The following is a 57671-nucleotide window of genomic DNA, read 5'->3' on the forward strand; positions in this document are numbered from 1 at the left end:
CTTCTAAGAGCCCCCAGCCGGGATCAAACCAGCGACCTACTGATTACAAGTCAGTTGCTCTATCAGCTGAGCTATGGAGGCATTAAATTAAAAAACCGGAAAACCCGAAAAAAGATAGTCTCGTCGAAAATCTTCTAAGAGCCCCCAGCCAGGGCGACCCCGCAGCGACCTACTGATTACAAGCGGCAGGCGTTCCTGGCAGTTGCTCTATTAGCTGAGCTATGGAGGCGTTTTATTTTTTTCGTGGTGCAAAAGTAGCGTTTTTAATAATACAACGCTACTTTTTTCTAAAAAATTTTAGAGTGCTTCACGAACAATTTTTAGTTGTTGCTTTAAATCAGCGAGTTGCTTTTGGGCAACAATAATTTTTTTCTCAAATTCTGCTCGAACTTTTTCGCCGTTTTTAGAGCGTCCGAAAAATTCAATGTTATTTTGCCAAATGGTCAAATCGTTTTCGATTTGAGTCATACGGCGACGAATGTCAGATTCTTTGCGTTGAAGGCTACGAGAGTCTCCTTCGTTCGAGTTTGAAGAATCATTATCAATCATCACTTGATCACGCTCTTTTGGTGAAAGTTTACCAATAGCGCTTACATACGAATTAACAGCGTCGATGTAACGTTTGTTAATTGCTTGCATGTCTTTCTTAGGCACAAATCCAATGCTTGACCATTCTGACTTGAATGCGTTCAATTCTTTCAAATTAGCGCCTTCAATTTTAGCGCCCGCCTCTATCTTTTCACACAACGCCTGCTTCAAGCTCAAGTTTTCGGTAAACTCACGCTCAATCTCAGAGTTTTTGGCGCGCTTACGGTCAAAATACGCATCACAAGCTTTTTTGAAGCGTTCAAAGATTGAATCTTTGAACTTCTCAGGAACTTGCCCAATTTGCTTCCACTGTTTTTGTAATGCAATAACTTTATCGGTATTTGCCGACGAATCTTCTGAAGTTTCTAAGATAGCCTCAACCGCTTCGCACAACTCGGTTTTTAATTTTAAGTTTTGCTCCCGCTTGGCTTCTAGCTGACGGAAAAACTCGCCTTTGTTGTGGAAAAAAGTTTTGAGCGTTGCCCAGAATTTTTTGCTCAACTCGCGTCCTTCTTCACGAAGCATTTGCCCTTTGGTATTCACCCACTGTTCTTGCAAGGCCACCACTTCTTTGGTTTTCTCATTCCATTCGTTGATGCTGCTTGATGTGAATGAAGTATAAGGAACGAGCGTTTCGTATATTTTCGATTTTACTTCATAATTCTGAGCCAACACGTGTTTCTGCGCATCAGCTTGGGCACGACGAGCGTCGTGAATAGCATCCAAGGCCAACTTTAAACGTTGCCATAACACCTCTTGCTCCGCCTTTGGGCCTGGACCAATGTGCTTGTATTCGTCAAAGTGAGCATTTGCCTCTTCCAATACGGCTTTAGACAAGGTCGCGTTTTCGAGCGACTTCGCCAAAGACTCTACTTTTTCTACGAGTTCGGTTTTTTGCTGTAAGTTTTTCTTACGGTCAAGCTCCTTCAACTCATAGTAAATATTACGATTACTGTAGTATCGGTCAATTAACGCGTGGAAGGTTGCCCAAAGCGTGCTGTTATGTGGCGACGCAATGTTTCCCGCAGCTTTCCATTCGTCCTGAATTTTTTTAAACTCTTGCCAGCTTGACCCAGGATTCGTTGTATTGCTCTCATCGTTTTCTACCAATTCGCGCAAGCGTTGGAGCAACTGAGTTTTTGAGGCAAAGTTTTTGTCCTTTGATTTTTCGAGGTCCTGGAAGTAATGATTTTTTACGTCCTTAATTTGGCGATACAGCGCATCAAATTGCAACGTCAGTTCGTCAGGTTTGAACTCGAAGCCATCTTCAGACTCGTTTTCAGCCAAATATTTTTTTAGGGCTTCTTCACGCTCTGTTTTCTTACTTTGGTCAAAATGGACCTTCGCTTCTTTCAATACCTCATCGGTACGTTTAAAATCAGCAGGTTTTGCATTTTCGCCTTTGGCCAATGCAAGCTGACTTTCCAACAAACTAACAAAGTCTTTTCTGCTTAGTTGACCATAGTCAACTACCTGTTCATCAGCCACTTCTAACGCTTCCATGGCCTCTACACTCGCTTGAGTGAGTTGTTCGCTTTCGCTAAGTTCTGCTCCGTCGTTAATCATCGTAAATTTGGTCGTAATCGCTTAGATTTGCAAAAATAATAATTATAGCCGTTTTTCGGTGTTTTAAAGCCTGTTTTTCATTTATAGTTATTTTTCTTCCAAATGGATAGTTCAACAATTGCTCATCTTCGCAAAGATTATACGCTAAACGGATTGCGTAACGAAGATGTTTTAGAAAACCCAATTGATCAATTTAAGCGTTGGTTTGCCGAAGCATTGGCCTCTCAGGTCCTTGAGCCAAACGGAATGGTGTTAAGTACCATTGGTCGGGATGGGTATCCCCACGGACGTGTTGTCTTATTAAAAGATGTGGACGCGCGCGGTTTTAGTTTTTATACCAATTATCTTAGCCACAAAGGCGATGATTTGACCCAGCACCCTGTCGCTTCTCTTACTTTTTGGTGGCCCGAACTAGAACGACAAGTTCGGATTGTTGGAAAGGTTGAAAAAGTAGAAACGGCGGAGTCTGATGCTTATTTTGCCGTTCGGCCCCGTGGGAGTCAAATTGGTGCTTGGGTGTCGGAACAAAGCCAAACAATCGCCAACCGAAAGGTGTTAGAAGAAAAATTGGCGGAGTTAGAGACGCAATTTGCCGACCAAGCCGTTGTTCGTCCACCACATTGGGGTGGGTATCGTGTGCTTCCTCATCAAATTGAATTTTGGCAAGGACGCCCTAGTCGTCTTCACGACCGTTTATGCTATACTTATGAATCATACGAATGGAAACTAGAAAGACTTTCTCCTTAGCAAAAAATGTATCAATTATACCTATTTAATCACTAAAAAGTATGCCTTACAAAACTCCTAAAGACCTCACTAGAATCGGAGTCTTTTATGACGGAAATTATTTTTTACACGTAAGTAATTATTATAACTACACGCACGAACGCCGCAGTCGTATTAGTATTAATGGCTTACACGATTTTATTCGACAAAAAGTAGCGGATTTAGAAGGAAGTACTCCCAGGCTCTGCCAGATTGTTGATGCCCACTATTTTAGAGGTCGTCTGACGGCAGGGGAAGCCAGCCAACGTGGCGATTTGCTGTACTATGAACGGGTTTTTGATGATATTCTTATGTCTGAAGGGGTTACGACCCATTACTTGCCCGTCAGAAGTGTACTTGGTAAAAAATACGAAAAAGGAATTGATGTTTGGTTGGCACTCGAAGCGTTTGAGATGGCTTTTTACAAACGTTTTGATATTTTGGTTCTTATTGCTGCCGATGGCGATTATGTCCCTTTGGTGCGTAAACTAAATACGCTTGGTACGCGCGTTTTGGTATTGGGATGGGATTTTGAATATACCGATGAAGAAGGTAATCGCTTTTTTACGCGTACCTCCCAAGACCTCCTCTCGGAAGTTACCTATCCTATTGCCATGCACGACATTATCAATGGCCGCAACGAAGCCCTCACCAATCAGCTGTTTGTACCTCGAAACAAAATCAAGTTTTTCCCTAAACAAGAAGAAAATTCAGCCGTAGATGGCGAGCAGGGTAATGAACACGAAGGTTCTTCCGATGAAGGAATCAGAGAACCTTCCGAAGCGCTAGAATTTGACCCTGAGCAACGTCAAGAGAGCACCATCTTGTCATTAAAGGATGGTTTTGGGTTTATCAAATACCCTCCAAACAATGTATTTTTTCATTATACGAGTCTTCGCGAATTTGATTTTAATGACCTCACCGTCGGCGACCGCGTCCAATTTACCCTTGAAGAAAAAGAAGGTGGACGAGCTGTGGGTTATGACGTTTTTGTCTTAGAGGCATTCAAACATCTTCATCCCTTGAGTAGCTAATTTTACTTACCAAGCGCCCGAGACTTTTATATTTTCGGGCGCTTGGTTTAGGCTATTTTTCACTCAGCCTTCTTACCATTTCATAACAAGCCCGACTGTTATGATAGGGACATTTCCAGAAATTTATTTTGTCTCCTTTGATTGATGTCAATTCGGGCGTCACTGAACCATACCATTCTCCACGCTGGCTATCAATGAAGTGTTTTTTTATAAACGTCCAGCTTTTTTCCGCTTTCTCTTTAAAATGAACTTCTTTTGTTAGCTGATACGCGTTATAAAAACCCACCATTTGTTCTGCCAATACCCACCAGCTTCGCTCTCGATTGAGGTGATTGGTTGCAGGGTCAAATTCGTAATTCAAAGCCCCATCCTCTCCCAGTCCAGTACAGGCTGCCGCAGCTACTTTGATACATTTTTGTTTTACCAATTCCGTGCGAGATGGGTCATGTAGTACTTCGGCGGTTTCCCACAGCAACCATGATGCTTCAATGTCGTGGCCGTATGAAATCGTTGGCGCTTGGGGTGACCACCGTTGGTTAAAAAAAAGCCGTAGTCGGTGGGTATCTGAATCAATGAGCTTTTCGAGAAACATGTCGAGCAAGTGTCCCACACGTTGTTTTAATACCACATCTGGCCAAACCCGATACAAGTTGGTAAAGGCTTCAATCAAGTGCAAATGTGTATTTTGGGATTTATTCCAAGGCATCTTACTGAGAATCAAATCATCAACAGTTTCCCATTTTGTGCCAAATGATTCAAAATAACCACCAAACTCGGCATCATACCCGTGCTTGTCAACCACCTGAAATAGCTCTTTGGCAAAATCTAGCGCAGGCTGAAATTTTGAGGCAGCATAATATTCACTGATACCATACATGGCAAACGCTTGGGCGTAAAGTTGTTTGCGGGTATCAAGAGGAGCTCCCGTTGCAGTAACTGACCAATAAACACCGCCGTTTTGCACATCGCGAAAATGATTGTACAAGTAATGGTATGCCCTGTCAGCCAAAACCAAATACTTTCGACGGTGAAAATAACGGTACGCCGATGAGAACGTCCACAAAATACGGCTAGTAAGAATGACTGAGCGAGCGGCGTCCGCCACAGGTTTGTTGTCATAATTGACCCTGCCATGAAACCCACCACGTTCGTAATCGGGGGCGTATTTTTCCCAATAGGCAAGAATTCGTTTCCATTCCGTCAATGCTTCACGGGCCAGTGGTTCCATTTGTATCAAGTAATAAAAAATGAGCGTTTAGGTACAAAGAAGATTCATAGCCAAATCTCATTTACCTTTGCTTCCGTCATTCTAATCATTTGTTGTATGCAGCAAGCCTTTGAACAATTTATTCAGGAAAAAGCACTTTTTACCCACAATAATCGGCTATTATTGACAGTGAGTGGTGGCATAGACTCTGTCGTACTTTCCCAGCTTTGCCACGATGCAGGTTATTCATTCGCCATTGCCCATTGCAATTTTCAGTTGCGCGGAGAAGAATCCGAGCAAGACGAGCATTTTGTCAAAACCCTTGCCCAAACCTATCAGGTACCTTTTTATACTACACGCTTTCAAACCAAAAAATACGCCGATGGCAACGGAATTTCGACCCAAATGGCTGCCCGTGACTTGCGTTATGATTGGTTTGAAAATATAAGAACCCAACACCAATTTGACTTTATTCTAACTGCGCACCACCAAGATGATGTGCTAGAAACAATTTTGCTCAACCTTACCCGTGGAACGGGATTGGCGGGGCTTCATGGTATTCTTCCCAAAAATGGCGTCATCGTCCGACCTTTATTGTTTGCGACTAGAAAAGAAATCAACGCTTTTTTAACTGAGAAACAACTTACTTGGCGAGAAGACAGCTCCAATACTTCGGTCGATTATGTCCGAAATCGGCTACGGCATGATGTGATTCCAGTTCTTCGTGACATTAATCCACAAGTAGCAACGGCGGCTTTTCAAATGGCCGAACGAATACAGGAGGTAGAAAAAATAGTAACGCAAAGTATCGACGCCACCTCTCACTTGTTTGTTTCAACAAAAAACGACGCCGTGTGGCTGAACAAAGCGGTTCTTGACAATGTAAGTAGCCCGACGGAATATTTGAATTATTATTTAGCCGAATACGGTTTTTCTTACACCCAAGCTGTTCTCATTTGGCAACAAAGAAATCAGTCGGTTGGAAAACAATTTTTATCCGCTTCGCATCAATTGGTCAATGATCGGCTTCATTGGCTCATTACCCCACTACCTACTGCTGTCCCCTCCCCTATTTTGCTTACTGCTGATTCGGGAGAAGTGGCGTTTCAGGAGGGAAAACTACAATGGCATAAATTGAACTCGCTCGAAACAATTTCTCTTGGTTCTGCACAAAGCGCCTACCTTGACTTTGACAAACTAACCTTTCCTTTGCGGCTCAGACCATGGGCAAACGGTGATTGGTTTTGTCCGTCGGGGATGAAGGGAAAACGAAAGAAAGTGAGTGATTTTTTAATAGATTCTAAAATTCCCCGTAGCCTAAAATCAAAGGTATGGGTACTGGAATCTGCCAATGACATTGTGTGGCTGGTAGGCTATCGCGTTGATGAGCGGTACAAAGCACAGGAAAACAGTTTAGCAATTTGCGCATTTCAACTCAACACAACTACCTAACAAACAAATATTTACACATACAATTAAAAAATATTTTTTTATTTTTCTGTAAATTAGCCTCTACGCGCACTTCTTTTGGCACAGTATTTGGAGTACCCTTTGCGAAATCCTGTTTTCCTGCTACTGTAACACTAATAACACACAATGAAAACCGTAGTTAAAATGGCGTTGGGATTTGCTCTAACCCTGCTAACGCTCAATTTATTCGCCCAAAGTGCCCGACTACGCTCGGCCAACAGAGCATTCGACGACTACAGTTATGCCGACGCGGTGCGTGGGTATGAAGAGTTTATTCGAAACGACAAAAAAACTGATCCCGTCGAGCGAAAAGAAGCGCTCGAAAAATTAGCTTACAGCTATCGGCGCCTTCAAGACACCCGAAATGCTGAACGTATTTATGCGGAATTGGTAGAAAAATTCCCTGACGCCGACAGCCGCAATTATCTCTACTACGCACAGGCCCTCGCCAGCAACAGCAAATACCGCGAGTCGCAGCGTATGTACAGCAAATACGCGGAGGCACAATCGGCCGACTTACGAGGACGCAAGTTTACGGTCACTTACATGGACATGAATCGTTTTTACAAAGATTCGGCCATGTATCGGGTAGAATACCTCCCCGTGAACTCACGTCAGGCTGATTTTAGCCCCATGTATTACAAAGGTGGTTTGGTATTTGTCTCTGCCCGTGCCGAATCGGGCGTTATCAAACGCGTTTTCAACTGGAACCAGACGCCTTTCTTAGATTTATATTTTGCGCCCGATACTTCAGCCCTCAAGGGCGTTCGTGAGGTATATCGCAACACAACTGCCTCGTTGAGTGGTGCTTCAAAAGATGGCAATTCGGGCACCTTAGCAGAAAGCTCGGCAAGTGAAGATTTACCACTGCCCACAACAAAAGCTGAGAAATTTAGCCGTACGCTCAATACAAAATACCACGAAGGACCTGCTTCTTTTTTCAAAGATTATACCAAAGTGGTCTTTACCCGCAACAACTATAACAGCGGTAAAGCAAAGAAAAGTAGCGATGGCGTAAATAAATTGAAACTTTACATCGCTGACCAAAAGAACAAAGACTGGGGAAATGTGAAAGAATTGCCTTTCAACAACAACGACTTCTCATGCGGTCACCCTGCGCTTTCTCCCGACGACACTAAGTTGTATTTCGTTTCTGACATGCCAGGTGGCTACGGTGGTACCGATATTTACGTGGTAGAATATAACGGAGGTCAGTGGAGTACGCCTGTCAACCTTGGAAAAGAAGTGAACACTGAAGGCAACGAAATGTTCCCGTTCATTGATAGCGGTGGCAATCTTTATTTTGCCTCTGATGGCCACGAAGGCTTGGGCGGACTTGATATTTTCTACGCCGAATTGAAAGACGGGATTGCCTACAAAGGGGTTCAAAACCTAGGTGCTCCTATCAATTCTGAGAAAGACGACTTTGGTCTTATTACCGACAAAGACCGTGGCACTGGCTACTTTAGTTCGAACCGCGCCAAAGGTGTTTCTGATGACAACCTTTATAGTTTCCGTCGCACTTGCCGCCCGCTCGACATCCTAGTGTATGATGCCAAAACGGGAGCTCCCATTGAAGGTGCTGACGTACGAATCGTGAAAAATGGCTCGAACCAAGACATTCAACAAACGGGAATTGATGGCGCCACCAAAATCTGCTTAGAAGCCCAAACAGATTACGATTTCAAAGCCATTAAGGAAGGATATGCCACCAACAATGTGTTGTTTTCAACCATGACGCAGTCGTCAAAACCACAGATGAGCGTTTCGATTTATCTCAACAAAAGCGAAAATACCATTCTCCGTGGTACAGTAAAACGCGAGGTAAATCAAGCTCCTCAGGAGGGAGTAAAAGTGACGCTAAAAGATGAAAAAACAGGCAAGGAAAAAACGGTTGTAACAGGCCCAGATGGTGGCTACGAATTTGAGGTGGACCCTAACCGCAACTATGCCCTCCGCGCTGAAGGTGATGAGTTGGCTACCAACGAACAGCCCATCAACAAAAACAAGAAAAACAAACGCAAAGTAGTAGAAAGTGACTTGAGTATGTATGGAACGGGCGACGTTTTTACGCTTGATAACATCTATTACGACCTCGATAAATTCTTCATTCGTCCCGAAGCGGCCCGCGAACTTGACAAGGTAGTTGCGCTGATGAAAAAGTACCCAACGATGATGATTGAGTTGCGCTCGTTTACGGATAGCCGCGCAAGCGACACCTACAATTTGCGCTTGTCCGAACGCCGTGCCAGAGCTGCTTTTGATTACTTGGTACGTAAAGGTATCGGCCCGTCTCGTTTAGAGGCTCGCGGCTACGGAGAGTCTGAACTTGTCAATGATTGCAGCAACGGAATAGATTGTAATGAGTCTGACCACCGCCTCAACCGCCGTACCGAATTTAAGATTTTGTCAGTGAAAGGAACGGGCGAAGAAGCCATTGGTAAATAAGCGCTCGATAGAGACACAAAGATAAAAAGTGTTAGTTAAGTACAGGAAGCAAGCGGCGGGGCAACATTTTGCCTCGCCGTTTTGTTTATATATAACAACCAAACATCATTCGTTTTATTATCAGCTTATTACATTATTTTACTTTACAAGTATTCTATTTTTTAACACTGTTAGTTTTTGTATTTTATTGCGTTCTAGCAAACAATTTTAAACACATTTTCGATGCGAATTTCACTCATTGCCGCCATGTCCGAAAACCGTGCTATCGGATTAAAAGGCCGACTTCCTTGGCCCCATTTACCCAATGACTGGGCTAATTTTTTTAAAGTTACGGAAGGTTGTCGAATGATTATGGGCAGAAAAAGTTATGATACACCCGACCGACTTTGGTCCAAAGCAGGGAATTTTGTCATTACTCGCCAAGCAGATTTTCCCCTTGACGAAGGCTTTGAAAGGGTCAGTAGTTTGGAAGAAGCACTGGAACATTGCAAAGACGATAAAGAAGTTTTTGTCATTGGTGGTGAAGAGATTTTTCGTCAATCACTCCCGCTCGCCGACTGTATTCATCTCACTTTGGTACACGGCATTTTTGAAGGAGATGCGTTTTTTCCTGCGTTCAACGAAGCCGATTTCCATATAAAAAGTCGGCAAGAATTTCCTGCCGACTCATCACATTTGTATTCGTATGCGTTCTTAGTTTACGAAAGAAAGCATTAAGATTTCACCCGAATCAAATACCTCGGGCGAGTCTCCGTAGCGCGCATTGCTGGGTTTAAAAAAGGTAAAGTTAAGCCCGTCACGTGAAAATTTTGGTACTGGTTCACCACTTCAAAAGCCTTACCAGATGCCTTTATAGACGTGTATCCTTGCTCATCTGTATAGACCAATTTAGGCTGTTTTGAGGTCTCTGTTTTAAGGGCAGATTCCGTACGAATCACGGGAGTAATTCGGCTTGTGTAGTAGTCCAAAGCGCTGTGAAAAATGTTGTATTCTCCCTCGGGTGCTAAGTCATAAATGACAAAATTTGGGAGTTCTGCTTTGTGTATTTTTGCCACTTCCTGCCCAACGACCGAGCCTGTTTGATAACGTAAAAGGGATGGATAAAAATGACCATTCATCACCAAGTTGGCGGCGATGGCAGTGAGTAATGGCGCAAAAACGAGCTGCGAAAATGCGGGGCGTTTTTTATTATACAGCTGAACAATCAGTACTGCCAACAGCCCAAAAACGATGATTAAAAAAATATTTTCGAGCGGGAAAGCCCACGTTGACAAAATCAGAATGGCCAATCCCATCACACAGGTTGTTACAATCAAACCAATTTTTACCCAACGAAATGCTCCAATTGAAGGGTGTTCGATAAGCTTGCTCAAGTACCTCGCTGTGATAACGGCTCCCAACGGAAAAACCACAAATGTATAATGCGGGAGTTGGTACTGTGCGGTAGAAAGCGCCATAAAAGGCAACACAAAACCACCCAAAGAAATGGCTTCCTGTGAGGCGTTTAGGCGGAATTTATTACGGATAATTTCTCGGATAAAATCAACCAAGCCTGGAATAAAGGCCAAAACCCAAGGCAAAAAGCTCCAAAGGAAATTGTGCGATTGGAAAAATAAACCTGGACTATTGTTCCATTCGTTCTCGCCCGTGATTCGCCCAAAGCTTTGTTCCCAAAAGAAAAAATACAAACCATGTGAACCATATTGACGTTGTAATCCAATGCAATACGGCACCAAAACGATTCCGACGATTAAGATTCCGATGAGCCAACGCGGGTCAAAAATATTTTTCCATTGACGTTTTAGGGCAAAATCAACAAAAAAACCAGCCCCAACGACAATGACGCTGATGGGTCCTTTGGCCAACATTCCCAATCCGACAAACACAAACGCTCCTATAAAATGAGACCATTTTCGGTGTTTCAGGTATTCTGCCAATTGCCAAATCGCTACTGTGACGCAATTGGTCAATAATGTATCGCAACGAACGTCGTGGTTCATCAAAAAAAATGCCTGACAACTCCCCATGACCAAAGCGGCAATGTAGGCCGTTTGCTCTGAATAATATAATTTGGCAAAACGATAAATGGCGTAAATTCCCAATAAGGTGGAGAGAATAGGTACCAAACGATACGCAAAATTGGTCGCCCCAAATATTTTGAGAATCAGCGCTGTCACCCAGAAAAGCAACGGGGGTTTATCGAGGTAATAGTCCTTTTCTCGAAATTGTACTTCTAAAAATTCGTTATTATCGGCCATTTCGCGACCAATGGAGGCATATTGGGCGGCATCAATATCCATAATATCAACACCAAATGCTCCTACTAAATACACCACCAGCAACGCCGCAAATGGCAATAAACGATTGTAATTCATAATTTAGATTTGTGGGTTATTTTTGAACCATATAAGACATATAAGGGATTATAAGTGCTTGCGCGCAGTTAAATCTTACATTTTCTTATATGTCTTATATGGTTTTTAAACTCATCACTTAAATGCCTGTATTCCAGTTATTTCATTACCAAGAATCAACAAATGAATGTCATGCGTACCTTCGTAGGTAATGACCGACTCCAAGTTCATCATGTGGCGCATCATCGGAAAATCGCCCGTAATACCCATTCCACCAAGCATTTGCCGAGACTCGCGTGCAATGTTCAAAGCCATTTCTACATTGTTACGTTTGGCCATCGAAATTTGGGCTGTCGTTGCTTTTCCTTGATTTTTCAAAGTCCCCAAACGCCACGCCACCAATTGCGCTTTGGTGATTTCGGTAAGCATTTCCGCCAATTTTTTCTGCTGTAATTGAAACCCACCAATGGGCTTCCCAAACTGAACCCGCTCAAGCGCGTAGCGACGCGCAGTTTCGTAACAATCCATGGCTGCCCCAATCGCTCCCCACGCAATCCCATAACGGGCATTGTCCAAACAACCCAACGGCCCACGCAGCCCATCGACGTTTGGCAAAATATTTTCTTTCGGAACTTTTACATTGTCAAACACCAACTCACCCGTTGCACTCGCCCTCAACGACCATTTATTATGAATTTCGGGCGTAGTAAAACCTTCCATACCGCGTTCCACAATCAACCCTTGAATACGTCCTTGTTCATTTTTGGCCCAAACCACCGCAATATCTGCTACGGGAGAATTGGTAATCCACATTTTTGACCCGTTGAGAATCACGTGATCACCCGCCTCCGTAATACGGGTTAGCATTCCGCCAGGATTAGAGCCATGGTTGGGCTCGGTCAAACCAAAACAGCCAATCATTTCACCCGAGGCTAATTTTGGCAGGTATTTTATTCGCTGTTCTTCTGAGCCGTAGGCATAAATAGGCCACATCACCAACGAACTTTGTACCGAAACTGTCGAGCGCATACCCGAATCGCAGCGTTCAATTTCTTGGGTGATCAATCCATACGAAATATAGTCTAATCCTCCACCGCCGTATTCTACAGGAATGGTTGGGCCAAACGCGCCAATTTCTGCAAAATTTTTAATCAAATGAGCAGGGAAAGTTCCTTTTTGGGCATACTCTTCGATGATAGGTTGCACGTCGCGCGCTATCATTTGGCGAACCGCATCACGGACAAGAATATGTTCTTCGGTCAATAAATCATCAATTTGATAAAAATCTGTGTAGTTTGTAGATGTTGAGGAAGTAGTACTCATGATTTTTGGACAGGTGTTTAGCGTGACAAAATTAAGTTGCTTTGTTAATGAAGAATTGGCATCAAAAATACCACAAAATCAACCCAAAACCACAATGCGTCAAGGATAATCAAACAACAAACGTCATTTATAGGTATTGAGTTTGTAAGTTTTGGCGGAATTTTTCAGCATTCATTAAACCCAAATTCCAAAATACGCGTTAATAAATTGTAAATTTGATACACATTTGACACCTTGATTGCGTATGGAAACCTTACTGCTTGTCTTACTTTTTATCCCGTATTTGGTGTTGCGGTACCACCTCACCGATCACGACACTCCCAGCGAAAAGGATAAAAAGCGGTTTTCGGAAGGTATCGAACTCTTTCAAAGTCAAGAGTATAGCAAAGCATTTGATTTTTTTAACGATGCGTTAAAAACCCACCGAAAATCGGCAGTAGCTTATGCCTACCGTGGCAAGTGCAATTTGAAGGAAGACAATTTATATTCGGCCTTGTACGATTTTTCGGAGGCCATTAGTTTTGACAACACCCTCCCAGATATTCACCTTGACCGCGGTATAACGCAGTTTCGACTGGGAGATTTTGAAAATGCGTTTTTGTCTTTTGACAAAGCCGTATGGTTTTCCAGAGGGGAAGAACCCGAGTCGTTGCGGTGGCGAGCCTTGGCTAGACTCAAATTACACCAACATTCACAAGCAGAAAAAGACCTCCAAAAAGCCGTCAAACTTGGAGATGAAGATGCCGCATTTGTGCTCAGTAAACCACCCTTTCGACGAAGTATTAAAATATAACAACTTTTTATAAATCGACCTATGCTCGAAATTACCTCCGATAAAAAATTAAAACGCCTCATCGTAGTGGGCGACCGCGTGTTGATTCGTCCCAAAAATCCAGTCGATCAGACCCCGACAGGTTTGTATTTACCCCCGACCGTTACCGAAAAAGAACAAGTTCAAAGTGGCTATGTAATCAAAGTGGGGCCTGGCTACCCTATCCCAACTCCTACTGACGATGAGCCTTGGAAAGAAACTGAAGAAAAAGTAAAATATATGCCGCTTCAGGCCCAAGAGGGAGATGTGGCCATTTATCTTCAACGAAACGCGATTGATGTCGTTTTTAACAACGAAAAATACGTCATTGTCCCGCAGGCGTCTATTTTGATGCTCGAACGCATCGAAGATTTATTTAACTAAAATACTGCTTGCCTACTTTTCATTTTTTTGGAGAGTAGGCACTTATCCTTCCCCTTCTCCCTGCATCCACTTCATTTTATCGTAGGGAATTTCTTGCTCGATTTCTTTGCGAATACGTTCGATGATTTCCTCCACCGACATTGATTGATCAAACTCAATCGGTGCTTTGAAACGAACGGTCAAAGTCGTGTTACGCTTTTTAAAACGCAATCCTTTCTTATCAAACGCACGACGGAAGCCATTGATAACCACAGGAATAACAATCGGGTTGTTTTCCAAAATCAAATGCGCGGTTCCTTTTCGGATGGGTGCATACGGGCTGGTAGTCCCCTGCGGAAAACTAACCACCCAACCGTGCCCCAATGCTTGATACACTTTATCCCCTGCTTTTGAGTCACGTTCTCTTTTTACGTTTTTTCCCTCTGCTCTCCACGAGCGCTCTACTGTCAGCGCTCCACCTAAGCCAAATAATTTGGGAACTATACCTGCCTTCATGGTTTCACTAGCCGCCACGTAATAACTTCTAGCCCGAGGTGCCATCAGGTACAAGGGCGGAACAATGGTACTTTTAAAACCCCACTTTACGCTCGAAAAAATATGGTAAAACGAAATAACATCCGCGAAATACGTCTGGTGATTCGACAGAAAAAGGACATTATTGTCGGGAAGGTTTTCAAGGTGCTCAATACCTTCAATGACCGTTTTATTGACTACCGTAAATCGCCAATAGGTAAACCAGCCAATTCCTGAAATCAGTAATCGTTTAATAAACAAGGAATTGCCGAAAGGGTCTTTTTCGAGAAACCCCAAAAAATCGAGCCACGAAAGCCATTTAGGCAAAAAACTATACCGAGAAATAGGTCGTTCGGAAGCCATATCGAATAAAAGTAAAATGTCGCCAACAGCTATTACCCCATTGACGACTTTGTATTGTGCTAAGTTAGAAAAAATTAGGCTAACTCAGCCACGGGATTTTCCACTAAGAATTGATCCAGCAATTCGTTAAAACGTTCTGGATGTTCCATCATGGGGGCATGGCAACATTTATCGATGAAGTATAATTCCGATTTTGAAATGAGTCGATTAAACTCGTGTGCTACGTGCGGCGGCGTAATGGTGTCATTCAATCCCCAAACAAGCAAAGTTGGCACTTGAATTTTGTGTAAATCTTTGGCGACATTATTTCGCTGCGCTGATTTGGCAATTCCGACAATGCTCATGCACTTAGGAATGCTTGATGTCGTTTCAAACACTTCATCAATCAACTCTTTCGTCGCTACCTTGGGGTCATAAAAAGTATAAGCCACGCGCTCCGAAATGTATTCGTAACTTCCCCGCTTAGGATACGACCCTCCCATTCCATTCTCAAACAGCCCCGAGCTACCTGTCAACACCAAACGCTTTACTTGGTCTTGGTGAGTAAGCGTATATAAAATAGCAATATGACCACCGAGTGAATTTCCAATCAGTGTCATGTCCGTTAATTTTTGAGAAGCCACAAATCCTTCCGTAAAAGTTACCAGTGCTTCCAAACCTGCTTCGCGCGGGCTCATTTCATAAATGGGGAGCATCGGAATAATAATACGGTAGTTTTTGCTAAAATGAGTGATTACCCCATCCCAGTTACTCAATGCGCCAAAAAGACCGTGCAACAGCAATAGCACATCTCCCTGGCCTTCATCAATGTAGCGATAACCGTCGGATTCTTTAATCAAGTAGCTCATAATCAAAGGATAAGATTCGTTTTTATGGGATAAATCAAAGGAAAAATAAAAAAATTTGGCTGACTTTTGGACGTCTATAACGCAAATATAGAATAATTCTTTTCAATGTTTTTATACTATTTTCAGAAACAAGGAATAGTACCACACTTTCTATCCGAAAGTCAAAATAGTCAACTGTTTGTAAATAAAGCCTTTACTACAATTTATCTTACAGTATGCAAACATAACAAAATTGCACTTTTTTGATTCACCTTTTGCATTTTCATTTTTTAAAACAAAAAAAGTGGCTGAATTTCTTCAGTCACTTTTTTTGTTCGATGTCAACAACCTTTATTTAGTTTCTGTCAACAAATTCTTTTGTTTCAAAATACGCTCAAATAATTTTAAGTCGTGTTCTGAATTAAAGGCTGACGTTGGGAAATGCAAAAACTGCCCGCGAGACATCACCAAGATATAAGCTTCTTTGTCTTTATACGCGCTCTGAATTTGGTCCCATTGCATCACGCCCCCTTCTTTGGTGTTAATTTTTACTAAAATTTGGCGACTATCAATTTCGTAGAAATACTTTTCAAACAATTGTTTATATTGTTCTAACTGAGTAACCCCTGTAAATTGAACCCACCAAAAACCTACGTAAAGTGCTGCTCCAAGAACAATAACGATGTACGCCCAAATGTTGGGATACACACCCGTGATTCCCAAAATGGCATTCACTAACAAAAGACCCAACGGAAGGAGTACCCACATCTTTTGTTGTTCCCACGTTTGGCGCAATGCGATACGTACGTACTCTTTTTTGTCCAGTGCAAACTTTTTAGTCTTCACCGACAATGGTGAAGTAGGCATTTGATACATTGGCTGGTGCTTATTAACCGGAACTTTTGCCATATTTGAAGAATAATTCGATTGATTTTTTAAAGACTCGCAAAATTAGAAAATAAAATGAAACGGCTAACTTTTTTGCTCTGCCTAAATGTACTGTTTGCTTCGGCACAAACCACAAAAGATTCATTAGCACTTGCCCATGCTCCTTGGAAAACGGAAACCCTCGCCAAAGGTGTCATCTGGAAATACGCTCATTTTCAGCAAAAAGAGTTGTTTGAAGCCAACCAAAGTATCAATATTGTCGAAGTTTCTCGAAAGTCTCGGAAATTTGTTTGGGAGATTATCACCGCTGATTCATTGAACAAACGAGATAAAAAAAGAGGACAATTACGAAAAACAAGTCAACTCGCCCAAGAAAATGACGCTTTTGTAGCCATCAACGGGGGATTTTTTGACGTTAAAAACGGTGGTTCGGTCGATTTTATCAAAATAAATAACCAAACTCCTGATACAACCCGTGCCTTAAAAGGCTCAAAAGCCGCTTTTCATGGTCAGGCAGGCATTGCAGTTGACAAAAAAAATTTTCAAATTTTACGGGGGGAACCTTTGGTGGGTTGGGAATATCTTCTACCTTATAATAATATAATGCTGTCGGGGCCCTTGTTGCGTTGGGAAAACAAAGACGAAGTATTACAAAAAAATGCTTTCAACGACAACCGCCACCCTCGTTCGTGTGTGTGTACAACCCAATCGGGTAAAACACTCCTGATTACCGTCGATGGCCGATCAGCCGAATCCTATGGCATGAATTTATCAGAACTTACTTTTTTGACCCGCCAGCTTGGCTGTTCATCCGCCCTCAACCTCGACGGCGGTGGTTCAACCACTTTATGGCTCAAAGAAAAAGGGGTAGTAAACTACCCCAGTGATAACAAAAAATTTGACCATAAAGGTGAGCGTTCCGTGAGCAACGCCCTTATTTTGAAATTATTGACGCGCAAAAACAAATAAGTCAGCAAAAATCCATTTGCCGCCTTCTTGTTTTCCCCGCTGAATGACCAGTTGATTAGGCGTTCTAAGTTCATAAATAATACGAACGGCTCCATCCGACTTTTCAAACAATGCTTGGTTCTTTTTAGCCTCAATAAAACGGTAGCGATCCGAAATTTCTTTTTCTTCCATTGCTACCAAACCTGGTTTAAAATGTTTTACCAAAACGATAGGGCCTTGTTCGGTTTGTTCAAAAACCAACATTTCGTACATGGTTACTTTGTTGTCTTTCATCATGCGCATGAATCCCGTTAGGTTGTCGCCCGCAGGTGCTGCCCAAAATGCTTCAATGGGCCCTCCGTTAAACGTACCCAACCAATGACCTTTCATAAAGGCCACATCCGACAAAGCACCTGATTGAGCCTGGGTACCAAAACTTAAAAGTCCCAAAAATAAAACGTACAAAACGGCGCGCAAAGAAGTAAAAAATCGCATAAAATGTTATTTAGAATGTATGTGTAATGCCCTTATAAGGCGGCAGGTCAAAAAAAATACTTTCAGAACATCGTTTGAAAATGAAAACATACTTTTTTCTATTTCTTACCTTATTAGCACACGGGCTTTGGGCACAAACGCAAAAAGCAACGGAAGTGATTCGTTTTCAGGTCAAAGAGGCCAAGCAGGGAGTGGCCGTTGATGCTGCTTTTTTTTACGTCATCAACAATACCTCCATTTCAAAACATACAAAAACTGACGGGAAGTTAGTAAAAACATGGAGCGATTCAACGGGTATTCTCAAACACCTCAACAGTGGGTTGGTTATTGGTAATCGTCTGTATTGTGCGCACTCCAACTATCCCAACAAACCCATGAGTAGTTCCATTGAGATTTTTGACAAAAATACGCTGACGCACATCGACTCACACAGTTTTGGATTTTTTCCTGGCTCGGCTACTTGGATTGATTTTCACGAAGGGCATTGGTGGGTGGCTTTTGCCAACTATTCTGACAAAAATTCTGACGGAGGCCGCGACAATCGCTGGACGACTCTCGTTAAGTTTACGCCCCAATGGCAACAAGTTGCGTCATGGGGTTTCCCCGAATTTCTCTTACAATCTTTTGCTCCTAAAAGTACATCGGGTGGAACATGGGGCCCCGACGGAAAATTGTATTGTACAGGCCATGACAAACCCGAGCTTTATGTACTCCAACTTCCCGAAAGAGGTTCTACGCTCGTTTATCTTCAAACGATTTCAACGCCCAGTGAAGGACAGGGCTTCGCGATTGACCGAACACAGAAAAAAGAAGTTGTCGTTTGGGGAATTACCCGAAACGACAACTTTGTCATTCAATCACGTATCAAGTAGCTCCCCTCCGCGTGTATCTTCTGGTTTTGAGAAACCAGAAGCACGGTACAACATCACGTATCAAGTAATTGCTCAGGTTTTGAGAAACCTGAGCCACTCACTAAACCTGAGCCACACCACATTTACGGCAATAGCAATGAAGAATCGCCATAGCTTAAAAAGCGATAGTCGGTAGCAAGGGCTTCGTGGTAAATTGTACGCCAGTTTGGTCCGACAAAAGCGGCAACGAGCAACATCAACGTTGACTTGGGCTGATGGTAATTCGTAATCAGCCCTTTGCATAGTTTGAAGGTATAACTTGGAAAAATCATAATTTCGGTTTCTCCAATTACCTCTTTTAATTCATGGTGCTCCATGTACGCCAAAATTGTCCGCAAAGACTCTTCCGCCGAAGGAAACGAAGTATAATCCTGATAAGGCATCAATTTTTCAATAAAAAAACCATCCTGAACATCGGTCTTGTTTTGCCAAAGTTTTACCCCAAACCAATACAGACTTTCAAGTGAACGCATGGAGGTAGTACCAACTGCGACGATTCCGTCCAAATGGACAAGAAGATTTTCAATAAACGCTCGTCGGTAAACCACTTGTTCGGCGTGCATGGTGTGCTCGATGGCATTGGCAACTTTCACGGGTTGAAAAGTACCTGCCCCTACGTGCAGTGTCACAAAGTCATGCGTTATTCCTGCATTGGCTAAGTTTTCAAAAACCTGTTCGGTAAAATGCAATCCTGCCGTGGGCGCGGCTACTGCCCCTTCAATTTTTGAATAAACCGTTTGGTAGGTTTCGAGATCTTGCGCTTCCGTTTTTCGGTTCAAATACGGTGGCAGCGGGATTTCTCCCAAAGCACGAATTATTTCAACAAAAGTAAACTCGATTGGTTCGGGCTGTGAATCGGCAACTTCCCAGCGAAAATTCACCCAATTTTTATCAATGTCTGCCCAATCGGCAAAGACGGTGACAGTGAGCTGATTAATCAACAAATCACACTGTAGCGTCTCATGGGCTTTCCATCGTTTTTTATTTCCCACCATACAACTCCAAACCGCGTGGGTAGTTTGCTGCATGGCATCATTGATGACCCTAGTGGGGGCTTCGGGGTGTAATAAAAATACTTCAATCAGCGCCCCTGTTGGTTTGGCAAAAAACACCCGCGCAGGAATCACCTTCGTATTATTAAAAACCAAAAAGCTTTGCGGTGGCAAATAGTTGACCACATCCGTAAATTGTCGGTGTAAGATTTCACCTTTTCGATACACCATTAGTTTGGACGTATCTCGTGGCTCAACGGGATACCGCGCAATTTTTTCGTCGGGCAAATCGTACTCGTAGTCGGCAAGAAGAATTTCGGGCAAGGTCATTAATCATTCGAGCTTGGTTTCATCATAAGGCGAATTGGCAACGCCACTACAATCGCGAGGAGGAATCCAACGATTAGGTATAACAATCCATTAAAATCGCCGATTTTAAATTTGAATTCATTATTAACAGTCGCCAACGCAAAAATCGTCAGTGCAATCGACGTATTGATCATGGCCACCAAACTATATATCCAATTCTGAATATGCTCGTTCAACTCTTCACGATTTTCAGCCCAAAGTGTTTGATTTGGAATCGGCAACACGTTTGAAGGCAATTTTAGCAATGCCCGACCAACCGACAAAAGCAACACGTTGTTGGTTAAAATCAAACCTACCAAAATATAAAATATATCAGATTTGAGCATGAACTCGTCTGCTTGGCCAAGGGCATTAAAATGGATCCCCACTTCTTGTCCAAACAAACTATAACTGTACATTGAAGCCACAAATACCGTTATCATTGAAAATACCCGCCAAACGCGAATAGCAAAAGTTGTAATTTTCATATTTAACTCGGTGAGACACCATTTAAACTATCAAGGGTCAAAAGTTATCAGTTTTGGTTCATTTACCTAAACTAATAACTCTTAACCCTTTAAACATGTTTTTAAAAGAATCAAGTGGTGGCGATTTCAATTTCCTCGCCATCTTTATCATAAAACTTAAACTCAGTAATCGGCAGCGAGCTATCTTTTAAGAGTTTAACCCATGATTTATATTTAAAGAACCATTTGAGTCGGGGCGACGGGAATCCCGCCGTAAAGTACGCGTGCAAGTACGGGTGAAGGGCTACCGACACCTTTCTTTCGTTTTGTTTGGTCAACAAATATTCGAGGTTGTTTTCGATAATATCCGAAATCAAAATACTAGGCTGAATGGTTCCTGCGCCATTACAAGTTGGACAAACCTCCCGCGTGACGATGTTCAATTCTGGGCGAACCCGTTGACGCGTGATTTGCATTAATCCAAATTTGGTAAGTGGCAAGAGCGTGAACTTAGAACGGTCGGCCTTCATTTCGGCCTTCATAACGTCGTACAGTTCTTTTTTATGCTCAGGCTTACGCATATCAATAAAATCCACCACAATAATACCGCCCATATCGCGAAGGCGAAGCTGACGGGCTATTTCTTTGGCGGCTTCGGTATTGGTATGAAGCGCAGTATCTTCCTGACTTTCCTCGTTGTTGGACTTGTTACCGCTGTTGACATCAATTACATGGAGCGCTTCCGTGTGTTCTACAATGAGATAGCCTCCACCAGGAAGGCTCACTGAGCGTCCAAACAATGACTTAATCTGCTTTTCAAGACCTACTTGTTCAAATAATTTGCTTTTACCCGAATAAAGTTTTACAATTTTTTCTTTATCGGGAGCAATCGTATGAATAAAGTCCCTGATGTCGTCGTACATCTCTTTGGTATCAACCGTGATGCTATCAAACGTATCGTTGAGCATGTCACGCATGATAGAAGACGCACGGTTCATTTCGCCAATGATACGGTCGCGTGGTTTGGCCTCACTCAAGGCTTTCATTCCTTGCTCCCACTTTCTAATGGAGTTTTGAATGTCTTTATCCAACTCCTCCACGTCTTTATTGGCGGCCACTGTTCGGACAATAATGCCGAAATTGGCAGGTTTGACCGAAGTCATTAACTTATGAAGACGTGTTCGTTCGGTCTTATCCGTAATTTTTTTGGAAATATTGACCGAATTAGAAAAGGGAACTAGCACTGCGTACCGTCCTGCGATAGAAATATCGCACGAAAGTCGGGGTCCTTTGGTAGAAATAGGCTCTTTGACAACCTGCACCAAAATGGGCTGGTTTTTTCCGAGTACTTTATCGATTTTGCCGAGTTTATCAATCTCCGGCTCCATCTTAAAGTTGTTCAACTTTCCCGATGTGAGGCGTTTAGCAATCACATCTTTGGTCAGTTTATTTAAAGATTGGACGTTAGGGCCTAAGTCGTGGTAATGCAGAAAGGCATCTTTTTCGTATCCAATGTCAACAAAAGCAGCGTTCAAGCCAGTCACGAGTTTTCGGACGGTACCTAAATAAATGTCACCAACCGTAAAACTACTTTCCGACTCCTCTACTTGGTACTCAACGAGTCGCTTCTCCTGCAAGAGAGCGATTCGGGTACCTTTTTGCGAGGCACTAATGACTAATTCGCTACTCAATGTTATGTAAGGATAGAGGGTGAAAACCAAAAACCAAGGCACATTTTTACCTTGGTTTTGGAATTAGAAATTATTTCTTCTTGTGACGATTCTTTCTTAGGCGCTTTTTGCGTTTGTGCGTAGCGATCTTATGTCTCTTTCTTTTTTTTCCGCAAGGCATAATCGTAAATGTTTTAAATGTTATTAAAAAATTGAATGATTCTGTTGTAAGGTTTTCATCGTAAATAGCTAAAAACCACTATTTTAACTCTTTTTCCAGTTCAGCAATCGCTGCCTGAATGGTTGGGTCTTTTTCTTTCTCTTTTACGATTAAAAGTTCTTCTAACGCTTCTTTGTTTTTGCCTGTCTGTGCCAACGAGACGCCCATGTAGAAACGTGCCTTCATATTTTCAGGACGCACTTTTAACAGTTGGCGAAAACGCTCTACTGCTTTTTCATACTGGTTTGAACGCATTGACAACAATCCCAAATTGAACAACGCTACTTCGTTGGTAGGGTCGGCGGCCAAAACTTCTCTGAGCATCATGATTCCTTGCATCGGTGTTTCGGTCGATACATAAGTCATGGCTAGATTCGCTTTAACATTGAGCAAATTTGGATTTTTATCGAGGGCTTTTTGGTACCACTCGCGGGCTTTCTCCCCCAATTTCGCTAGTTTTTGGTTGTCAACAGCAAACCCAAACGCATCGTAATAACGGTCACCTGCTCTTAACAAATTGGCTTCGGTGGGCGCTAAAAGAGCCACATTTTCGGCGTATTTGGCTGCACTATCAAACTTTCTAATCTGAGAATAGAAATCTGATAATTGAAGTGCCGCAGTCGATTTTGCTTTTGAATCTGCTGTTGAGGTATATTGTTGAAGTAACTTATTGACAGTGCTTTGTTGCTCAGATGTCAAAGGTGCACTATGTTCTGTCGGGCTCGAAGCACGCTCTTTAGGGGCTTCAGTCTCGTTTGTCTTAGTGCTTTCTTTCCCCTCAACCAACTTACGCTCCTTGGTATTTACCACAACTTTTGGAAGACTATAGAGCCCGCCAGTGAGCACAGTAGCAAACACAATTACTAATAAGATGGAGCGATTCATTGCACGTTACCTTTAAATCTTTCAACAATACTTTACTTCTTAAATTACAAATCAGAGCCTTTTACTTGCTCTACAAATACTTTAGCTGGCTTGAAGCTTGGTACATAATGCTCATCAATAACAATAGCCGTATTTTTAGAAATGTTACGAGCTACTTTCTTTGCACGTTTTTTGTTTACAAAGCTACCAAACCCACGGACATAAATATTTTCGCCTTTTGCTAATGAATCTTTTACTACTGAGAAAAACGCTTCAACTGTTTCAGAAACGTTTGCTTTTTCGATGCCGGTTTGGTCGGCAACTGCTGCGATTAAATCTGCTTTCGTCACTTTTATTAAACTTTAAGGTTATAAAATTGTTATTCTTTGGAAATTAGTTTCAAAAATTCTACCAAGCCGATGTGTTGATAAGCGTACGGCCTAATTTGAGCGCACAAAAGTAGTACATTTTCGACTAATTTTGAAAATGTTTTCTGTCTTAATTTGAAAAAAAAACTCCCGAATTCATTGAATAACAAGTTTTTTGCTGAAACCCTCATCCGTTGGTACACTCACCAACACCGTGATTTGCCCTGGCGACAAACACGAAATCCGTATTATATATGGTTATCCGAAATCATTCTACAGCAGACACGCGTCGCGCAAGGATTACCCTATTATGACCGATTTGTTAGCACATACCCAACAATCACTGACCTTGCCAACGCCCCCGAACAAGAGGTGATACGGCTGTGGCAGGGCTTGGGCTATTATTCACGGGCAAGAAACCTCCACCAAACGGCCAAACACATTGCATATCAACTCAATGGGGTATTTCCGAGCACCTACAATGGGCTGTTAAAACTTAAAGGAATTGGCCCTTACACTGCCGCTGCCATTGCTTCTTTTGCCTTCGACGAAGCCGTCGCCGTGGTGGACGGAAATGTATATCGGGTGCTTGCACGGGTATTTGGCGTTGATCTTGACATTGCCAGTTCTCAAGGACAAAAAAGGTTTGCCCAACTTGCCTCTGAACTCATCTCTACTGAACAACCCGCCTTGTACAATCAAGCCATTATGGAATTTGGGGCTGTTCACTGTACGCCCACCTCTCCCGATTGTCTGTTGTGCCCGTTTCAGGGCGTTTGCGAAGCTAATCTCACGGGCAGAGTTACCCAACTGCCCGTAAAAATCAAGAAAACGAAGGTACGGGTGCGGCATTTTCATTATTTTATTTTGATGAAAGATGGGCAATTGGCCATGAACCTGCGTACAGAACGGGACATCTGGCAGCAACTCTATGATTTTTATTTGGTTGAAACCGAGCATTCGGACGCAACCCTCGATTCGCTTCCTCTGCCTTCATTTTTACAAAAAGCACTTTCTCAGTCGGTTGTCTCCCAACCCAGCGAAACAATTACGCATATTCTCACCCATCAGCGCATACAGGCGAGGTTTTGGCAAGTAGCACTCCCGTCGGATTTTGATTTGGAACTCCCTCCCTCGCTTCGCTTTTTTACACAACAAGAAATTGACGAGCTCCCCAAACCCGTCTTGGTTTCGACTTATTGGAAAGCGCGGTTTTTTGAGTAAATTTGTCATCTGCATGGCTTCAAACCTTGCAGTTTTGACTCGTAACTTACAATTCTTTTTATAACAATGGCTGGAGTAAACAAAGTAATTTTATTGGGCAATTTGGGAAGTGACCCAGAGGTTCGTCACCTCGAAAATGGCTCGGCAGTAGCACGTTTTAACATCGCAACCTCTGAAAGTTACACCAATCGCAGCGGCGAACGTGTAGAACAAACAGAGTGGCATCGGATTGAACTTTGGGACAATTTGGCAAAAATCGCCGAGCAGTACTTACGCAAAGGAAACACTGTTTATATTGAAGGAAAACTTCGTACAGAAACGTGGGTGGATAAAGAAGGAAAACAACGCGAAGGAAAAACTGTACGTGGAACTACGTTGACACTCGTTGGAGGTCGTAATTCAAACAATAACGACGACAATTCGTCTGGCTACAGCGCGCCACAACAATCAGCACCTGCACCTCGCCCTGCTCCTCAACCTAAACCTGCGACGCCCATCGCCTCAGACCTAGGTGGCGGAGATGATGACTTGCCGTTCTAAATACACCTACTTAACTCAGCCTCCCGAAAGTTTAAAACTTTCGGGAGGTTTGGACTCTCCAAAATCACTTTTTCAGCACTTGCATTTGAAGCTGATATTGATCATTTGGCACTTTCTCAGTCCTAGAATCTGGCGTAACCTGCTTTAAAATAAGTAAATACTTCTGCTGGTTGACCGTCACCTCTAATGAATCCTGCGTAACAGACGTCTTACGACCTACCACCTGACAGTCACCCAAGCACATCTTTACATTTTGTTGGGCATTTAGCGCCAAATCAACAACCACTTCCCCCGCTCGAACACACTGTACATTTTTCGGGCAACGACTATCTTCAACACCAGTCAATGCCAATTGGACATCACCTACCTGAACTGGTTGTTTTGTCGTAAGTGGGAAATCACTTCCTAGCGTCAACGAATCTACGCTTTCCGACTTACAACCTGCCATCAGGCTCAAACACAAAATCAGTGCATTTTTCATAACTTTATTCGATTTTTATCAACGCAAATACCTTACTTGCTACTGAGATAAGGACGAGAAACAACCAAAAAACGTTGGAATAACCAGCAATGAATTTACGCATCAAAGAAATTAACCACGTAGCCTTGTACGTTGCAGACGTAGCGCAAAGCTGCCACTTTTATTCAAATATACTACAAATGAACCAATTAGAACGCCCCGCTTTTGATTTCCCAGGAGCTTGGTTTCAAATTGGTTCACACCAAGAATTGCACTTAATAGGCGTTCGCTCCGAGCAGGTCGTTTCTGGGTCACGTAGCAATCACTTTGCGCTTGAAGTAGAAGATCTGAAGGCTTGGGAAAGCCATTTACAAAGTGTAAAAGCCACTTTTCGCCCCCCAAAACCTCGCCCCGACGGAATCCAGCAGATTTTTGTTGTTGACCCCGACGGGTATTGGATTGAATTATTTTCGCGGACTTAGCCTATTTTTTTTCAAACGACAACGCCGCGCCGTTCATACAATAACGTAGCCCTGTTGGTCGAGGGCCATCGTCGAAAACGTGTCCCAAGTGAGCATCACAAACGGCACATATTACCTCGTCACGTTCCATACCAAAGCTTTTGTCTTTTTCATCTTTGAGGACTTTCTTGCTGATGGGCGCGTAGAAACTAGGCCAACCTGTTCCCGAATCAAACTTGGTATCAGCATTGAACAATGGAGTTCCGCAACAAACACATTTATAAATTCCTTTTTCTTTGTTGTTCCAATAAGGCCCCGTAAAAGCGCGTTCTGTCCCTTTTTGACGGGTTACGTAAAACTGAATAGGCGTCAGGATTTTTTTCCACTCCGCATCCGTTTTGACCACCCGTTTGAGGTCTTGGGATTGTTGTTGCGAAAATGCCAGTGGACTTACTAACGACGTACCAATAAGTGTGTGAATGAATGAGCGACGGTTCATAGGTGATAGGCGATTTGGTTGTTTTTCCTGTATGTATATTAACGTACCAATTTAATCGAAAGTTTTACATAAATCAAAAATGCTTAACGACTGGCAATTAGGTGGCAAATGCGCCCTCGTAACGGGCGGAACCAAGGGCATCGGACGCGCCACCGTTCAAACTCTCCTTAAAATGGGCGCTGAGGTCTTGCTCGTAGCTCGAAACGCAGAGGAAGTAGCCCAACAAGTTGGTGATTACCAAGACCAAGGATTTCCCGTCACGGGTCTCGCACTGGATTTGGGAAACACAGAGGCCATCGAATCGCTTGGCCAATTTGTTCAAACCCATTGGAAAAAACTCGATATTCTAATCAACAACGTAGGTACAAACATTCGTAAACCTACCGACTCGTACTCCTACGACGAATACGACCATATCCTAAACACCAATCTCCGTTCGGCCTTTCTGCTTACCCAAGCCTTGTATCCTGCAATGCAATTGGCCAAAGGCTGTGTTGTTAACGTTACTTCAGTGGCGGGATTAACCTCCTTACGTAGCGGTTCGATTTACGGAATGACCAAAGGTGCATTGAACCAACTAACCAGAAATTTGGCCTGTGAATGGGCCAAAGACCATATTCGGGTCAATGCCGTAGCGCCTTGGTACATTGCCACGCCACTAACGGAGTCGGTTTTATCTAATCCAGAGGCATTAAGCGACATTTTACGCCGAACGCCCATGCAGCGAGTAGGCCAACCCGAAGAAGTAGCCAATGCCATCGTTTTTTTATGTCTTCCTGCCGCTAGTTATATTAGTGGACAGATAATAGCCGTTGACGGTGGTTTTACAGTATATGGTTTTTAACAGCATTCTAGTTTTACCATTTTTTAAAATAATTTAAAAATAACTTAACATAAATTTTTAATCCCGCGTTTTTTTTCATTTTTTCGGGACTGAATTTACCTTCTAAACCTCCTATTTCTCATGTCAAAACAAAATCAAAGCTACGTTGGCCCACTGATTATCATTGGTTTATTGTTTTTTGTATTCGGGTTTGTTACTTGGGTAAACGGTACACTCATCACCTTCTTCAAGAAAGCCTTTAGCTTGGATAACACCAGCTCTTACCTTGTTACCTTCGCCTTTTTCATTTCTTATACGTTGATGGCAATTCCTTCGTCGGAAGTGTTGAAACGTACAGGTTTCAAAAATGGAATGTCATTGGGGCTTGCCATCATGGCCGTTGGTACCGCTATTTTTATTCCTGCGGCACAAATCGCCTCGTACCCACTATTTTTGGTCGGTTTATTTACCATTGGTATAGGCTTGACATTGCTCCAAACGGCTTCAAACCCTTATGCAACGATTCTAGGCCCGCGTGAAAGTGCCGCCCAACGCATCAGTTTCTTGGGAATTGCCAACAAACTTGCGGGTATCATTAGCCAATGGACCTTTGGTGGGTTGCTTTTAGCAGGTGGCGCCGCCGCCGCACCAACCGATGAACTCCAAAAAGTAGAAGTGCCGTACATGATTCTTACGGCCGTGCTTGTGGTGTTGGCGGTTGTCATCAAAATGTCAAAAGGTCTTCCAGAAGTGAGCGAAGAACAAGAAGACGAAGGAGGAAAAACGGCGACCGCCAAGCACAACAGTGTTTTTGCATTTCCTAACCTAGTTTTAGGGGTCATTGCCTTGTTTTGCTACGTAGGTGCCGAAGTAATTGCAGGTGATACCATCATTAGCTATGGCGTTTCGCTTGGCTTTCCCGAAAGCGAAGCAAGTACCTTTGGAACTTACACCCTTTGGCTCATGCTTGCGGCCTACGGTCTTGGCATTGTGCTGATTCCTAAATACGTTTCTCAGGGTACATGTTTGAAAGTATCGGCCATTTTGGGACTCATCGTGACAGTATTGGCCATCATGACCACAGGATTTACGTCTGTCATTTGCATCGCCATATTAGGTTTTGCCAACGCCCTTGTTTGGCCTGCCATGTGGCCACTTGCGTTGGATGGCCTTGGCAAATTTACCAAAATCGGTTCAGCCTTATTGATCATGGGTATCTCAGGAGGTGCCATCCTACCGCTTGTTTACGGAAAATTAGCCGATTCAATTCACAGCACACAGCAAGCTTACTGGATGCTTTTACCGCTCTACGCTTTTCTTTTGTATTATTCATTGATTGGTTACAAAAAACGTAGCTGGTAATTCCCCATTAAACATTTACGATTTTGAAAATATCAACACCAGGCCGAATTTGCTTATTTGGGGAACACCAAGATTACCTTGGGTTGCCCGTTGTGGCAGCGGCGATTTCAAGACGAATAAGCATTGAGGGGGGCAAAAGCAATGACGATATGGTTCGCCTGCACCTCCCTGATTTGAAAGAAGAAGAGGCTTTTTTACTGGAAGAGCCTCTTCCTTACGTAAAAGAACGTGATTATTTTAGAAGTACCATCAACGTGCTTCGCCGCCGTGGTTTTGTCTTTGGACAAGGTTTTGAAGTGAATATTCACGGCAATATTCCCATCAATTCGGGCACCTCAAGTTCGTCGGCTTTGATTGTGACGTGGGCCAACTTTTTGACCCGATTGGCCGACAATCCGAAGGAGTTGTCCTCAAAAGAACTGGGCGAAATCGCCAACGAAGCCGAAGTGTTAGAGTTTGGCGAACCTGGTGGAATGATGGATCATTATTCGACCGCAATCGGAAATGTTATTTATTTAGAATCAGTTCCAAAAATCCACGTTGAAGGTCTTCAACCCAAATTAGGTGCTTTTGTGCTTGGCGATTCTTTGCAGCCCAAAGATACCCTAGGGATTTTGGCTCGTTGTCGTTACGGCATGGAAGCCATCATTGCCAAAGTAAAACAAGTTGACCCAACGTTTTCAATCTTCACCACTCCCCTTGCCCAAGCCGATGATTATAAAGCCCATTTGAGTTTGGATGAATTGGGGTTGTTGAAGGCAAACCTCGAAGACCGTGATATTTTGATTGAGGGAAAACAATTAATGTTGGCTTCCCAAAACGGTACGGCTCCCGACTTCGACCAACAATTTGGACAATTATTGTACCGCCACTTTGCCAATCTGCGCGACCACAAACGCACCTCTACCGACAAGATAAACCGCATGGTAGAAGCTTCCATGAATGCGGGGGCGTTGGGCGGAAAAATCAACGGTTCTGGCGGCGGAGGCTGCATGTTTATGTACGCTCCCGAAAACCCTGAAGCGGTTGCCGAAGCCATCAAAAGCGAGGGCGGTATCCCTTACATTATCTACATCGACGAAGGCACAAGAATAGAAAAGCAATAAATGAGTAATTTTGAGGGAACAGTTGTTTTTTATATTATTTTTAGAAAAGATAAAATAAAACCTAACTGTTCCCTTTCCTCATGTACGCCTCACGCCTCTTAATATTTATTTACTGCGCATTCTTTTGCCTCTCCCTTCCTAGTTTTTCTCAAGATTCCGAAAAAATCGATCGTGAATTTACCCTCGAAGCAACCATGCTCGGGTATTTTGCGCCCGATGGAGCCAAAAATCCAACGCTTCGTGCCAAAAAAGGCGAACGGATTCGACTCAAAATTGTCAATGGGGAATTAATGACCCACGACATTGCCCTTGAGAAATTGGCACTTAAAAGCAAAACTATTCTCGACAAAGGAGCAACAGCAACGCTGGTTTTTACCGCCCAAGAAAACGACATTTACTACTGCTCCGTCCCTGGACACCGCGCGGCTGGCATGGTGGGAAAATTGGAAGTCTCGGAAAATGACGTAACAGCCAAGGTGGTGACGGGACAAATTCCCCAAAAAAACGGCCAGCCTCTCAACTTAAATTTTGAAACGGGCACCCTCCAAGATTGGGCTGCCACGGGCGACGCCTTCACCAGCGGCCTCATCTCAGCCGACCCTTCTCCCCTGCACGAAAAAGAGATGCGCATTGGTTTCGATGGCAAGTTTTTCGTTTCCAGTGGGGGGATTACCAATGCCAAGCAAATCGGCACCCTTACTTCCGTTCCATTTACGGTTACTCAGCCCTATGCTTCCTTTAAAGTTTCGGGCGGCGCTTTGCAGGATACCCGCGTAGAGATTCGTCAAACGGGGAGCGATGTGGTTATTTTCTCCATCACAGGACAAGGACGGGCTACGTTGCAACCCGTGGTAGTGGATTTGCAGGCGTACCTCAACAAAGATATTTACATCAAACTCATTGATAACGAGACGGGTATTTCACAAATTCCCTACATCCCCCACGACAAATGGGCGCACCTCAATTTTGACGAATTTTTATTCCACAGTACGCGCCCCGAATTCCCCAATGAATTGAAACAAAGCGACATTGTGATTTTACCACCGCTTGACCCCGTTGTCAACGCTGGCTTGTCGGGGGTAAAAGCCGCCGCTGCCATGACGCCACCCCAAGGTTTTAAAGTTTCTTTGGCCGCCGCCGAGCCCGACGTGGTTCGTCCGATTTGTTTTACGATTGATTACCGTGGCCGTTTGTGGGTCGTGGAAGGCCACACCTATCCCGTTCCTGCCCCTGAAGGACAAGGCCGCGACCGAATCCTCATTTTGGAAGACACCAACGGCGACGGGACGCTCGATAGCCGCAAAGTGTTTATGGAAGGACTCAACCTCGTCAGCGGCATCGAAGTAGGCATGGGTGGTGTCTGGCTGGGTGCAGCGCCTTATTTACTTTTCGTTCCCGCTGATTTTAAAAATGACAAACCCGCAGGGCCTGTCCAAAAATTGTTAGATGGCTGGGGAATGCAAGATACCCACGAAACCCTCAACAGCCTCCGCTGGGGGCCTGATGGCTGGCTCTACGGAACACACGGCGTTTTTACACATTCAAACGTAGGAAAGCCAGGTGCTCCCGACTCAGAACGCACCAAAATCAACGCAGGCGTTTGGCGATATCACCCCACAGCACACACGTTTGAGGTGTTTGCCGAAGGGACAAGCAATCCGTGGGGCATCGACTTCAACGATTATGGCCACGCCTTCATCACGGCTTGCGTAATTCCGCACATGTACCACATCATTCACAATGCCCGCTATCAACGCCAAGCGGGAAAACATTTTAACCCTTACACGTACGACGACATCAAAACGGCGGGCGACCACGTACACTGGATTGGCGAACGTGGCCCGCACGCGGGTAACTTCCGTTCGGGGCCAAAGGGAGGTGGGCACGCCCACGCGGGAGCAATGGTTTATTTAGGGCATACGTGGCCTGCTGAGTACCGCAACGATATTTTTATGAACAACATCAACGGCGCGCGCTTTAACCGCGACCATCCTGAGCGCGCAGGCTCAGGCTACGTTGTTCGTCACCGCGATGATTTTATGGCCATGAATGATACGTGGTCACAGTGGTTGAACTTCAAATACGACGCCAGCGGTTCGGTTTTTGCCATTGATTGGTACGATAAAAATCAATGTCACAGCTCAAACCCCGACGTTCACGATAAAACAATGGGGCGAATCTTTAAAATCACCCACGAAAACGACAAATGGGTTAAAGTAGATTTATCAAAAGCTTCGGACAAAGAGCTGGTCAATTATCAATTACACCCCAACGAATGGTACGTACGACAGGCAAGAACGTTGCTACAAGAGCGCGGCTCCAACAAAAAAGTCCACAAAGCATTGAAAGAAATCCTTGCTAACAACCCTGACGTCACCCGCAAACTTCGGGCGTTGTGGGCATTGCACGTGACCAAGGGATTGACCCAACCAGAAATGATTGCCTTACTTAGTCACGAAAACGAGTACGTACGCAGCTGGACTTTACAATTGATGACGGAAGGCAAAACCATTTCGGACGAAACGCTTAAACAGTTTATAACCATGGCCAAAAACGATACTTCGCCCTTGGTTCGGTTGTACTTGACCTCTGCTTTGTTACGAATTGCTCCCACTCAGCGTTGGGAAGCAGTGGAAGCCCTTGTTCAAAAAACTACTGACAAAGGTGACCATAATATGCCCCTTATGCTCTGGTATGCAGCCGAGCCGTTGGCAGCGATTGACGCCAAACGCGCCTTAGCGCTCGCCGAAAAATCAGTAATGGACAAGCACTTAGAGTTTATGGTGCGCCGAGTTTCGGCCTTAAATACCGACGAAAGTCGTTCGTTACTAACCAACTTGAAGAGTCGCCTCGAAAAAGAGCATAACCACCAATCCCACGAAGTCATTATGGCGATTGATGAAAGCATGAAGAGTGTCAAGAAGTAAGGGCAAGGGCTGATTTGAGTCATTGAAACGTAGTTGTTAAAGGATATTTTAGCAGCTACGTTTTTTATTTTATATTCCAAAAAACATTTTTATTTCGATAGAGTATATATTTTTTGTTTTCAACTTATTTCTTTCGTTTATTGCGTTTCCTAAAAAATCAGGTTTTCTATGAATTTTTTAACCGAGGACCAAGTAAGCCAGCTTGCCCCCGACGCCTCTTCCCTCAAAGCGGGGAAAGACTTAGCCAATGAACGCAAATGGTTAAATTATCAATCCAACGAGCGGGTGCTGTGGGGGGAAGTGCAAGGAAGTGGAAAAGACCCCTACCGAACCCAAATCGACCTGCAAAATACAGCCTTTAAATGCTCTTGCCCTAGCCGAAAATTTCCGTGTAAACATGGGTTAGGACTCTTGTTTTTGGTAGCACGCCGCAACGGTGACATCCCTCAGCTCACTACTGAGCCTAGTTGGGTCAGCGAATGGATCAATAAGCGTTCCGAAAAAGTCGAAGCCAAAATTCAGCCGCCAGTAAGTGAGGAACAAGATTCTGAAAAAACAGATAAACAGGCCAAAGACAAGGAAAAGCGCCAAAATGAGCGACTTTTAAAAGTAGAAGCAGGCATTGCCGAACTTGACCTTTGGCTTCGAGACATGGTGAGGGGTGGGTTGTTGACGTTGCCCGAAAAAGGAAATGCTTACTTTGAAAAAATGGCCGCCCGCATGGTAGATGCCCAAGCGACGGGGTTTGCCTCATTGGTCAAAGAATTTACCAAAATCGATTATTACAAAGGCGACTCGTGGCAACCTCAAGCCCTCGAAATTGCGGCAAAAATACACTTACAAATCGAGGCATTTAGAAACCTTGACCAGCTCCCTCCGCTTGTACAAGAAGAAGTAAAAAGTCGGGTTGGGTGGAATATGCAACAAAAAGAACTCCTTGAAAACAAAGAAACCGAAACCATTGATGATGAATGGGTTGTGATTGGCAGACGTACCACCCAAGAAGAGGATATTGTCCTCCAACGAAATTGGCTGTACGGGTCTAATTCCAAGCGTTTTGCGTTGGTGCTCAATTTTGCCTACAAAACCGCCGCCATTGAAACCCCGCTTGTTCCAGGCAATACCTCCAAGGCCCGTTTGGTGTTTTACCCAAGCCACAGTCCCTTTCGTGCATTGATAAAACATCACTTAGAGAGTAAAACATTTCTTCCTACCTCGCTGGAGGGCGTTGAGAATTGGCAACTTTCCCAAGTGGAATACACCCGTGTCATTGCCCAAAACCCTTGGGCCGATGACGTCCCTCAATTGGTCGAACAGCTTCAAATAACCAAACACCAAGCGCATTGGTACCTTCAAGACACCACAGGGGCAGTGATGCGTCTCCACGATGCCTTTGAAGAAGCCATTATTTGGAAACTATTGGCTTTTACCGCTGGCCACCCTACCACTCTTTTTCTATTGCGGCAGTCCACATCGGTTTGGCCCTTGGGCATCGTTCAGAATTTTTCGTATCAGCTATTATAAACATTAACAGCCTTTTCCATTCATTATCAGATGTTTCATTGGGAATTATTAAAAAAGACCGCCCTGTTGGGTACCGAAAGGCACCCCTTAGCGCCCGAAGCACTCCCCGCCTCTATTCAAGGAATTTTATCAAAAAGCAATAAAAATGATGCTGAAGGTTATTTCCTAAAAGCGGCGGCAGTTCTTTATAATTACAACCGCGCGGGGCAAAATCCCGCCAAAATTACTCTTCCCAATTTGGCTTTGGAGGACGCAGAAAATTCGACATACTGTCCGCCCAAAACCGTTGGACTTTGGAAAAAAGTATTGGACTTATCACCTGCTAACCCCTATTTGCTGGAATTACTCCTTCAAAACTGCCACCAAAAACAATGGGTTTTGACTGATGACTTGCTCGTAAATGCCTTGAATAATACACCCAAGCAACTGCTTCCTCAGCTCCACCTTCTCCTTGGCGTGAGAGGAAAATGGCTGACACAATTTAATAAATCTTGGCAAATAACGGACGCTTCGCGGAGCATTACGCAATGGGAAGAAGGAAAAATCGCTGAACGAAAGGCGTATTTGAGCGAACTTCGACTTCAAAACCCTGCCGAGGCGTTGTCACTTTTGGCCCAGGCTTGGCCCAGCGAATCGGCCAAAGACCGAAAAAGTCTTTTGTCCACGTTGAAAATCGGTTTGTCGGCCAACGATGAACCCTTTTTAGAAGAAATTCACAATGAACTGACCAAAAACCTGACTTCACCCAAACCCGTTACCCTTGAGACCATTCACCTCATCAACGAACTACGGCTTTCTATTCAAGGGAGTCGATTCGGCAAAGAGGTAGCCGAGCAAATGACCAAGTGTATCACAAAAAAGAAGAGTTTACTGTCCGCAATTGGGTTTTCATCAGCCAATTATCAACTTCAATTACCCGAATCTGAGACTTCGTTTTGGAACGGTGATGAAATGAACCAACGATTTGGATTTGACAAATTAAGTTCTCAAAAAGGCGTTTCGGACTCCGAATACTGGCTACAATCACTGCTTCGATGGCTACATCCGAGTCATTTGATCACGTTTTTTGAAGGAAACCTCTCACGATTAGTCGAGTTCTTTGTCAATACTCAAAGCAAAAATGCAACAGCGTATTTGTACGCCTTCAGTGAGGCAATGGCCTTTGCGTCAGCCGATGAAATCAAAGCATTTTTGAAAGTAACCGCCCAACTGGAAGTACAAAAAACAGGTCTATTGCAACAGTTGCCTTGGCCCGACCAAGAAGAGCTTTTATTACATCATTTCCAACTTTCGTTTGCGTTGGTAAAAGCCATCACAACGGAAGGTCCGCCGCAAAATTGGTCGTCCCAATTTTCAAAAAAGGCGTTGTTTTCGTTAGTGAAAGAGCTTGATGGTTCAAACTATTATTACGTTTTTTCCGACCGAAACTTTTTGAATCAGTTGGGGCGAAAATTGCACGTCAATTCCAAAGACCTCCTTTACTCGCTTCAAAATGAATTATCTCAAGAATGGCAACGAAATTATTGGAACACCCACGTTGCCGACATTCTCTTTAAACAATTAGAAATAAAAGAAGAAATCGAACAAATAACAGCACTATGAACGTACTAAGACAACATGCCGAACAACAGTTTGCGCTTGAATTGGAAGAAATTGGCAAACAAGATACCCACAAACGCCCTACCAACTGGAAATTGTCGCCCCAAGCCGTGGTGCAATACTTAATGGGAGGAAAATTGAAAAACGGGTTTGAAGTTTCCCCCAAATACATCGGAAGCCGACGATTGATGGAAATTGCCGTGGCTACCCTTACGACCGACCGAGCGCTGTTACTTTATGGCCTTCCTGGCACGGCCAAGTCGTGGGTGGCAGAACACTTGGCGGCGGCCGTTTCGGGAAATTCGACTTTACTTATCCAAGGGACGGCAGGAACGAGCGAAGAAGCCATCAGATATGGTTGGAACTACGCCCGCTTATTGGCCGAAGGCCCTACCGAAAACGCACTCGTAACCACCCCCATGATGTATGCGATGCGGACGGGGCAAATTGCCCGCATCGAAGAGCTGACCCGCATCACTGCCGACGTCCAAGACACGCTTATCACGATTTTGTCCGAAAAAACCTTACCAATTCCTGAACTCAACACGGAAGTGCAGGCGGTTTCAGGTTTCAACGTCATTGCAACGGCCAACAACCGCGACAAAGGAGTAAATGAGCTTTCGGGCGCACTAAAACGGCGTTTTAACACCGTGATTTTGCCCGTACCTGAATCAATGGAAGAGGAAATTTCGATAGTTCAGCACCGTGTTTCCAGTTTGCAAAAAGCCCTTGAGCTTCCCGCAGAAGCGCCTTCTTTGAAAGAAATTCAACGCATTGTGACCATTTTCCGCGAATTGCGCGCGGGAGTGACGGCCGACGGGAAAACCAAAATCAAAGTACCCACCAGTACCATGAGTACGGCCGAAGCCATATCGGTCGTCAACAATGGCTTGGCCTTGGCCGCCCATTTTGGAGACGGGCGCTTAAATGCCCAAGACGTTGCCGCAGGTTTAGTGGGCGCAGTTGTCAAAGACCCTGTTCAAGACAAGGTAATCTGGAACGAATACCTCGAAACCGTCGTCAAGCCCCGCGCCGAATGGAAAGACGTGTATCGTGCTTGTAAGGAAATAACATTGTAACGACCGACTCCATGCCTCTTCATATTTTAGGAATACGTCACCATGGGGTAGGTTCGGCCAAGAATGTAATTGAGCGATTGGCGCAGATACAGCCTGATATTATTTTGGTAGAAGGCCCTCCCGAACTCGATTCTATCGTGCATTGGGTAGGTCAAAAAGGGCTAAAACCTCCCGTGGCCGTACTGGGGTACAACCTCGACGACCCTCAGCAAGCCACGTTTTACCCTTTTGCCGAATTTTCTCCCGAATGGCAAGCTATTTCGTACGCCCATGCCCAGCAGCTTCCCGTTCGCATGGCCGACTTACCTTTGGCCATCTCTTTTCAAGAACAACTCAATCAACGAGAGGCTAAAAAAGAGCAACCAATCGAGGAGCAAGCGGAAGAACAAGCGTTTTTGTTGCCCTTCAAAGACCTCATTTCTTACTTTGCTGACGTTGCTGGTTACGAAAATTCGGAACTTTGGTGGGAACATCACTTTGAACAAAAATACATTCCTAACAACGCGCAAGAACATTTTGAAGCGGTGTTGCTGATGATGAGCGAACTACGTGCTGCCCAAGTAAAATCTGCGTTGGACCAAGAAAACGTGGCCCGCGAAGCGTACATGCGGGAACTGATTCGAAAAGCACAAAACGAACTCTACACCAACATTGTCGTGGTATGTGGTGCTTGGCACGCCCCTGCCCTCCTCGATGTCGAAACCACGGCGAAACAGGACGCCAAACTGCTGAAAGCGTTGCCCAAAACAAAAATTAAAGTAGGCTGTACGTGGATTCCTTGGACCAACGACCGCCTTTCGATTTTTTCGGGCTACGGTGCGGGTATTACCTCGCCAGGCTGGTACGAACACCTTTGGAAATACGGCAATAAAGACGATGGCTCGCGCTGGCTCACCAAAGTAGCTCGGCTGTTTCGACAGAAAAAAATGGACATTTCTACCGCGCACGTCATCGAAGCTTTTCGGTTGGCGGAGACCCTGGCGAGTCTGCGGGCGCTGTCGCGGGTGGGACTTCACGAACTCAACGAAGCCACCCAAACCGTCATGTGCATGGGCGACGGAATCTTACTCGAATTGGTCAAAAAAGAGTTGATTGTTGCCCAACGAATTGGAAAAGTCCCAGACGAGCTACCCAAATTACCGCTACAAGACAATTTTGAAAAGTTAGCCAAAAGCTACCGATTGCCCATTACGGCCGAAAAAAAGGACTACGAACTCGACCTGCGTAAAGAAACCGACTTAAATCGGAGTAAGCTCATCTACCGACTAGGAATCTTAGACATTCCGTGGGGCACTCGCCTGTACGCTCGCAACAAGGGAACGTTTAAAGAGGCGTGGACGCTACGGTGGCAACCCGAAATGTTTATTCATCTCATTGAAAAAGGGATTTGGGGTAACTCTGTCGAAGATGCGTGTACCAAATTTCTAATTGATAAAAGCAAAAAAACCAATGCCATCAAAGACCTTGCGGACATGATTCAGCAAGCGATTCCTGCCGAATTGTTTGGGGCGATTGAGCAATTATTGCTTAAAATCAATGAGGTTTCCACGGTTTCAGCTGACATTTTGGAGTTGATGACCGCCCTTCCTCCCTTGGTAGAAGTAAGTCGCTACGGCAATGTTCGCAAAACTAACCTCTCAGCCATCAATCAGTTGGTAGAAGGCTTGCTCACCCGCATCTGCATTGGTTTGCCCAATGCTTGTTACGGGTTAGATGACGAAAACTCCCGAAAGGTTTTTGACTACATTAAGCAAGTCAATGAAGCCACACGACTCATTGAAAACGAAGAACTTACGCAGCTATGGCAACATGCGTTACGAATTTTGCTCGACAAAGAAGGCGTCAACCCTATCATTTTGGGCTGTACTTGTCGGCTACTTTTTGATGCCCAAGAACTCGACGAAATTCAAACAGCGCAAAGGTTTGAATTGGCCCTTTCAAAAGGAAATGAACCCCTCTTTTCGGCGGGTTGGGTCGAGGGCTTTCTCAAAGGAAGTGGCATGATACTGCTGTACGATAATGTACTTTGGAATCTACTTTACCGTTGGGTTTTTGAGCTTTCAGAAGACTATTTTATTGAATTGCTTCCAATCCTCCGCCGAACCTTTTCCAAATTTGAACCCTCAGAACGCAAACAACTGGGTGAAAAAGCCAAAAAAGGAGCCAATGTAGAGCAAACGGTGGTTCTTGAGCCCACCCACACAACCGATTTCGATCACCAACGTGCTGAGGAAGTTTTGCCAATGTTGCAGTTATTATTGGGATTAAATTAAAACAAACAGCTATGAATCAAGACATTCAACTTGAAAACTACATTAATACCGTCAAAAAAGGTTATTGCTATATCTACTATCATACGACCTTTGACCAAATTTTTAGCTATTTAGGAGGTGAAACGGAGCAGTGTCCCCGTATGAACAACCTCAGTTCATGGCTATTGCACGAATTGTTCGATCTTCTTCCCCCCAAATTAAACGAGTGGGGAGAATTTCATGAACGGGTTATGAATATCGCCACCCAGCCTAACGTCTGGGAAGCCCCCAAACACCTAAGAGACTCTTCCCATGGCTGTTACAGTTATTTTTTTCGCTGGATGATTCGCCAACTAGAAGAGAATAGTTCGTTGTCGTTGTATCTAGTAAAGCAGCTTGAATCTCACGCCCAAAAATACAAAATTACGTTGCCCTTTTTTGTCAATGGATTGGTATTTGGAGGAGCTAACCTATTAGAGACTTCGGCAAAACCAACTGGCTTGGGGCTATTTATCTTAGAACGATTGGAAGAAAACAAAACCATCTATTTCCAAGCTTTCCAGCCCAATTACCTCCCATACTTAACGTTGCTCTTAGCAACAAAACCTGACTTTGTACATCAGCACGTTACCACCTTTCTTCAATTTGAAAATCAAATTCAGGTGGTGGATAAGTTACTCAATTTCGATGCCCCGTTGTACGAGCCCTATATTGAAAAACGTTTAGAGAAGGTCAAAAATTCTGAAAATTTGATTGCCATCAGCCAATTATTATTGGATAATTTTCCCGATAAATACCAATCTCGCACAACAGAATTGATGCTCAAAATAATCTCCAAAGAGCATCATATCATGAAATCGGCACGAATCCATTATAGACCTAACAGCACCTATGTCCAGCATCTTGGGCGTCACGTTACTTTTCTCGAAACAAGCATTGATTATCTACTAAAAAACAAAATTGAAGGTGCGGAAGAGATTATCCTTAGCACACTCAAAGATTGTTATCAAATTCCCATTGAAGTCATCAAGGGAATTGCCTTGCACTTAGGCCAAAATGGTATAGACCTCATCATGGAAGGGTTAAGAATGAATTTACAAAACCTGAATTGGGAAAATAATTCATTTTTTAAAGAGTATTTCAAGCTTCTTGGCACCCTTGATTTTAGAAAATACGAGGAAGAAGTATGGGCACTTAGCGCACATAAAACGAAAAAGATACGCGAGTTAGCGGCAGTTACTCTCAGTAAATTAGGAAATCACTCAACCCCCAAAGCGGCGGCACTTCTTCAACACAAAAAGGCAGAAGTTCGGCAGCTGGGAGCGTTGATTTTGTCCCTCATTAAAACCGACGAATCTCTTGCTATTCTCACCAATGCGCTCGAAAGCGAAAAAAATGACGATGCCCGCGACCTGATGCTCCAAGGGTTAAGTGGACTGATGTCAGCTTCTGCCACCAAAGAACAACTTCAAGACAAAATAGCAAAAGCTCAGGAGCGCGGAAAACTTGACAACTCCATTGAAAGTTGGCTCCAAGAAGCCCAACTCCCCAGTTTAACGTACCTCGACGGGGATAAACTCACACCAAACGCTATTCGGTTTTTGTTTTATCGGATGAGCCGAGCAAAAGACATTCGGATTGACCTTGAGGCTAAAATACTTTTAGAACTCATTGATAAATCTCAAGCACAACCTTTTGCCGAAGCCGTTCTCAAAAATTATTTCTCCATGGGTGGGGCCGATGCCAAACAGAAATTTTGCCTTACCCTCGGGAGTATTTTGGGAGGTGATGCCGAAATCGACCTACTGAAGCGAAAAGTGAACGAATGGGTCGATGCTGGAAGAGGCAAAATGGCCGAATACGCCGTCAAAGCCATTGCCCTCAATGGGAGTACCAAAGCGCTACGGGTTGTTGAATTTTTCTCAAGAAAATACAAAAATAAGAACAAGAACATTGGGGCTGCCGCCAATGAGTCCTTTGGTTTGGTAGCCGAAGAACTCGGAATTTCCCCCTATGATTTAGCAGACTCCATCATTCCTGACTTTGGCTTTGAGGGTCTTTTCAAACCATTCGAAGTGAATGAAGATGCCTATCGGGCGTTTATCGACAATAATTTCAAATTGGCCTTCTTAAACGAAGACAACAAAGTAGTCAAATCACTACCGAAAGGAACCGCCAAAGAATTACAAGAAGAGTTTAAAGAAATTGGCAAAGAGATTAGAGACATTGTCAAATCTCAGTCTGGTCGATTGGAGCAATATCTTGTCATTCAGCGAAAATGGTCATCCGAAAAATGGCAAGCCTTTTTTATGACCAATCCCATCATGTTTGTGTATGCTATTCGACTAATTTGGGGAGCATTTGACCAAAACCAACAATTGCACTTTACCTTCAAAGTACAAGAAGACCAAACGCTCATTGACGAAAACGGCGATGAAATCGAATTGGAGGAAGACCTTTTCATTGGCATGGTACATCCCCTGCAATTAAATCAGGCTCAAAAAGAATATTGGATTGAAACCCTTTCCGATGCCGACTTATCCCCTATTTTTCCTCAACTCAACCGAAACGTCATTGAATTTGATGAAAAAGAAACGGGGAAGACGATTTCTAAAAAGTTTCAAGGAATCGAAATGAGCGGCTATGCGTTTGTGGCAAGGCTCGAAAAAACGGGCTGGTTCAGGGGTTCAGTAGTGGATGGCGGTGGTATTTCAAGTTATTACAAAGATTTCTCAGAACTGAACATCACGACTATTTTACTGCAACAAGGCAACATTGGCGTTGGTTACTTAGATGAAAACGCCATTTTGGGTGAGCTGATGTTTGTTTCAAACAAAAGTGTACACTTTGGCAGCTACGTTTACGACGAACCGTCCAAAATCGACGACCCTCGCCTCATTCCTTTTGAGCAAGTTCCTGCCATTGTTTACTCAGAAATAATGGCCGACATGCAGTTTTTTAAAGAAAATGATGCCCGAAAACAAAACGATACCCAGAATGGCACTCACTGATTCAGAAAACTTACGCCGTTGGCGACTCATTTTAGGCGGTGACGAAGCCGACGGAACTGACTGCCAGCTACAAGGGCTTGATGCACAAATGGATGCCTCGCTATCAGCCCTTTATGAATTTGAGCGAAAACAACGATTTGATTATCAATCACCCCAAGAGGGTGGCAGTCGAAAAGGAGGGTCTGAAGGCTCAAATCCTGCGGTGGCGCGCTGGCTAGGCGACATTCGCAATTATTTCCCCCAATCGGTCGTGCAAGTCATTCAAGGAGATGCGCTCAAACAACCCATGCTTCAGAAAAAGCTCATGCTCGAACCCGAAATTTTGGAGCAAGCCACCCCTAATGTAGCCTTGGTTGCCAACTTGATGGAATTGGGAAAATTGATTCCTTCTAAGACCAAAGATACCGCCCGCCGTGTGGTTCAAAACGTGGTTGAAGAACTGATTCAAAAGTTGGAACAAAAAACGGTTCAGGCCATTACTGGCGCGTTGAATCGAAGCAGTAGAAACAAACGTCCTCGCTACAACGAAATCGACTGGAATACCACCATTCGCAAAAATTTAAAACATTATCTCCCTGAATACAAGACGATTATACCCGAAACAAGAATTGGCTACGGGCGAAAAAGCAAACGTTCGCTCAAAGACGTCGTCTTGTGTCTCGATCAAAGCGGGTCGATGGGAGCTTCGGTCGTTTACTCGGGGATTTTTGGGGCAGTGATGGCTTCTTTACCCCAAATCAAAACCCAAATGGTCGTTTTTGACACCGAAGTAGTGGATTTAACCGAAGACCTAAAAGACCCCGTCGAACTACTTTTTGGCGTCCAATTGGGGGGAGGAACGGACATTAATAAAGCTTTGGGTTATTGCAAAAAAATAATTGCCCAACCAGATGACACCATTTTAGTTCTTATCACTGACCTATGCGAGGGCGGCGATGAAAGCCAAATGCGAAAACGCGTGGAAGAACTGGTAGCTGACGGAGTACAAGTCATTTGTTTATTGGCGTTGGACGATTCGGGAGCGCCTTATTTTGACACCCACAACGCCAAATTTTTATCTACCTTGGGTGTTCCCGTCTTTGCCTGTACGCCCGACCTTTTTCCTGATATGATGGCGGCGGCTATCAACAAACACGACATGGCACAGTGGGCGGGCGACAATGGCATTGTGCTCAAAGGAAGCAAATCATAGCACAAAAGTAAAAGCTCAGTAAATCATTCTTTTATGAGAAAGTTTCAAAATCTGTCCTAAACCTTTCTAAAAACATGATTTACAGAGCCTTTACGCTTTTTCTTTTATTAGTATGTTTTGGTAGTTGGGCACAGCAGCCCGTCACTACGATGCTTCCTTCTGGCTTCAAAAAAACTACCCTCACACGCGAATTTATTTCGGAGGGGGCGACCGTCGCCGACCTGAACCGTGACGGTAAAATGGACATTGTAGCGGGGTATTATTGGTTTGAAGCTCCCTCTTGGAAAGTTCACCAAATGCACCCCGCCGACGCGAAACAAGCTGAGTCGCCTGCCGTGGGTTTTGGAATGTTTTCCAACGTTTTTAACCCCCGAAAAGAATACAGTAATTCGTTTCTGAATTTAGGAATGGACGTTAATCTGGACGGCTGGGACGATGTGGTAATCATTGATTTTCCAGGAAAACCCGCTTTTTGGTTTGAAAATCCCCAAAACAAGGCAGTAAAAGCTTGGACAAAACACATCATCGCCGATTCGATGGGCGTTTCCAACGAATCTCCCGCGTTTGTGGACATTGATAAAGACGGACGGCTTGATATTTTGTGCGGCGACCCTGCAAAAAAACAAATTGTTTGGCTCAAAGCTCCCACCAAAAAAGGAGAAACCAAATGGCAACGATTCCCTCTTACGGGCGAAAAAGTAGCAGGAACCGAAAATTTTTCGCACGGAATTGGCTACGGCGACCTCAACAAAGACGGCCTGAACGACATTGTGGTACGGGAAGGGTGGTTTGAAGGAACCAAAGACCTTGGTTCGGCCAATTGGAAGTTTCACCCTGCCAACCTCGGCGACCCTTGCTCGCACATGCAGATTTTGGACGTGGATGGTGACGGTAAAAATGACGTCGTAAGTGCCTCCGCCCACGCGCTAGGGGTATGGTGGTACCAACAAATCACGGATGCCCAAGGCAACCTCAACTTTAAAACCCACCTTATCAGTACCACTACCGCCCAAACGCACTCTTCCATCATGGCCGACTTAGACGGCGACGGCAAAAAAGAATACATCACGGGCAAACGTTTTTTGGCCCACCACGGCCGCGACCCAGGCGACGCCGATGCGTCTATTTTATTTTGGCTAGAATTTACCCCAGGCCAAGCCCCCTACTGGAAAGAACACCTGATAGACAACGATTCGGGGTCGGGATTGAACGTTACGGTAAAGGACATGAACAAAGACAAGACCTTAGATATCGTCATTGCCAATAAAAACGGGGTGTATTTGTTTGAAAATTACCTTACGAAAAGCAAAAAATAAGGCGAAACCTTTGTAAAATCACGAAACAAAAAAGCGAGCCTCGGCTCGCTTTTTTTATGGAAAATGTTTGTCTTGGCTGCTAAAAGCTAGAAAAATAGCCCTTTGCTAATCATTGGGTACAAGTAGTGAAATACGATGTAACCAAAAATCAAGAGAGTTAAGCCAGCTAACCAAATCGTTTGGTCTAGTACCAACGGGGTTCGTTTATCTTCAATGATGCGGTAACTTTTTACTGGTTTCATAATGCGGTAAAGTTTAAGAGTTTTCAGGCGACAAAATTGCCTACTTTTCTTTGAATGCTTTAGCGTAAAAATACCTGTTTTTCAAAGAAGTTATTTTTCGGTTGCCTTAAGTACCCAGATGATACCATTTAATGACTGTAGAAAAACGACTCAAATAAATAGCCCGTTTTTTGGTTTGAAAGTAGTACTAGCAAAGCGCTAAACTCTTATGAACTCCTCTTCGACCTATCCTCAGTTGCTTATTAAAAGTAGCCTGCTCACCGCCTTATTTTTAGGGCTTTGCCTCACTTTCAATCGCCAACTCTCGGCCGCAGAACTTGCCCTAGACAGTCCCTTTTTTGTGATACTTTTCTTTCTACTTTTTACCGTTGGGCACCCTGCGGTAGTGGCACGGTGGCAACCTCGGCTTACCTCTTCAGGACAACGGGCGCTGCTTTTTCCTGCGTTGCTGATTGGCATTTTGTATGCTTACCTCATCGTCCACGGCCACAGTCCCTTTCAGGGTTCGGCGGGGTTGTTTATCTTTTTCTTGGTATTTCCAACGCTCGGCTTTATTGCCTTACAACGCGTTGATGCCCCCGTGGCTTGGTCGGATGTCATTTTTTTGCTGATGATTGTGATTCCCGCCACCAGTATTTCGTTTGGCGTCGGGACGTCCTTGCCCTTCAAAGGCTCAGGATTCAGCAACGCCATGCGTTTGGTGATTATGATTTCGGCCGTATATGGCTTTTCGTACGTTCGCCGCCTACCCAACGTCGGTTTTTACCTCACATTTCGGTGGAACTACTTATTGATCGCCTTGGGCGCTTGGCTATCGTTTTTGCTGTTGGTGGCCGTGCTTGGTTATTTTGGAAAATTTTTAAACCTGACGGGGCACGACATTCTTTCCCCCAATTTTGCCTACGAATACCTCAAGGATTTTGTGCGAATCTTTTGCGGAACGGCACTTTTTGAAGAATTATTTTTACGAGGAATTTTACAAAACTTAATCACCCGTAAAGTCACCGACAGCCCCCGCTGGAATGGCTACTTGAAATGGGGTTTTATCGTATTTTTTGTACTATCGTTTGTCACAGGCTACTTGGTCGAGCCCAAACTCACTTGGTTTCCCATGCTCACCACTGCCTTGCTGTTTGGCGCTGCTTATTTGATAGAAAGACAGAAATTTGAAAAATTAGGCACCTACACTGCCCTCGCTATCACCAGTGTATTTTTTGGGCTTGTGCATTTTCACGCGGGTTCCATGCTTTTTGTGGGGCTTGCCAGTGTGGCAGGTTGGGCGTATGGCTATACCTACCTCAAAACCCAAAACGTATTTTATGCAGCCCTTGTCCATACGCTTGTCAATTCGTCGGAGTTTTTGTTTCACATTTAGGGAATTGGCCATCCATCCCACCATCATCATTACAAAGTTTCTTGTAACTTGCAATCTTGTGTTCCATTTAACCTATTGATGATGAAAATAGCACCGTATCTATTACTTGGGCTGTTGGCCGTCCAATGCAAAACAGCGTCTAAGCTTCCCCAAAATTTGCAAGAAACGCTGGCCGATGTTGAAAAAATCAAAGGCCGTACCGAGTACATTGAATCCCCTTACGTGACGGCGGGCGACCGCGTCTATATGGTGGGTCACCAAGACGGCTCTTTTCCCGACTTGGGATGGCACATTACGGGCGAAATGGGGGGGATTTGGGACCATCCCATCAAATTGATGGATGGATTTTCGGCCCAGTTAACCCTCAACAATTCAACCCTTTGCCTTAGCAAAGCCGACACTTTTTACAACTATCCCTTTGCAAATCAACACGTTTACCTTCTGCCCAAAGAAGGAGTGCGGGTAGAACGTTTGCAGTTTGTACCTGATGGCAAAGAGGCAGTGGTGGTTCAGTATGCGTTTCATAACTCCGACGCTAAAGAGAAAAAAATCACGTTTCAATTCAACGGAAAATCGGATTTGCGGCCTACGTGGCTTTCCCAACGCACCAACACCCAAGACGGAAACGACCAAGCGACGTTTGATGCAGGTACCAACGCTTGGGTCGTGAAAGATAGCCTTAATGAATGGTTCGTTACATTTGGGTCAACGCTCGCGCCCGTAAAACACGCGACGGACGCCAATGATTGTACCTTAAAATCAGTAGGAAAAGGCACCAATGCCTCACTGACCTATGAGCTAACGCTTCCTGCCAATGGGTCGCTTGTGTTGCCGTTCACGGTTGCTGGTTCGTACGAGTCGAAGGCCAATGCGCAGGCTACGTTGGTGGAAGTTCAGGAAAAAACGGCGGAATTATTCAGTGCCAAAAAGAAAAGATATGCCGAATTAGCGTCACAAACGCAGATTTCGATTCCTGACAAAGAGGTACAGCAAGCCTTTAACTGGCTCAAATACAGCACCGACTGGCTAGTTCGCGATGTCCCTTCGGTGGGTCGTGGGCTTGCCGCAGGTCTTCCCGATTATCCTTGGTGGTTTGGGGTGGACAATGAATATTCATTGCAAGGCGCATTGCTCATCGGTCGCTTTGATATTGTATATAAAACCATTGAGTTACTCGTTAAAGAGTCGAATCGAGTCAATAAAAACAGCGGGCGGATTCTCCACGAAATGTCCACCAACGGACAAGTGTTTAACGAAGGCAACATCAACGAAACGCCCCAATTTGCGACGCTTATTTGGACTGTTTATCAGTGGACGGGCGATAAGGAGTTTTTGGCCAAGTACTACCCCGTGGTGGTAAAAGGCTTGGATTGGTTGATGAAAGAGAACGACAAAGATGGCAACCTCCTTCCCGACGGCTTCGGAATGATGGAAATTCACGGCTTAAACAGTGAAATGATTGACGTGGCAGCTTACAGTCAAAAAGCCTTTGCGGACGCGGCCCAAATGGCCAAAGAAATGGGCGACGTGACGTTGGTGGCCAAGTACCAAACCATTGCCCAAAAAATCAAAGACAAAATCAATACGGAGTTTTGGGTAGCTGAGAGTCAGTCGTATGCCGATTTTATTGGAACGAAAGAACAGACCCTCCACCTCATTGACGACGCCATCGTGAGGGCTGATACGCTCAAAAAACCGTGGGCGGTCGCCGAAATGAAAGCCTTGAAGGAAAAGGTCAAATCTTTGCCTGCGGGCACAAAAAAGGGCTTCGTCCTCCACCACAATTGGGTCGTAAATACGCCGATGGAAATGGGTATCGCCGATGCTGACAAGGCTTTAAAAGCCCTTGAAACGGGGCAAAAGTTTGTCAATCCGTTTGGGATGTTTGTGACGGGCATCGACCGCGACGAGTCAGCGGGCAAAGACGTAAGTTCAGCGGCGAAGGGTAAGAAAACGTTTACCTATACGGGTGCGGTCATGACGTTGCCAACGGGTGTACAGGCCATTTCAGAAAATAACTACGGCCGCCCCGACCAAGCCCTCGACTACCTCAAACGCATGACACGGGCTTTTAGCTTTGCACTCCCTGGTTCCATGTACGAGGTTTCTCCCGACTTTGGAATGTTTGCCCAAGCGTGGACGCTTTATAGTTTTGGCGTGCCGATTGTCCGTCAATTCTTTGGTATTCAGCCCAATGCTGCTCACAAAACCATACGGATTCAGCCGCAATTACCTTCGACTTGGGACAAAGCAAGCGTGGAAAAATTAACCATTGGCGACAATCAGCTAACGGTTCATTTTGAAAAAAGTGGCAACCAACAAACCATTCGCCTATCCCAAACCAAACCAGAGTGGAAGATTGTTTTTGCTTTGCCCAAAGGGAAGTATAAGACGTGGAAAATGAACGGTAAAAGCGTAACGGCGACGCCAGAAGGAGCGTTTGAAATAACGGGAGGCAACGGGGAGAAAATCGAACTCGAAGCCTTACAGTGATATGAGTTTACCTTCCCGAAAGTTTGAAACTTGTGGGAAGGTCTTAAATGACACAAAATCTATCCTTCCGAAAGTTCAAAACTTTCGGGAGGGTCTTGACCTCTATATCCCCTCAGCCCATGCCCACAAAGATCATCACTCGTACCCTTCCGTGTATCCTTGTATTAGGACTCTTGGGCTTCTTGTCCAATCCACAACGAGCGGTTCCCAATACCCCAAAAAAAGTGCTAATTTTAGAAAACGCCTTCCCTCACCTCACATTTGAACGACCCGTTGAGTTCACCCACGCGGGCGACGGTAGCAATCGTTTGTATGTGGTTGAGCAAGAAGGACGGATTCGGGTGTTTGAAAATAGCCCATCGACAAAGTCAGCCGACGTTTTTTTAGACCTTAAAAACAAAGTTTCGTCGGAAGGGGAAATGGGGTTGCTAGGACTTGCTTTTCACCCCAATTTTAAGCAAAACGGCTATTTTTACGTATATTATACCAAACGTAAACCATTGGAATCCATCATTGCCCGCTACCAAGTGGTTTCCAATAAAGTGGATGTTTCGACGGAAACTATTTTACTGCGGTTTGACCAGCCCTACGATAACCACAACGGCGGCAAAATCGCATTTGGCCCCGATGGATACCTCTATATTGGGACAGGAGACGGCGGTGCGTGGGGTGACCAGCATAATTATGCCCAAAATCGAAGTTCGTTGCTGGGAAAAATCTTACGAATTGACGTCAACCAAACAACCCGAGGTGCTTACGGCATTCCAGCTGACAATCCCTACGTAGGCTCGACGGAAGGTTTTCGGGAAGAAATTTACGCTTATGGACTGCGAAACCCGTGGCGCTTTAGCTTTGATGCTCGCACAAAACAGCTTTGGGTGGGCGATGTGGGTCAAAATGAATTTGAAGAAATAAATATCGTAACCAAAGGAGGTAATTACGGCTGGCGACTCAAAGAAGCCGTTCGTTGTTACAACCCCCGCAACGATTGCGACCCCACACAACAACTCATCGACCCAATTCACCATTACCCTCGTTCCGACGGCGTTTCAGTAACGGGTGGGTTCGTGTATCGTGGTTCGCGTGCGCCTTCCCTGCGGGGAAAATACCTTTTTGCCGATTATAGCAACGGCCACATTTGGGCACTTTCGTTTGAAGGAAATAAAAAAACGGGACTGGAATTGGTCAGTAAAGAAGGCGGGTCGGTTTCAGCCTTTGGCGAAGATGCACAAGGAGAACTTTACATTTTAGACCACAACAGTGGTAAAATTAGACGATTTTAACGGTCACCTTCCCGAAAGTCTTGAACTTTCGGGAAGGTGAGCTCGACTAAATACCCTTCGCTATTTTATCCAAACGCACAATCGACTGCACCATCGAACGCACATCATGGTAGTTGATTTTCCACGAATGGCTCATGTGTTTCCAAATCGGCACCCCTTGGCGCGTCATCAGTGGCCACCACTCTCCTAGTTCGTGATTAATCATTTTGTCAAACACAAAACGGTGGATGTTTTCGTACGCCTCCAGATACTTTTCGTCTTTGAGGTAACGATACGCATCCAACATCCCAATCAACATTTCGGCCTGTTGCCAGAACTCTTTCTCGCGGTCATACACTTCTCCCGCGTGCGAACCTTCAACATACACTCCGCCAAACTCCCAGTCAATGCCGTATTGTAATGAATGACTATACGATTTTTTGATTTGGTCACCGTAGGTATCGTAAGGCAAACCCAATACGTCGAGGGCGTGCATCAACAACCACGCAAACTCCGAATTGTGTCCGTAGCTAGTATTATCTTCAGCGGCAGCTTTCATGCCGTCTTCGGAGAAACGATCCCACCCCCACACTATATCAAACTTGATTTGCGGAGCCACTGACCAATCCGCCCAAAACTGCGGAATACCCGTCCCGTAATCAGAGTGCATGATTTTGGTTACCAACAATTCAATGACTTCTAGCAACTTACGGCGGTGAACTTCCAATCCTGTACATTCGTAAAGGGTCGTAAAAGCTTCCATCAAGTGCATGTGCGCATCAAGCGTTTTACGGTCACCACCCGCTGCGCCAGGGCCTTTGAGGGTCCAATCGCGGTGAAACATTTCAAAATAGCCTCCAAAGTGTGTATCTGCTCCGTATTTTTGGAGAAGGTCAAAACATTTTTCGGCGTACTCGCGGCCGCGTGGATCTCCTGTTGCTAACGTATATTCACTTAACGAATAAATGCAAAAGCTCAACCCGTAGATAATTTTCTGGTCGTTGGTCACTTCTCCCTTGCGGTTGGTCATCCAGTAAAACCCACCAAACTCCTCGTCCCACATGTTGTTGATGAGGTAATCTACTCCGTGGCGAGCCATTTCGGCAAATTCTCCATTGCCATATCCTGCACGGTGTACCGATGAATACGTAAATACCGACCGTGATTGGGCAATCAGCGATTTTTCATCTTCCCCCGAATCGTTACCAAACTGGTCGAAATGTGTAATGAAACCCCCATTTTCTTTATCAACTGTACGCTTTACCCAAAAAGGCAATAATCCATTGTTAAGGTACGTCTCAATTTCCTGACGCAAGGAGGCGATTTTTTCAGAAGTCATAGTTAAGAGCTTTTTTTCTTAAAATACAAACATGTGTTATAACTACTGAAAGTGCGTCTATTTAGGCTATGACTTGCCAAGTTTATATTCCTCCATACCCAAAACTTGGCAAGTCAAACCATTTACAAATCAGAGACTTGCCAAGTTTAAAATAGTCATAGCAAGTCTAAAGGGCAATGGTTGTTGGCTTTCCTTTTTGCACCGTGATTGTTTGGGTGTTTTTGCCGTATTTTACGCTGACCGTTCCGCCTAGTTTCGATGATACTTGCGCTTGGGTCAACTGCCCGTTTTTCCATTTCATATCCACCACATAACCGCCTCTGGCACAGAGCCCTTTCACCTCGCCATCTTTCCAAGCCGTGGGTAGGGCGGGCAAAAGTTCGATGTTTCCGTCGTGACTTTGAAGAAGCATTTCGGCCAAACCTGCCGTTGCGCCAAAATTTCCGTCTATTTGAAAAGGTGGGTGAAGATTAAAGAAATTGGGCGCTGATTTTTGTTTCAAAATAATGTTGAAATTTTTCAGCCCTTCATCACCGTTTCTCAGCCTTGCCCAAAAATTAGTCACCCAAGCTGCACTCCAACCCGTTTGGCTCGCTCCGCCTCCGTTGGCCAAGCGATATTCCAACGATTTTTTGGCCGCTTCTACCAATTGTGGCGTTTGGCTGTAGTTAAACGCATTGCCAGGGTAAAGCGCGTACAGATGCGACATGTGGCGGTGCCCTGGCTCCACTTCTTTGTACTCTTTAGCCCACTCCATCACGCGCCCGTCAGAACCAATTTTTACGGGCTGTAGCTTTTTGCGAGCGGCTTTCAAGTCTTCAATAAAAGCGTCTTTGTCGTTAAGAATCTCAGCCGCACTGATGACGTTGCCAAAAAGCTCGTCGATGATTTCTTGGTCGTGCGCGGGGCCCATACTGATAGAGCCTCGGCTACCATCGGGGGCAACAAAAGCGTTTTCGGGCGAAGAAGCGGGACCCGACACCAGCAGCCCCGACTCACGGTCAACGACCAACCAAGCTTTGTAAAAACGAGCAGCGTTTTTCAACGTGCCATACACCGACTGCAAATAGTTTTTATCCTTCGTAAACGCATAGTGTTCCCATAAATGTTGGCAAATCCAACCACTTGCCCCCGACGTCAACCCCCACGACGGGTGCTCGCCAGGCGAGGTAAAACCCCAGACGTTCACAATCGGATTGACACTCCAGCCTGGTAGCCCAAACTGTACAGAAGCCGATTTGGTGGCGGGTTTTTCAATATCCTTGATAAATTGCGTCATCGACAAATGCAGCTCACTAAGATTGGTAACTTCCGCAGGCCAATAATTCATCTGAATGTTGATATTGGTGTGGTAATCACCATTCCAAGGTGTCTGGATTTTGTTGGCCCAAATCCCCTGAAGGTTGGCGGGAAGGGTATTTTCGCGGGTCGATGAAATCAACAAATAGCGACCAAATTGGAAATACAGTTGCGACAAATGATTGTCATTTTCAGAAGTTTTAAGGGTCGAAAGTCGCTCATCTGTTGGAACATTGTCGGCCGTTTCGCTCAACGTCAACGCCACTCGATTGAAGTACTTTTGGTAGTCGGCAAGGTGTTCTTTTTTGGTTTGACCAAAAGGCTGCACAAACGCTTTTTTCAAATTGGCCGCCGTAATCCCTTGGTAATCTCGCCCTTTGTAAATGGGATAATTGGGCAAATAATCGGTAGAAGCCGTGAGGTATAAAATCACTTCGTTGGCATTTTTGACCACCAATTTATTATCCAAAAACGACTGCGTTCCTCCGCTCAACTTGGCTTTGAGCCGCGTCATATACTGCATTCCGTCTGCGCCTTGTCCGTTGTGCAGCGCGCCAAACATCCGTAATTCGCCGTCGGCTGCCTCAGTTGTAAACCGCTCAGGACGATTGAGGGAGGCAGTAAAACTAATAGCTCCCGCTTTGTTGGCCGTCAGGCGTACTACCAGCGTATTCAAAGGCCCGCTGACAAAATACTCGCGTTTATACGTCACGCCATCTTGGGAATAGCTGACATTGGCAACGGCCTCGTTTAAGTTCAAATCTCGATAATACGACTGATAATCAGCCTGTTTTCCAAAATCCAACCACAAATCACCCAAGGTTTGAAAGCAGCCAAAAGGCACATTCGCGCCGTTTCCCTGCCCCGAACCTTTGCCATTACAAATCTGGGTTTTGTTGGTCAACGCAGTCGCTTCTTTAAATTTACCTTCAAAAAGTAAGTTGCGGATTTCGTCCAAATACTTGGGTGCTTCAGGATTATCGTTGTCAAATGGGCTACCGCTCCAAAGCGTTTTTTCGTTGAGCTGAACACGCTCTTTGTTTACATCCCCAAACACCATTGCACCAATGTTTCCGTTCCCAATCGGCAAAGCTTTGAGCCATTCTTGGTCATCTTTCCAGCCTTCTTTGCTATCGAGTGTGGTGGCGGAAGCGGGTTGCTTGTACCAAAGTTTCAACGGTTGTTTTTGGCCATAAACTGTCCCCACAACTGCGAGACATAAACCGATTTTAATAAGTATTTTATTCATAGAATTGGATGTAAGAAATGGTTATTTCTAAAAGCTCCCAAAACAGATTTACTCCTTTACTTTGTCCATAAGTTCTTCTACCTTTAATGCGTTTAACCTGTACTTTGAAGCGTTTTTTATTCAACAACCAATAAAAAGCCCTTCGTCGGGGCAATTTCCAAAAAGTCATCTTTGGAAAAAGACTGTCCCTGTTGGAAATTTTGAATGGTGGAAATTTTAAATTTTGCCTTTGCGGGATCCACACCAATGGCTTTCCAGTCTATATTCAGCTTTACTTTTACGGTTTCGGGTGCCCATGATGCCACCGAAATAAGGGTTTTGCCTTGGTGAACATACGCCGTTGCCAACACTTTTGGGTTGTCCGTTTTGACAGGACAATTCTCCTCCCAATAGCCGCTCATTTGGGCATGGGCAATATCGAACTCATCCCAAATTCTCCAAATATCGCGCGGGTCGCAACTTACGCCTTCCGTAAACCACGGATAGCGAACCGTCATACCATAAACCATGCCTCGCCACGGATTTCCGCCGCTGTGTAGCATATCGCCCATGTGTCCAAACGGCATACCCGATACTTCGACCATCCAGTTTTCGGGCGACATTTTATCGTAGTTAAAGCTTTCGCCAAACCATAGTTTATTGATATACGGAAAGTACTCGATGTATTGATTGGCGGGGCCTTTTGAAAAACCCGTATTGGAGTGCAAATCAAGCAAACAACCTGGTTTGACGGCGTTCATCACCTTCCGCATTCGTTTTAGCATGGTACGGTCAAAGGCCACATCATCAAGGTAAAGTCCGTCAATGTCAACGTTTTTGACCAACCATTGGAGGCCGTTGATGTAATAATTGTACCACCTCGATTTGCCGCCCGTCCGAATCGCCGCGTCGCATTCTTCGTAACCATTGATTTTGTTAAACCATTGCACATCATAATGCTCCACCAAATGCTCTCGCAACCACGGAAATCCTCCTCCTTTACCATCGGCAAAAATTTCATCGCCCAAACTCCGCAACGCCCACAGTTCAGGAAGTTGGTTGGTCAATTCTCGAATCGTGTAATAAATCTTGACCTTTAGGCCCTTGCTATGCCAATAGTCCACAAAGTTTTTCATGCTATCGACCGCGATAAAGGGATAATTGATGTACGGATTAATGGGGTTGGCGTGATGAACGTTGGTAATTTTGATGCCCGACGCCAAATCTTTCAACGAAGGCGCGGGCTTATTCCCATCGTGGTAATAGCGGTTCGTAAATTGGTCATACGTGTCTTGTTTTTTGACGGGAGTAAGCAAGAGACGAAACCCAAAGTCAAGGCTTTCTCCTGCTTTCATCGTCCTTTGCCCCGAATAAGTGGTCGCAATGGCTTGATTTCCAGTGCTTGACACCCGAAAACCTCCTTTGTTGTCATTGTACCAAGACGAAGGAGGCGCTGGATGATACAGATTCAATAAAGGCCCCGTATAGTCGGCCCCCAACATCTCACACTGTAGTCCCGCCTTCACAGAACCAATCCAATACGAGTCCTGTGGGCCTTTCCATTTCCATTGGTAATCAGCGGGACAAAAGCCTCCAGGCAGTCCCATGCCCATAAAATAAGTTGCATTGGCTTTCTCGACAGGAATCTCCAACCGAACGTCCTTTACATTCAGCGATATTTCTGTTTTTAAGCGAATATTGTAGAGCAACGTTCCGTCAAACTCCATGCTTCCATCGCACTGAAGATTGAATCCTCGACCTTTTCCTTCCGCCACCCACGAAACCACGCCTGTATTGTTTTTGGTAAATCGAAGGGAGGAAGGAGTAATTTTTTCTACTCCCGCCTCCGTTTCGATCACAAACACTAAGGGGTTACGTAGCAAGTGTTGTTGATTGACCCTCATCGACTCAGGAAAACCCGACTCATTGAGCGACACTTCGCCCATGAGGTATGAAATCTTTTTTTCGATTCTTTTCAATGCCGTATAAGGGGCAACGGGTTGGTCATCAATGCCTAACGTTGAGTTTAACCAACGCAGTCGAGAATGCCGCCACGGCTCGCTATCCCCTCGATCAGGCAGCTGTTGGTTGATCACATCTATGATGACTTTTATCGTTTGCGGTGCTTCATTTTCGGCAGAGATTGTCACGTCAAATGACTGTTTTCCCAGTTTTTCGGTAGGTGACATATCCACGCCAAACCAAAGCGGCTGGACTTTTCCTTGGGCTACGTCCACTTTTTTAGTAAACGGATGCCCGTCGGCGTCGATGCCTCCTGTGTTGAAACAGGTTACTTTATTACTTCCCGAAAACGTCACTTTGAGGTTTTTCAGCTCCATTTTAGCCGCAAAAACGGCAATCTGGAACGCGTAGTATTCGTTGCGTAATGCCTTACCATTAAACACATTGGAAGACTTTTGCGCCACCCAACGATAGGGTATATTTTCGGTCATTCGAACGGGAAACTTTCTATCTTCGGGAAAAAGTAGGAAATTTCTGTTTTTATGCTCAATCAGTGCCGTTCGCTCCGCTTGGGTTGCGCCCACTTCCATCGGATAAAAACTGTCAAAAGCTGTCCGTGATTCTATTTTCAGCACGGAGGCTTGCGGAAGCGATTTTGCCTCAAAATCGTGGGCCAAAAGTCGATGTTTTTCGACCCATGCTTGGTTGGGTTTGTTCTCAGGGGTTAAATACTTTCCATCCCACCAGCCCACGTTCTTTTTTCCCGCAAAAGGCATGTAATACACGTAAAAATTCCCCGCGTGGGTCGGTTCAAACACAAACTCACCGCTTTCTTTTTCTATTCTAATCCGATGAATGTTCGTTACTTCTTTTCCATTTTCATCAGTGATTAAAAGGCGTTTTTCTTGGGGGTTCGCATCTCTTCGACGCCATTGGATTTTTGTATAAACGGCCTCCGCAGGCTGAGAAACGTTGATGACAGCGCGGTGATTGCCATAGTCTTCCTGCCAGGGCGTAGCGGCTACGGCATAGGGGTGAATTTGTGCTTGCAGTGTTCCGAAAGCGAAACACAAAAAAGTAAAAAAGGGTATGATTGATTTCATGAAGGCGTGGGGTTATATCAGACCTTCCAAGTTTTTAAAACTTGGAAGGTCTATTAAGGCTATTACCAATCCATTTTTACGGACGATTTATCCATGTGCAAGGTAGCCAATACAGGCTTCCAATCAGCGGGAAAGGCATTGTCGATGAGGGTTACGTCTTTGCAGGCAT

The 57671-nt window shown here is 44.5% G+C and carries 46 protein-coding genes and 1 tRNA gene (1 of these 47 running past the window's edge); 26 read left to right on the forward strand and 21 right to left on the reverse strand.

What is annotated here, in order from left to right; all coding sequences use genetic code 11:
* Positions 1-8: 8 nt before the first annotated feature.
* Positions 9-81, reverse strand: a tRNA-Thr gene (locus K339_RS37760).
* A gap of 216 nt (positions 82-297) precedes the next feature.
* A complete protein-coding gene (locus K339_RS0121960) occupies positions 298-2154 on the reverse strand; it encodes a DUF349 domain-containing protein (RefSeq protein ID WP_229598795.1) in 1857 nt (618 codons plus the stop codon).
* Positions 2155-2256: 102 nt separating this feature from the next.
* On the opposite strand from K339_RS0121960, the gene pdxH reads away from it, so the two are divergent.
* The gene (pdxH, locus tag K339_RS0121965; protein WP_028525528.1) at positions 2257-2901 is read left to right on the forward strand and encodes a pyridoxamine 5'-phosphate oxidase; all 645 of its coding nucleotides are present in this window, start codon (positions 2257-2259) and stop codon (positions 2899-2901) included.
* Between the two features lie 41 nt (positions 2902-2942).
* Complete coding sequence (locus K339_RS0121970; protein WP_028525529.1) at positions 2943-3953, forward strand: NYN domain-containing protein; 1011 nt, start codon at positions 2943-2945, stop codon at positions 3951-3953.
* 52 nt (positions 3954-4005) lie between these two features.
* Here K339_RS0121970 and K339_RS0121975 read toward each other — a convergent pair whose 3' ends face one another.
* Positions 4006-5181 (reverse strand): AGE family epimerase/isomerase, encoded by a 1176-nt coding sequence (locus K339_RS0121975; RefSeq protein WP_028525530.1) that lies wholly within the window; start codon positions 5179-5181, stop codon positions 4006-4008.
* Positions 5182-5277: 96 nt separating this feature from the next.
* On the opposite strand from K339_RS0121975, the gene tilS reads away from it, so the two are divergent.
* From tilS to K339_RS0121990, 3 genes are all read left to right on the forward strand, one after another.
* Positions 5278-6612, forward strand: coding sequence for a tRNA lysidine(34) synthetase TilS (tilS, locus tag K339_RS37255; protein ID WP_028525531.1), 1335 nt, complete (start codon positions 5278-5280; stop codon positions 6610-6612).
* A gap of 144 nt (positions 6613-6756) precedes the next feature.
* The gene (locus K339_RS0121985; protein ID WP_028525532.1) at positions 6757-9078 is read left to right on the forward strand and encodes an OmpA family protein; all 2322 of its coding nucleotides are present in this window, start codon (positions 6757-6759) and stop codon (positions 9076-9078) included.
* 222 nt (positions 9079-9300) lie between these two features.
* Positions 9301-9795 carry a dihydrofolate reductase gene (locus tag K339_RS0121990; RefSeq protein WP_028525533.1) on the forward strand — a complete coding sequence of 165 codons (495 nt, stop codon included), beginning with the start codon at positions 9301-9303 and terminating at the stop codon, positions 9793-9795.
* Here the strand turns inward: K339_RS0121990 and K339_RS0121995 are convergent.
* Complete coding sequence (locus K339_RS0121995) at positions 9792-11453, reverse strand: ArnT family glycosyltransferase (protein ID WP_028525534.1); 1662 nt, start codon at positions 11451-11453, stop codon at positions 9792-9794. The genes K339_RS0121990 and K339_RS0121995 overlap by 4 nt on opposite strands.
* Before the next feature lie 114 nt (positions 11454-11567).
* Complete coding sequence (locus K339_RS0122000; RefSeq protein WP_028525535.1) at positions 11568-12755, reverse strand: acyl-CoA dehydrogenase family protein; 1188 nt, start codon at positions 12753-12755, stop codon at positions 11568-11570.
* A 244-nt stretch (positions 12756-12999) separates the two neighbouring features.
* On the opposite strand from K339_RS0122000, the gene K339_RS0122010 reads away from it, so the two are divergent.
* Complete coding sequence (locus tag K339_RS0122010; protein WP_028525536.1) at positions 13000-13548, forward strand: tetratricopeptide repeat protein; 549 nt, start codon at positions 13000-13002, stop codon at positions 13546-13548.
* A 21-nt stretch (positions 13549-13569) separates the two neighbouring features.
* Complete coding sequence (locus K339_RS0122015) at positions 13570-13950, forward strand: co-chaperone GroES (protein ID WP_028525537.1); 381 nt, start codon at positions 13570-13572, stop codon at positions 13948-13950.
* A 42-nt stretch (positions 13951-13992) separates the two neighbouring features.
* Here K339_RS0122015 and K339_RS0122020 read toward each other — a convergent pair whose 3' ends face one another.
* The 3 genes from K339_RS0122020 to K339_RS0122030 form a co-directional block, all read right to left on the reverse strand.
* Positions 13993-14826 (reverse strand): lysophospholipid acyltransferase family protein, encoded by an 834-nt coding sequence (locus K339_RS0122020; protein WP_028525538.1) that lies wholly within the window; start codon positions 14824-14826, stop codon positions 13993-13995.
* A gap of 74 nt (positions 14827-14900) precedes the next feature.
* On the reverse strand, positions 14901-15674 hold the full coding sequence (locus K339_RS0122025) for an alpha/beta fold hydrolase (RefSeq protein ID WP_028525539.1): 774 nt from the start codon (positions 15672-15674) through the stop codon (positions 14901-14903).
* 330 nt (positions 15675-16004) lie between these two features.
* Entirely contained in the window at positions 16005-16562 is a 558-nt protein-coding gene (locus K339_RS0122030; RefSeq protein ID WP_183972832.1) for a YcxB family protein, read from the reverse strand.
* 54 nt (positions 16563-16616) lie between these two features.
* Here K339_RS0122030 and K339_RS0122035 point away from each other — a divergent pair, with 54 nt between their 5' ends.
* Positions 16617-17510, forward strand: a complete 894-nt coding sequence (locus K339_RS0122035; protein ID WP_028525541.1) for a phosphodiester glycosidase family protein — start codon at positions 16617-16619, stop codon at positions 17508-17510.
* Here the strand turns inward: K339_RS0122035 and K339_RS0122040 are convergent.
* A complete protein-coding gene (locus tag K339_RS0122040) occupies positions 17487-17984 on the reverse strand; it encodes a DUF6265 family protein (protein ID WP_028525542.1) in 498 nt (165 codons plus the stop codon). The two genes, K339_RS0122035 and K339_RS0122040, sit on opposite strands and share 24 nt — an antisense overlap.
* Positions 17985-18064: 80 nt before the next feature.
* On the opposite strand from K339_RS0122040, the gene K339_RS0122045 reads away from it, so the two are divergent.
* A complete protein-coding gene (locus tag K339_RS0122045) occupies positions 18065-18856 on the forward strand; it encodes a hypothetical protein (protein WP_028525543.1) in 792 nt (263 codons plus the stop codon).
* 122 nt (positions 18857-18978) lie between these two features.
* Here K339_RS0122045 and K339_RS0122050 read toward each other — a convergent pair whose 3' ends face one another.
* From K339_RS0122050 to K339_RS0122070, 5 genes are all read right to left on the reverse strand, one after another.
* Positions 18979-20217 carry an S-adenosylmethionine:tRNA ribosyltransferase-isomerase gene (locus K339_RS0122050; protein WP_028525544.1) on the reverse strand — a complete coding sequence of 413 codons (1239 nt, stop codon included), beginning with the start codon at positions 20215-20217 and terminating at the stop codon, positions 18979-18981.
* Positions 20217-20723 carry a hypothetical protein gene (locus K339_RS0122055; protein WP_028525545.1) on the reverse strand — a complete coding sequence of 169 codons (507 nt, stop codon included), beginning with the start codon at positions 20721-20723 and terminating at the stop codon, positions 20217-20219. The genes K339_RS0122050 and K339_RS0122055 overlap by 1 nt, the downstream gene beginning before the upstream one ends.
* 110 nt (positions 20724-20833) lie before the next feature.
* Positions 20834-22393, reverse strand: a complete 1560-nt coding sequence (locus K339_RS0122060; RefSeq protein WP_028525546.1) for an Rne/Rng family ribonuclease — start codon at positions 22391-22393, stop codon at positions 20834-20836.
* Positions 22394-22631: 238 nt separating this feature from the next.
* Positions 22632-23477, reverse strand: a complete 846-nt coding sequence (locus tag K339_RS0122065; RefSeq protein ID WP_028525547.1) for a tetratricopeptide repeat protein — start codon at positions 23475-23477, stop codon at positions 22632-22634.
* Between the two features lie 44 nt (positions 23478-23521).
* Positions 23522-23806, reverse strand: a complete 285-nt coding sequence (locus tag K339_RS0122070) for an HU family DNA-binding protein (RefSeq protein WP_028525548.1) — start codon at positions 23804-23806, stop codon at positions 23522-23524.
* A 177-nt stretch (positions 23807-23983) separates the two neighbouring features.
* On the opposite strand from K339_RS0122070, the gene mutY reads away from it, so the two are divergent.
* Both mutY and K339_RS0122080 read left to right on the forward strand, forming a co-directional pair.
* Complete coding sequence (gene mutY / locus K339_RS0122075) at positions 23984-25048, forward strand: A/G-specific adenine glycosylase (RefSeq protein WP_028525549.1); 1065 nt, start codon at positions 23984-23986, stop codon at positions 25046-25048.
* Between the two features lie 66 nt (positions 25049-25114).
* Complete coding sequence (locus K339_RS0122080; RefSeq protein ID WP_028525550.1) at positions 25115-25588, forward strand: single-stranded DNA-binding protein; 474 nt, start codon at positions 25115-25117, stop codon at positions 25586-25588.
* Between the two features lie 64 nt (positions 25589-25652).
* Here K339_RS0122080 and K339_RS0122085 read toward each other — a convergent pair whose 3' ends face one another.
* Complete coding sequence (locus K339_RS0122085) at positions 25653-26069, reverse strand: hypothetical protein (protein ID WP_028525551.1); 417 nt, start codon at positions 26067-26069, stop codon at positions 25653-25655.
* Positions 26070-26158: 89 nt separating this feature from the next.
* On the opposite strand from K339_RS0122085, the gene K339_RS0122090 reads away from it, so the two are divergent.
* Positions 26159-26530 (forward strand): VOC family protein, encoded by a 372-nt coding sequence (locus tag K339_RS0122090; protein WP_028525552.1) that lies wholly within the window; start codon positions 26159-26161, stop codon positions 26528-26530.
* 1 nt (position 26531) lies between these two features.
* Here K339_RS0122090 and msrB read toward each other — a convergent pair whose 3' ends face one another.
* The gene (msrB, locus tag K339_RS0122095) at positions 26532-27008 is read right to left on the reverse strand and encodes a peptide-methionine (R)-S-oxide reductase MsrB (protein ID WP_084332287.1); all 477 of its coding nucleotides are present in this window, start codon (positions 27006-27008) and stop codon (positions 26532-26534) included.
* A gap of 79 nt (positions 27009-27087) precedes the next feature.
* Between msrB and K339_RS0122100 the strand changes: the two genes are divergently transcribed.
* From K339_RS0122100 to K339_RS34465, 11 genes are all read left to right on the forward strand, one after another.
* Positions 27088-27852, forward strand: coding sequence for an SDR family oxidoreductase (locus K339_RS0122100; protein ID WP_028525554.1), 765 nt, complete (start codon positions 27088-27090; stop codon positions 27850-27852).
* 120 nt (positions 27853-27972) lie between these two features.
* Positions 27973-29193 (forward strand): sugar MFS transporter, encoded by a 1221-nt coding sequence (locus K339_RS0122105; RefSeq protein WP_028525555.1) that lies wholly within the window; start codon positions 27973-27975, stop codon positions 29191-29193.
* Between the two features lie 23 nt (positions 29194-29216).
* Entirely contained in the window at positions 29217-30299 is a 1083-nt protein-coding gene (locus K339_RS0122110) for a GHMP family kinase ATP-binding protein (protein ID WP_028525556.1), read from the forward strand.
* A gap of 80 nt (positions 30300-30379) precedes the next feature.
* A complete protein-coding gene (locus K339_RS0122115) occupies positions 30380-33226 on the forward strand; it encodes a PVC-type heme-binding CxxCH protein (RefSeq protein WP_028525557.1) in 2847 nt (948 codons plus the stop codon).
* Positions 33227-33394: 168 nt separating this feature from the next.
* Positions 33395-34750: an SWIM zinc finger family protein gene (locus K339_RS34460; RefSeq protein WP_037301583.1), complete on the forward strand. Its 1356-nt coding sequence runs from the start codon at positions 33395-33397 to the stop codon at positions 34748-34750.
* 30 nt (positions 34751-34780) lie between these two features.
* Entirely contained in the window at positions 34781-36352 is a 1572-nt protein-coding gene (locus tag K339_RS0122125) for a DUF5691 domain-containing protein (RefSeq protein WP_028525558.1), read from the forward strand.
* A complete protein-coding gene (locus K339_RS0122130) occupies positions 36349-37428 on the forward strand; it encodes an ATP-binding protein (RefSeq protein ID WP_028525559.1) in 1080 nt (359 codons plus the stop codon). The genes K339_RS0122125 and K339_RS0122130 overlap by 4 nt, the downstream gene beginning before the upstream one ends.
* 11 nt (positions 37429-37439) lie before the next feature.
* Positions 37440-39701, forward strand: coding sequence for a DUF5682 family protein (locus K339_RS0122135; RefSeq protein WP_028525560.1), 2262 nt, complete (start codon positions 37440-37442; stop codon positions 39699-39701).
* Positions 39702-39712: 11 nt separating this feature from the next.
* Positions 39713-42691 carry a DUF4132 domain-containing protein gene (locus K339_RS0122140; RefSeq protein ID WP_028525561.1) on the forward strand — a complete coding sequence of 993 codons (2979 nt, stop codon included), beginning with the start codon at positions 39713-39715 and terminating at the stop codon, positions 42689-42691.
* The gene (locus K339_RS0122145) at positions 42678-43883 is read left to right on the forward strand and encodes a VWA domain-containing protein (RefSeq protein WP_037301671.1); all 1206 of its coding nucleotides are present in this window, start codon (positions 42678-42680) and stop codon (positions 43881-43883) included. Before K339_RS0122140 ends, K339_RS0122145 begins: the two co-directional genes overlap by 14 nt.
* Positions 43884-43957: 74 nt before the next feature.
* Complete coding sequence (locus tag K339_RS34465; protein WP_037301586.1) at positions 43958-45199, forward strand: FG-GAP repeat domain-containing protein; 1242 nt, start codon at positions 43958-43960, stop codon at positions 45197-45199.
* Positions 45200-45285: 86 nt separating this feature from the next.
* On the opposite strand, the gene K339_RS37260 is transcribed toward K339_RS34465, so the two are convergent.
* Positions 45286-45441 (reverse strand): hypothetical protein, encoded by a 156-nt coding sequence (locus K339_RS37260; RefSeq protein WP_157607700.1) that lies wholly within the window; start codon positions 45439-45441, stop codon positions 45286-45288.
* Positions 45442-45649: 208 nt separating this feature from the next.
* On the opposite strand from K339_RS37260, the gene K339_RS0122160 reads away from it, so the two are divergent.
* The 3 genes from K339_RS0122160 (at position 45650) to K339_RS0122170 (ending at position 50592) form a co-directional block, all read left to right on the forward strand.
* Positions 45650-46816 carry a CPBP family intramembrane glutamic endopeptidase gene (locus K339_RS0122160; protein WP_028525563.1) on the forward strand — a complete coding sequence of 389 codons (1167 nt, stop codon included), beginning with the start codon at positions 45650-45652 and terminating at the stop codon, positions 46814-46816.
* Positions 46817-46894: 78 nt separating this feature from the next.
* Positions 46895-49309, forward strand: coding sequence for an alpha-L-rhamnosidase-related protein (locus K339_RS34470; RefSeq protein ID WP_037301589.1), 2415 nt, complete (start codon positions 46895-46897; stop codon positions 49307-49309).
* Positions 49310-49428: 119 nt separating this feature from the next.
* The gene (locus K339_RS0122170; protein ID WP_028525564.1) at positions 49429-50592 is read left to right on the forward strand and encodes a PQQ-dependent sugar dehydrogenase; all 1164 of its coding nucleotides are present in this window, start codon (positions 49429-49431) and stop codon (positions 50590-50592) included.
* 46 nt (positions 50593-50638) lie between these two features.
* Here the strand turns inward: K339_RS0122170 and K339_RS0122175 are convergent, their stop codons facing one another.
* The 4 genes from K339_RS0122175 to K339_RS34475 all read right to left on the reverse strand — a co-directional run.
* Positions 50639-51910: a beta-1,2-mannosidase gene (locus tag K339_RS0122175; RefSeq protein ID WP_028525565.1), complete on the reverse strand. Its 1272-nt coding sequence runs from the start codon at positions 51908-51910 to the stop codon at positions 50639-50641.
* A gap of 166 nt (positions 51911-52076) precedes the next feature.
* Positions 52077-54458, reverse strand: coding sequence for a glycoside hydrolase family 95 protein (locus tag K339_RS0122180; RefSeq protein ID WP_028525566.1), 2382 nt, complete (start codon positions 54456-54458; stop codon positions 52077-52079).
* A gap of 116 nt (positions 54459-54574) precedes the next feature.
* On the reverse strand, positions 54575-57502 hold the full coding sequence (locus K339_RS0122190) for a glycoside hydrolase domain-containing protein (protein ID WP_028525567.1): 2928 nt from the start codon (positions 57500-57502) through the stop codon (positions 54575-54577).
* Positions 57503-57564: 62 nt separating this feature from the next.
* Positions 57565-57671, reverse strand: the 3' portion of a protein-coding gene (locus K339_RS34475) for a right-handed parallel beta-helix repeat-containing protein (protein ID WP_051398169.1). It continues 1642 nt past the right edge of the window; 107 of the gene's 1749 nt are visible here — the last part of the coding sequence; the start codon falls outside the window, past its right edge; the stop codon is at positions 57565-57567.

Source organism: Runella limosa DSM 17973, assembly GCF_000482465.1.
Lineage (GTDB): Bacteria > Bacteroidota > Bacteroidia > Cytophagales > Spirosomataceae > Runella > Runella limosa.

Bases quoted from the DNA above. Each gene is read 5' to 3' on its own strand.
- K339_RS0121960 (WP_229598795.1), bottom strand. From the start codon at position 2,154: ATGATTAACGACGGAGCAGAACTTAGCGAAAGCGAACAACTCACTCAA.
- pdxH (WP_028525528.1), top strand. From the start codon at position 2,257: ATGGATAGTTCAACAATTGCTCATCTTCGCAAAGATTATACGCTAAAC.
- K339_RS0121970 (WP_028525529.1), top strand. From the start codon at position 2,943: ATGCCTTACAAAACTCCTAAAGACCTCACTAGAATCGGAGTCTTTTAT.
- K339_RS0121975 (WP_028525530.1), bottom strand. From the start codon at position 5,181: ATGGAACCACTGGCCCGTGAAGCATTGACGGAATGGAAACGAATTCTT.
- tilS (WP_028525531.1), top strand. From the start codon at position 5,278: ATGCAGCAAGCCTTTGAACAATTTATTCAGGAAAAAGCACTTTTTACC.
- K339_RS0121985 (WP_028525532.1), top strand. From the start codon at position 6,757: ATGAAAACCGTAGTTAAAATGGCGTTGGGATTTGCTCTAACCCTGCTA.
- K339_RS0121990 (WP_028525533.1), top strand. From the start codon at position 9,301: ATGCGAATTTCACTCATTGCCGCCATGTCCGAAAACCGTGCTATCGGA.
- K339_RS0121995 (WP_028525534.1), bottom strand. From the start codon at position 11,453: ATGAATTACAATCGTTTATTGCCATTTGCGGCGTTGCTGGTGGTGTAT.
- K339_RS0122000 (WP_028525535.1), bottom strand. From the start codon at position 12,755: ATGAGTACTACTTCCTCAACATCTACAAACTACACAGATTTTTATCAA.
- K339_RS0122010 (WP_028525536.1), top strand. From the start codon at position 13,000: ATGGAAACCTTACTGCTTGTCTTACTTTTTATCCCGTATTTGGTGTTG.
- K339_RS0122015 (WP_028525537.1), top strand. From the start codon at position 13,570: ATGCTCGAAATTACCTCCGATAAAAAATTAAAACGCCTCATCGTAGTG.
- K339_RS0122020 (WP_028525538.1), bottom strand. From the start codon at position 14,826: ATGGCTTCCGAACGACCTATTTCTCGGTATAGTTTTTTGCCTAAATGG.
- K339_RS0122025 (WP_028525539.1), bottom strand. From the start codon at position 15,674: ATGAGCTACTTGATTAAAGAATCCGACGGTTATCGCTACATTGATGAA.
- K339_RS0122030 (WP_183972832.1), bottom strand. From the start codon at position 16,562: ATGGCAAAAGTTCCGGTTAATAAGCACCAGCCAATGTATCAAATGCCT.
- K339_RS0122035 (WP_028525541.1), top strand. From the start codon at position 16,617: ATGAAACGGCTAACTTTTTTGCTCTGCCTAAATGTACTGTTTGCTTCG.
- K339_RS0122040 (WP_028525542.1), bottom strand. From the start codon at position 17,984: ATGCGATTTTTTACTTCTTTGCGCGCCGTTTTGTACGTTTTATTTTTG.
- K339_RS0122045 (WP_028525543.1), top strand. From the start codon at position 18,065: ATGAAAACATACTTTTTTCTATTTCTTACCTTATTAGCACACGGGCTT.
- K339_RS0122050 (WP_028525544.1), bottom strand. From the start codon at position 20,217: ATGACCTTGCCCGAAATTCTTCTTGCCGACTACGAGTACGATTTGCCC.
- K339_RS0122055 (WP_028525545.1), bottom strand. From the start codon at position 20,723: ATGAAAATTACAACTTTTGCTATTCGCGTTTGGCGGGTATTTTCAATG.
- K339_RS0122065 (WP_028525547.1), bottom strand. From the start codon at position 23,477: ATGAATCGCTCCATCTTATTAGTAATTGTGTTTGCTACTGTGCTCACT.
- K339_RS0122080 (WP_028525550.1), top strand. From the start codon at position 25,115: ATGGCTGGAGTAAACAAAGTAATTTTATTGGGCAATTTGGGAAGTGAC.
- K339_RS0122085 (WP_028525551.1), bottom strand. From the start codon at position 26,069: ATGAAAAATGCACTGATTTTGTGTTTGAGCCTGATGGCAGGTTGTAAG.
- K339_RS0122090 (WP_028525552.1), top strand. From the start codon at position 26,159: ATGAATTTACGCATCAAAGAAATTAACCACGTAGCCTTGTACGTTGCA.
- msrB (WP_084332287.1), bottom strand. From the start codon at position 27,008: ATGAACCGTCGCTCATTCATTCACACACTTATTGGTACGTCGTTAGTA.
- K339_RS0122100 (WP_028525554.1), top strand. From the start codon at position 27,088: ATGCTTAACGACTGGCAATTAGGTGGCAAATGCGCCCTCGTAACGGGC.
- K339_RS0122105 (WP_028525555.1), top strand. From the start codon at position 27,973: ATGTCAAAACAAAATCAAAGCTACGTTGGCCCACTGATTATCATTGGT.
- K339_RS0122115 (WP_028525557.1), top strand. From the start codon at position 30,380: ATGTACGCCTCACGCCTCTTAATATTTATTTACTGCGCATTCTTTTGC.
- K339_RS34460 (WP_037301583.1), top strand. From the start codon at position 33,395: ATGAATTTTTTAACCGAGGACCAAGTAAGCCAGCTTGCCCCCGACGCC.
- K339_RS0122125 (WP_028525558.1), top strand. From the start codon at position 34,781: ATGTTTCATTGGGAATTATTAAAAAAGACCGCCCTGTTGGGTACCGAA.
- K339_RS0122130 (WP_028525559.1), top strand. From the start codon at position 36,349: ATGAACGTACTAAGACAACATGCCGAACAACAGTTTGCGCTTGAATTG.
- K339_RS0122135 (WP_028525560.1), top strand. From the start codon at position 37,440: ATGCCTCTTCATATTTTAGGAATACGTCACCATGGGGTAGGTTCGGCC.
- K339_RS0122140 (WP_028525561.1), top strand. From the start codon at position 39,713: ATGAATCAAGACATTCAACTTGAAAACTACATTAATACCGTCAAAAAA.
- K339_RS0122145 (WP_037301671.1), top strand. From the start codon at position 42,678: ATGGCACTCACTGATTCAGAAAACTTACGCCGTTGGCGACTCATTTTA.
- K339_RS34465 (WP_037301586.1), top strand. From the start codon at position 43,958: ATGATTTACAGAGCCTTTACGCTTTTTCTTTTATTAGTATGTTTTGGT.
- K339_RS37260 (WP_157607700.1), bottom strand. From the start codon at position 45,441: ATGAAACCAGTAAAAAGTTACCGCATCATTGAAGATAAACGAACCCCG.
- K339_RS0122160 (WP_028525563.1), top strand. From the start codon at position 45,650: ATGAACTCCTCTTCGACCTATCCTCAGTTGCTTATTAAAAGTAGCCTG.
- K339_RS34470 (WP_037301589.1), top strand. From the start codon at position 46,895: ATGATGAAAATAGCACCGTATCTATTACTTGGGCTGTTGGCCGTCCAA.
- K339_RS0122170 (WP_028525564.1), top strand. From the start codon at position 49,429: ATGCCCACAAAGATCATCACTCGTACCCTTCCGTGTATCCTTGTATTA.
- K339_RS0122175 (WP_028525565.1), bottom strand. From the start codon at position 51,910: ATGACTTCTGAAAAAATCGCCTCCTTGCGTCAGGAAATTGAGACGTAC.
- K339_RS0122180 (WP_028525566.1), bottom strand. From the start codon at position 54,458: ATGAATAAAATACTTATTAAAATCGGTTTATGTCTCGCAGTTGTGGGG.
- K339_RS0122190 (WP_028525567.1), bottom strand. From the start codon at position 57,502: ATGAAATCAATCATACCCTTTTTTACTTTTTTGTGTTTCGCTTTCGGA.